The organism is Streptomyces sp. NPDC023723 (genome assembly GCF_040639815.1).
Classification (GTDB): domain Bacteria; phylum Actinomycetota; class Actinomycetes; order Streptomycetales; family Streptomycetaceae; genus Streptomyces.
The window spans coordinates 1-41,945 of the sequence record NZ_JBFAAP010000059.1 but is presented as its reverse complement, the minus strand read 5'-3'; the positions used below and the strand labels follow the sequence as shown (position 1 = coordinate 41,945).

Sequence of the window (41,945 nt, the reverse complement as noted above, 5' to 3'; positions counted from 1 at the left end):
CCCGCCCATCCGCGGGCAGTCGTGCCGCCTGGGGCGGCACGGGTGGGCGCGGCGGCGCCCGGTCAGCGCCGGGTCGCGCCACCCACCCCGCGCCAGCCCCAACCCCGGGTGCCGAGAACACGTCCCTGCGCAGCCGCGAGCACCCCCAGCGCGCCGGGCGGCGTGAACGCCCCCGACGCCAGCCCCAACCCCGGCACCGCCAACAACCCCGGCACCGAAAACAACCCCGCCCCCCGCGGAGCGCTACGCGTCGCCCCCCGCCACCCCCGGATCCGCCGCCCCCACATCAAGCAGCCGATACCGGTCCACCGCCTGCTTCAGCGCCGACCGGTCCACCTTCCCCTCCCGTGCCAGCTCGCTCAGCACTCCCACCACCACCGACTCCGCGTCGATGTGGAAGAACCGCCGCGCCGCCCCCCGGGTGTCCGCGAACCCGAACCCGTCCGCCCCCAGCGACTGCCAAGTCCCCGGCACCCACCGCGCGATCTGGTCCGGCACCGCCCGCATCCAGTCGGAGACCGCCACGAACGGCCCCCGCGCCCCCGCCAGTTTCCGCGTCACGTACGGCACCCGCTGCTCCTCCTCCGGATGCAGCAGGTTGTGCTCCTCGCAGGCCACGGCCTCGCGCCGCAGCTCGTTCCAGGAGGTCGCCGACCACACGTCGGCCCGCACGTCCCACTCCTCCGCCAGGATCCGCTGCGCCTCGACCGCCCACGGCAGCGCCACCCCCGAGGCGAGGATCTGCGCCGGGATCGACCCGGCGGTGCCCGCGCTGAAGCGGTACACGCCCTTGAGGATGCCCTCGACGTCGACGTCCGCCGGCTCGGCGGGGTGCTGGATCGGCTCGTTGTAGACGGTGAGGTAGTAGAAGACGTCCTCGCTGTCGGGGCCGTACATCCGCCGCAGCCCGTCCTTGACGATGTGCGCGATCTCGAAGCCGAACGCCGGGTCGTACGCCACGCACGCCGGGTTGGTCGAGGCCAGCAACTGGGACTGCCCGTCCGCGTGTTGCAGCCCCTCGCCGGTCAGCGTGGTCCGGCCGGCGGTCGCCCCCAGGACGAAGCCGCGCGCCAGCTGGTCGCCCATCTGCCAGAACTGGTCGCCGGTGCGCTGGAAGCCGAACATCGAGTAGAAGACGTAGACCGGGATGAGCGGTTCGCCGTGCGTCGCGTAGGACGAGCCCGCGGCGATCAGGGACGCCGTGCAGCCCGCCTCCGAGATGCCGTCGTGCAGCATCTGGCCGTTCGGCGACTCCTTGTACGCGAGCAGCAGTTCGCGGTCGACCGACTCGTACTGCTGGCCCAGCGGGTTGTAGATCTTCGCGCTCGGGAAGAACGAGTCCATGCCGAACGTGCGGTACTCGTCCGGCGCGATCAGCACGAAGCGGCGGCCGATCTCCTTGTCCCGCATGAGGTCCTTCAGGAGACGGACGAAGGCCATGGTGGTCGCGATGGACTGGTTGCCCGAGCCCTTCTTCACGGTCGCGTACGTCGAGTCCACCGGCAGCGGCAGCGGCTTCGCGCGCACCACCCGGGTCGGCACGTAACCGCCCAGCGCCTTGCGGCGGTCGTGCATGTACTGCATCTCCTCGGTCTCCCGGCCGGGGTGGTAGTACGGCGGCGGGCCGGACTCCAGTTCCTGGTCGGAGATCGGCAGGTGCAGCCGGTCCCGGAAGCGCTTGAGGTCGTCGACCGTCAGCTTCTTCATCTGGTGGGTGGCGTTGCGGCCCTCGAAGTTGGGGCCCAGCGTCCAGCCCTTGACGGTCTTGGCGAGGATGACGGTCGGCTGGCCCTTGTGTTCGAGGGCCGCCTGGTACGCCGCGTAGATCTTGCGGTGGTCGTGGCCGCCGCGGCCCAGGTGCAGGATCTGGTCGTCGGTCATGTTCTCGACCATCGCGCGCAGCCGGTGGTCGTCACCGAAGAAGTGGTCGCGGATGTACGCGCCGGACTCGGTGGCGTACGTCTGGAACTGGCCGTCCGGCGTCGTGTTCATCTTGTTGACCAGCACGCCGTCGCGGTCCTGGGCCAGCAGCGGGTCCCAGGTGCGGTCCCAGACGAGCTTGATCACGTTCCAGCCGGCCCCCCGGAAGACCGACTCCAGCTCCTGGATGATCTTGCCGTTGCCGCGTACCGGGCCGTCCAGCCGCTGGAGGTTGCAGTTGACGACGAAGGTGAGGTTGTCGAGGTTCTCGCGGGCGGCGATGGTCAGCTGGCCCAGGGACTCCGGCTCGTCCATCTCGCCGTCGCCGAGGAACGCCCAGACGTGCGAGCGGGAGGTGTCGGCGATGCCGCGCGCGTGGATGTAGCGGTTCATCCGGGCCTGGTAGATCGCGCCGATCGGGCCGAGGCCCATCGAGACGGTCGGGAACTCCCAGAAGTCCGGCATCGAGCGCGGGTGCGGGTAGGAGGAGAGCATGTACGGCGCCTTGGACTTCTCCTGCCGGAAGCCGTCCAGGTGCCGCTCGCCGAAGCGGTCCAGCAGGTAGGCGCGGGCGTAGATGCCCGGCGACGCGTGGCCCTGGAAGAAGACCTGGTCGCCGCCGTCGCCCTCGTCCTTGCCGCGGAAGAAGTGGTTGAAACCGACGTCGTAGAGGGAGGCGGAGGAGGCGAACGTGGCGATGTGGCCGCCGACGCCGATGCCGGGACGCTGGGCACGTGAGACCATGACGGCCGCGTTCCAGCGCGTGGCGTTGAGGATCTTGCGTTCGATCTCCTCGTTGCCCGGGAAGAACGGTTCACTCTTGGTGGGGATGGTGTTGACGTAGTCCGTACTGCGCATCTCCGGCACGGCCACCCGCTTCTCGCGGGCCCGTTCGATCAGCCGCAGCATGAGGTAGCGGGCCCGCTCCCGGCCGCGTGCGTCGACGGCGGCGTCGAGGGAGTCGAGCCACTCCTGAGTCTCCTCGGGATCGAAGTCAGGAACCTGACTGGGAAGGCCGCCAATGATGATCGGGTTGCGATCGGATGCGGAAGCCACGCTGTTCCTTCGCTGTCGCAGGGCGTATCGGAGAGTGCCGGCACCGTCTCCCATCGTGTACCTACCCGGGGAAAACGTCACCTCTACCGCGAGGTAACCGGTTCTCTGTCGACAACCGGGGCACGTTCTGCCGGATCTCGTACCCCTGTATGGTTCCCAATTACGCAAACGGGGCAGAAAGGTGTGGTGTACGTCACCTTCGATCCCGGGTGGCGTGCCTGGAGTTGCGGTGACACGGTCGGGATCGTCACCGTTTCGGCGGTCCCGGCGGCCGGGTACTTGCGCGATCGGTCCCGCCCGTGTGGACTACGGCCAATGCTTCGCGCACGCGCGTGGCTGAGACATACCCAAATACATGATCAGGAGGCAACCCGTGAGCGCGACCGCGGACCACGCGGAGGAGCGGACGAACCCTGCCGCCAGGCTGGGGTTCCAGCCCGGGCAGGTGGTCCAGGAGATCGGCTACGACGACGACGTCGATCAGGAGCTCCGCGAGGCCATTGAGGGCGTCATCGAGAGCGACCTGGTGGACGAGGACTACGAGGACGTGGCCGACGCCGTCGTGCTCTGGTTCCGTGACGACGACGGCGACCTGACGGATGCGCTGGTGGACGCCACCACGTACATCGAGGAGGGCGGGGCGATCCTGCTCCTCACGCCGAAGACCGGCCGGGATGGTTACGTCGAGCCGAGCGACATCTCGGAAGCCGCCACGACGGCGGGGCTGACGGCGGCCAAGAGCGTCAGCGTCGGCAAGGACTGGAGCGGCAGCCGGCTGGCGACGCCGAAGGCCGCTAAGTCGAAGCGGTAGCCCCGTAGCGGGGCGAAGCGAGAATCACGGACACCGGACGGGCCGGCCGCGGTCGGCCCGTCCGGTGTCCGGTGACCGTCCCTGCGTAGGGTGTTCCTCGTGAGCGACTCCTCCGAAGGGACCAACCGGGCGATGACGATCCAGGTCGGCGACAAGGCCCCCGATTTCGAACTCAAGGACAACCACGGGGCGACCGTGAAGCTGTCCGACTTCCGGGGCGGCAAGAACGTGGTGCTGATCTTCTACCCGTTCGCCTTCACCGGCGTGTGCACGGGCGAGCTGTGCGAGGTGCGCGATCACCTGCCGCAGTTCTCCGACCGTGACACCCAGGTGCTCGCCGTCTCCAACGACTCCATCCACACCCTGCGCGTCTTCGCCGAGCAGGAGGGCCTGGAGTACCCGCTGCTGTCCGACTTCTGGCCGCACGGCAACGTCTCGCGCGCCTACGGCGTCTTCGACGAGGACAAGGGCTGTGCGGTGCGCGGCACCTTCGTCATCGACCGGGAGGGTGTGGTGCGCTGGACCGTCGTCAACGGACTGCCGGACGCCCGGGACCTGACCGAGTACGTGAAGGCGCTTGACACCCTGTGACCGCGCCGCGGTGATTCTTCCGCATCAGGGCATGCGGGGTGCGGGAACCCGTCACTAGGATCGAATCGTTGATCCGACATCCGACGCACTTCGGGGCTTCCCGCCCCCGGACACCAATGGAGGACTCGTGGGAGTCAGCCTCAGCAAGGGCGGCAACGTATCGCTGACCAAGGAGGCCCCCGGCCTGACCGCGGTCATCGTCGGTCTGGGGTGGGACGTGCGGACCACGACCGGTACCGACTTCGACCTCGACGCCAGCGCACTGCTGCTGAACAGCTCCGGCAAGGTCGGCAGCGACGGGCACTTCATCTTCTTCAACAACCTGAAGAGCCCCGAGGGCTCGGTCGAGCACACCGGTGACAACCTCACCGGCGAGGGCGAGGGTGACGACGAGCAGATCAAGGTCGACCTCGCCACCGTCCCGGCCGACGTCGAGAAGATCGTCTTCCCGGTGTCGATCTACGACGCGGAGAACCGCCAGCAGTCCTTCGGCCAGGTCCGCAACGCGTTCATCCGGGTCGTCAACCAGGCCGGCGGCGCCGAGATCGCCCGCTACGACCTGAGCGAGGACGCCTCCACGGAGACCGCCATGGTCTTCGGCGAGCTGTACCGCAACGGCGCGGAGTGGAAGTTCCGCGCCATCGGCCAGGGGTACGCGTCGGGCCTGCGCGGCATCGCGCAGGACTTCGGCGTCAACGTCTGAGCCGCCGCCGATCCCCGCCGTCCGGCGCCGCACGCCTTCCGTGCGGCGCCGGACGCGCACACGAGCAGCACAGCACCGCGGAACCACCACCCGGGGAGGGACCAGCACTATGGGCGTCACGCTCGCCAAGGGGGGAAACGTCTCCCTGTCCAAGGCCGCACCCAACCTCACGCAGGTGATGGTGGGACTCGGCTGGGACGCGCGATCCACCACCGGAGCACCCTTCGACCTCGACGCCAGCGCCCTGGTGTGCGGCGGCGGCCGGGTGCTCGGTGACGAATGGTTCGTCTTCTACAACCAGCTGAAGAGTCCGGACGGCTCGGTCGAGCACACCGGCGACAACCTCACCGGCGAGGGCGACGGGGACGACGAGTCGGTGCTCATCGACCTGTCCCGGGTGCCCGCCGAGTGCGACAAGATCGTCTTCCCGGTCTCCATCCACCAGGCGGACGAGCGCGGCCAGACCTTCGGCCAGGTCAGCAACGCCTTCATCCGGGTCGTCAACCAGGCCGACGGCCAGGAACTCGCCCGTTACGACCTCAGCGAGGACGCCTCCACCGAAACCGCGATGATCTTCGGCGAGGTCTACCGCTACCAGGGCGAGTGGAAGTTCCGGGCGGTGGGCCAGGGGTACGCGTCGGGGCTGCGAGGCATCGCTCTAGACTTCGGAGTCAACGTTTCGTAAAGCCGAGTACGGCGCGGGGGAGCCCCGTACACAAGGATTGGGTAGCCAGTGCTTCTGAAAACCTTCGGCTGGTCGTTCGCGGTCACCGCGCTCGGCCTGGTCGCGGCGGTCTTCTACGGGGGGTGGACCGCCTTCGGCATCGTGGCGATCCTCTCTGTCCTGGAAATCTCGCTGTCCTTCGACAACGCGGTGGTCAACGCCGGGATCCTGAAGAAGATGAATGCCTTCTGGCAGAAGATCTTCCTCACCGTCGGCATTCTGATCGCCGTCTTCGGCATGCGGCTGGTCTTCCCGGTCGTCATCGTCGCCATCAGCGCCCAGCTCGGCCCGATCGAGGCGGTCGACCTCGCGCTCACCGACAAGGACCGCTACCAGCAGCTGGTCACCGACGCCCATCCGTCGATCGCCGCGTTCGGTGGCATGTTCCTGCTGATGATCTTCCTCGACTTCATCTTCGAGGACCGGGACATCAAGTGGCTCGGCTGGATCGAGCGCCCGCTGGCCAAGCTCGGCAAGGTCGACATGCTGTCGGTCTGCATCGCCCTGATCGTCCTGCTCATCGCCTCGATGACGGTGGCCACCCACGCCCACCAGCACGGCGGCACGCACGTCGACAAGGCCGAGACGGTGCTGCTGGCCGGCATCGCGGGACTGATCACGTATCTGATCGTGGGCGGCCTCTCCGCGCACTTCGAGAACAAACTCGAAGAGGACGAGGAACGCGAGCACGAGGAAGAGGAACAGGCCGAGCGCACCGGCAAGCCCAAGTCGGCGGTCAAGCTGGCCGGCCAGGCCGCCTTCTTCATGTTCCTCTACCTGGAGGTCCTGGACGCCTCGTTCTCCTTCGACGGCGTGATCGGCGCCTTCGCCATCACCAACGACATCGTGCTGATGGCGCTGGGTCTCGGCATCGGCGCGATGTACGTCCGGTCGCTGACCGTCTACCTGGTCCGCCAGGGCACCCTGGACGACTACGTCTACCTGGAGCACGGCGCGCACTACGCCATCGGCGCGCTGGCCGCGCTGCTGCTGATCACCATCCAGTACGAGATCAACGAGATCATCACCGGTCTGATCGGCGTGGTCCTGATCGCCGCCTCCTTCTGGTCCTCGGTCCGCCGCAACAAGGCGCTCGCCGAGGCCGAGGGCAACGGCGACAGCGCGAAGGCGGAGGTCTCCTCCGGAGTGTGAGGAGACCGCGGCCCGGACGTGTTCGCTCCCGGTGCTCCGGCACCGCGGGTGTGAACCCGGCTCCGGGGAGGAACGCTCTGAGCGGGGCGGCCGTCGAGGACGACTCCTCGGCGCCGCCCCGTCGGCGTCCCGGACCGCGGGTGCGACGGAGCAGCCGCGGCCCTTCGGTGCGGTGGCGTGAGACGGACATGGGTGGGGCGGCAATGGGCATCTTGGACGGACTGTGGGGCGGCCGTGAGGCCGACTTCGACTCGGGCAACGCGGCGACCAACGCCATCGAGCTGACCAAACGGCACAGCCAGGTCTCGCTGACCAAGCAGGGCGCGGCCAGCGGCAACCTGCGCATCAACCTGGCCTGGCGGATGCGGACCTCCGACATCTCCGGGATGCAGCGCGAGAGCCTGCTGCGGCACCCCTTCAAGGCGCTGAAGCCGCCCGAGGTCATGGGCCACAGCCAGAGCATGGTCAACGTCGACCTCGACCTGGGCTGCCTCTACGAGATGCAGGACGGCTCCAAGGGCGTCGTACAGCCCCTGGGCGGCTACTTCGGCGACGTCAACGCCGCGCCCTACGTCAAGCTCAGCGGCGACGACCGGTTCGGCTCCGCCTCCGGCGAGACGATCTACGTCAACCTCGACCACCGGGACAACATCAAGCGGCTGCTGGTCTTCGCCTACATCTACGACCAGACGCCCGCCTTCGACCGCACGCACGCCATCGTCACCCTCTACCCGAGCAACGGCCCCCGGATCGAGATATCCCTCGACGAACGCCACCCCCAGGCCCGGTCCTGCGCCGTGGTGATGATCGAGAACGTCAAGGGCGAGATCTTCGTCCGCCGCGAGGTCAAGTTCGTCTACGGCTTCCAGGGCGAACTGGACCGGCTGTACGGGTGGGGCCTGCAATGGGGGCGGGGCTACAAGGCGAAGGCAGAGCGGTAGGCCGGGCGGCGCGCCGCCCGGCCCGGGGGCCTCAGCGGCCCACGAACTGCGGGCCCTGCGGCGGCAGCCGGAAGTCCGGGTCCGGGACCACGGCGGCCGGCGGCGGAAAGCCGTAGCCGGCCGCCGCGCCGTTGGCGGTCGCCGGGGCCGGTTCCGGCGGGTAGCCGTACGTGCTCTGGCCGGCGCCGGCGGGCTGCGGGTACCCGTAGGCCGGCTGGGTCGCCGGGGTCTGCTGGGGATAGCCGTAGGCCGGCTGGGCCGGCACCCCGGGCGGCTGCTCGGGCGGCAGCGGCTGGGCGGGCGTGGTCCGGGCCGACGTGGAGTGCGCGGGCGGGGACTGGGCGGGCGGGGCGGAGACGGGCGACTGGACCTGTGCGGTGGGGGCCTCGGGGGGTGTGCCGGCCAGCTCGGGTGCCGACCGGGCGTCCCGTGCCGCCGCTGCCTCCGCCTCGGCCTCCTCGTCCACCGAGATGCCGAACTCGGTCGCCAGGCCCTCCAGCCCGTTCGAGTAGCCCTCGCCCAGCGCCCGGAACTTCCAGCTCTCCCCGCGCCGGTACAGCTCCCCGCAGATCAGCGCGGTCTCCTCGCCGGTCTCCGGCCTGACGTCGAAGTAGGCCAGCGGCTCGGCGTCGGTGGCCGCCGCGTCGTAGAGCAGGATGCGCAGGTCCCGTACCTGGTCGAAGGCGACCCCGTCCGCCGAGGCGACCAGCAGGACCCGGCCGACCCGGGCCTCGACCCCGGACAGGTCCGTCTGGATCGCGTCGGTCAGACCGTCGGCGGCGCGCTTCTTGCCGAGCCGCCAGACCTGCCCGGACGGATGCCGGGGCTGGTTGTAGAAGACGAAGTCCTCGTCGGATCGCACACGGTCGTCGGGGCCGAGCAGCAGCGCGGAGACATCGACGTCGGGAATCCCCTGCCCCGGTGTCCAGCGCAGTACCGCCCGCACCGTGGTGGCCTCCAGCGGGACGTTCGACCCTTTCAGCATCGCGTGCGTCATGCCGTCATCCTGCCTGCTCGGTCCTGGTCACGACAATGCGGGGGCGGGTACCCGGGGAGTGCGCGGCGTCCCGCGCCGCGATGCCGACATGGCCGGGTTACCTGGAATTCATGCCTGACGGGAACTACTGACATGGGTTCCTACGTACTATTACCGGCCACCTTCGAATGTTTCACAGGTCGCCCAGACACCACGGGGGAGTTCAAATGCGTCATTTCGGTCATATAACCCCTGAGGTGCGAGAGCGGCTCTTTCACCGGCAGCCCGGCGAGTTCACCGCCGACTCCCCGGCCCGGCTGCTCTCCGCGGCCCTGGGAGCCACCCTCTACAGCCCCGCCACCCGGCCGCGCCTCGCCGACGACATCCGCAAGCAGGCCGCCAGCGGGGTGGTCTCGATGGTGCTCTGCCTGGAGGACTCCATCGACGACGCCGACGTGCCGGCCGGCGAGGAGAACCTCGTACGGCACCTGACGGCCCTGGCGGAACGTTCCGGCACCGATGTCCCGCTGCTGTTCGTCCGGGTCCGCGCCCCCGAGCAGATCCCCGACCTGGTACGGCGGCTCGGCCCCGCCGTACGGCTGCTGTCCGGATTCGTGCTGCCGAAGTTCACCGAGGAACGCGGCGTGCCCTTCCTGGAGGCGCTGGCCGACGCGGAGACCGCCACGGGCCGCCGGCTGTTCGCGATGCCGGTGCTGGAATCCCCGGAACTGCTGTACCGGGAGTCGCGGGTGCAGACCCTGGAGGGCATCTTCCGCGCGGTCGACAAGTACCGCGACCGGGTCCTCGCCCTCCGGCTCGGCGTGACCGACTTCTGCTCCTCCTACGGGCTGCGCCGCGGCCCCGACATGACGGCGTACGACGTCCAGGTCGTCGCCTCCGTGATCGCCGACGTGGTCAACATGCTGGGCCGGGCCGACGGCACCGGATTCACCGTGACCGGGCCGGTGTGGGAGTACTTCCGGGTCCAGGAGCGGATGTTCAAACCGCAACTGCGGCAGAGCCCCTTCCTGGAGGTGCAGGCCGCCGACCTGCGGGCCCGGCTGATCGAGCACGCCATGGACGGCCTGCTGCGGGAGATCTCCCTCGACCAGGCCAACGGCCTGCTGGGGAAGACCTGCATCCACCCCTCCCACGTGCTCCCGGTGCACGCGCTGTCCGTGGTCAGCCACGAGGAGTTCAGCGACGCGCAGGACATCCTGCGGCCGGAGCGCGGCGGCGGCGGCGTGCTCCGGTCGTCGTACACGAACAAGATGAACGAGGTGAAGCCGCACCGGGCCTGGGCCGAGCGCACCCTGCTGCGGGCCGAGGCGTTCGGCGTGGCCCACGCGGACATCGGCTTCGTCGAACTGCTCGCCGCCTGTCTGTCGGACTGAACGCAAGGGATCATGGACCGGTCAGTGGACCACCGCACAGGGGACGACAGGAGGCGTACGCGCATGAGGGAACGGCCGCGGGCCGGGGAGCCGGCCGGTGTCTGGACCGGCAGCTGGGTCGCCGAGCGGCTCGGCATCGGGCTCACCGGCGACGACGACCTGACCGGCCTGCTGGGCCTCGCCCTGCGCCGCAACCCCAAGCGGGCGCATCTGCTCGTGTCCAACGTGCTCGGCAAGCACGTACCGCAGTCGCCGTCCGTGGTCTACGGCTACGGCTTCGGTCTCGGCCGCCGGGTCCGCGACCTGCTGGGCGCGGAGGCGGCCGACGCGGTCGTCCTCGGCTACGCGGAGACCGCCACCGGGCTCGGCCACTCGGTCGCCGACGGCCTCGGCCCCGCGCCCTATCTGCACTCCACCCGCCGTCCGGTGCCCGGCGTCGCCGCGGCGGGCGGCTTCGAGGAGTCCCACTCGCACGCCACGTCCCATCTGCTGCTGCCCGCCGACCCCGCGCTGCTGGCCGGGGCCGGGCCGCTGGTCCTGGTCGACGACGAGTTCTCCACCGGCAACACGGTCCTGAACACCGTCCGGGCCCTGCACGAGCGCTACCCGCGCGGGCGGTACGTGGTGGTCGCCCTGGTGGACATGCGGTCGGCGGCGGACGCGGGGCGGCTGGAGCGGTTCGCCGAGGAGATCGGCGCCAGGGTGGATCTCGTCGCGGCCGCCTCGGGAACGGTGTCCCTCCCGGAGGGGGTGCTGGAGAAGGGGCAGGAGTTGGTGGCGCGGTACGAGGCGGGGGGTGCCGAGGGGGGTGCGTCGTCGGGTGCGGGTGCGTCGTGGCCGGTCGCGCAGTTCCCCGCGCCCCTGAGCGGCGTTGCCGCACCGCACTCGGCAACGCACCGCGTGGACCTGCGCTGGCCCCGTACCCTGCCGGACGGCGCCCGGCACGGCTTCAGCCCCGCCCACCGGGCCCGCCTGGAAGCCGCCCTGCCGGACATGGCCGCCCGCCTCGCCGAGGCCCTGCCCGCCGACGCGCACCGCGTCCTCGTCCTCGGCTGCGAGGAACTGATGTACGCCCCGCTGCGCCTGGCCCGGGAACTGGAACAGGTCGTCACCGCCGAGGTCCGCTACTCCACCACCACCCGCTCGCCGGTCCTCGCCGTCGACGACCCCGGCTACGCGATACGCACCCGCCTGGTCTTCCCCGCCCACGACGACCCGGCCGACGGCCCCGGCGAGCGCTACGCCTACAACGTGGCCGGCGCCGGCTTCGACGCCGTCGTCGCCGTGGTCGACTCGCCCGCCGACACCCCGGCGCTGCACGCCCCCGACGGCCTGCTGGCCCGGCTCGCCGCCCACGTCCCGCACGTCCTGCTCGCGGTGGTCCCCTCGTACATACCCGGCGCTCCCCCCGAAAGGCCCGCCATGCTGCCCGAGCCGCTGCGCGGCCCCGCCTTCTCCTCCTACGCGCCCGACGAGGTCGGCTGGCTGCTCCAGGACCTCTCGGACACCACCCTGGAGGCGCCCACCGAGGAGCGCGAGGAGGCGATCCAGCAGGGCGGCGCGCACTACGCCGAGTCGCTGCCGGTCGAGTACCAGCCCAGCGAGCAGTACCAGGAACTGTTCCACGCGGCGCTGCGCACCTCCGCCGCCCGCCTCGCCCGGGCCGTCGGCGCCGTCACCGAACTGGTGCTGCTGGAACGGTCCCCCCGGCCCGTCCTGGTCTCGCTGGCCCGCGCGGGCACGCCGATCGGGGTCCTGATGCGCCGCTGGGCGCGGTTCCGGCACGGTCTCGACCTCCCGCACTACGCGGTGTCGATCGTCCGCGGCCGGGGCATCGACGCCAACGCGCTGCGCTGGCTGGCCGGCCGGCACGACCCCGCCGACGTCGTCTTCGTCGACGGCTGGACCGGCAAGGGCGCCATCACCCGCGAACTCGCCGCCGCCCTGGAGGAGTTCGCGGTGTCGGACGGCATCACCGGCTTCGACCCGGAGATCGCCGTGCTGGCCGACCCCGGCTCCTGCGTGCGCACCTACGGCACCCGCGACGACTTCCTCATCCCCTCCGCCTGCCTCAACTCCACCGTCTCCGGCCTGATCTCCCGCACCGTGCTCCGCGCCGACCTGGTCGGCCCGCACGACTTCCACGGCGCGAAGTTCTACCGCGAACTGGCCGGCGCCGACCTCTCCCCGGCCTTCCTGGACGCCGTCTCCGCCCGCTTCCCCGAGGTCGCGGACGCCGTCGACCTACAGGCCAAGGAACTGCACGCGGCCGACCGCACCCCCACCTGGGAGGGCTGGGCGGCGGTCGAGCGGATCAGCGAGGAGTACGGCATCCACGACGTCAACCTGGTCAAGCCCGGCGTCGGCGAGACCACCCGGGTGATGCTGCGCCGGGTGCCGTGGAAGGTGCTGGCCCGGGCCGGCGCCGGCGCCGACCTGGACCACGTACGGCTGCTGGCCGAGCAGCGCGGCGTGCCGGTGGAGGAGGTCGCGGACCTGCCGTACACCTGCGTCGGGCTGATCCACCCCCGCTACACGCGCGGCGCGACCGGCGCCGACGGCCGGGCGGTGACGGTCTGATGTCCGCCACGCCGGCACCGCCCGTCCTGATCGCCAGCGACCTGGACCGCACCCTCATCTACTCCGCCGCCGCGCTGCACCTGAGCGGACCCGACGAGGACGCCCCCCGGCTGCTGTGCGTCGAGGTCTACCAGGGCAAGCCGCTGTCGTACATGACGGAGACGGCGGCCGGGCTCCTCGCCGAACTCGGGGAAACCGCCCTGTTCGTGCCGACCACGACCCGCACCCGCGCCCAGTACCGGCGGATCAGCCTCCCCGGCCCCCCGCCCCGGTACGCGATCTGCGCCAACGGCGGCCACCTGCTGGTCGACGGGGTCACGGACGCCGACTGGCACGCCCGGGTGACGGCCCGGCTGGCCGACGAGTGCGCCCCGCTCGCCGAGGTCCAGGAGCACCTGCTGCGCACCGCCGACCCGGTGTGGGTGCGCAAGCACCGCACCGCCGAGGACCTGTTCGCCTATCTCGTCCTCGACCGCGACCTGCTGCCGGGGGAGTGGGTCAAGGAACTCGCGGTGTGGGCGGGGGAGCGCGGCTGGACCGTCTCCCTCCAGGGCCGCAAGCTCTACGCCGTCCCCGTGCCGCTCACCAAGAGCGCGGCCGTGCGCGAGATCGCCCGCCGCAGCGGCGCCGGTCTCACCCTGGCCGCCGGTGACTCGCTCCTCGACGCCGATCTGCTGCTCGCCGCCGACCGGGGCTGGCGCCCGGGCCACGGTGAGCTGGCCGACTCGGGGTGGACGGTACCGGCGGTCGACGCGCTGCCCGAGCGGGGCGTACTGGCCGGGGAGCGGATCACCCGGGAGTTCCTGCGCGCGGCCGGCTGACCGACGCGGGCTCCGGCCCGTCGCGGTCCCGGCGGCGCCGACCGCCGGGCCGCAGCAGCCGGGCGGCGACGAAGCCCAGCACGGCGAGGACGGCCGCGCCGAGCACCACCTTGGAGTAGGCGGAGACGATGTCCGTCACCCGGGACCAGTTGTCGCCCAGGGCGTAACCGGCCAGCACGAACAGGGTGTTCCAGAGCGCGCTGCCGAGGGTGGTGAGGAGCAGGAAGACCGGCAGCCGCATCCGTGCCACGCCCGCCGGCACCGAGATCAGGCTGCGGAAGACCGGGATCATCCGGCCGAAGAACACCGCCTTGGTGCCGTGCCGTTCGAACCACGCCTCGGTCTTCTCGATGTCGGAGACCTTCACCAGCGGCAGCCGCCCGGCGAGCGCCACCACCCGGTCCCGGCCCAGCAGCGCGCCCAGCCCGTACAGGGCGAGCGCGCCGGCCACCGAACCGGCCGTGGTCCACAGCAGTACGGCGATCAGGCTCATCCGCCCGTCCGCCGCCGCGAACCCGGCGAACGGCAGGATCACCTCGCTGGGCAGCGGCGGGAACAGGTTCTCCAGCGCGATGGCGACACCGGCGCCGGGCGCGCCGAGCGCGTCCATCAGGTCGTTGATCCACTGCGGTCCGGTCGTCATACGACCACGCTAGGGAGCCGACCCTGAAGGCAGCCTGAAGGCCGGCCGTGGGTCAGCCGCAGCAGCCCCCGCCGCAGCAGCCGCCCCCGCCGGACCCGGGCGCGGGGGACGCCGGTGCGGCGGAGGTGCCGCCGACCGCGACCGTCGACAGCAGCTTCACGGTGTCGTCGTGGCCGGCCGGGCAGGCGGCGGGGGCGCCCGACTCGGCCATCGGACGGCTCAGTTCGAACGTGTCGCCGCAGGAGCGGCAGCGGTACTCGTAGCGAGGCATGCGCCCAGATTAACCGGCGGCGCCGGTCAGTGACCGGCTCCGCGCTCCTCCCGTATCCGGCCGACCACCCCGGCCACCGCGTGGCGGACCGCGTCCGTCTCGGTGAGGAAGTGCCAGTAGTCGGGGTGCCGGCCCTCCAGGGTGCCGATCGCGCGGTCCAGACGGGCCACGGCGTCGTCCAGCGGGCGGGCGTCGCGGGGGTCGGGGGTGCTGCGGCCGGCCATGGCGAGGCGCTGGGCGTCGCGGATGGCGAACCGGGTCCGTTCGATCTCGGCCCGCGGGTCCTTCTGCACGGCGTTCAGCTGCCGGAGGCGGTCGCCGGCGGCGGAGACGGCCTCGTCGGTCTCGTTCAGCAGGGCGCGGACCGTCGACAGCAGGGCGGTCGCGTCGGGCCAGCGCTGGGCGTCGCGGGCGGTGCGGGCCTCGGCCAGTTTCCGTTCGGCCTGCGCGACCGTCTCGCGGGCCTGCTCGGGCACGTGCTGGAGGTCCTGCCAGCAGGCGGCGGTGAAGCGGCGGCGCAGTTCGCTGAGGACCGGCTCGACCTGTTCGGCGCGGGTGGTGAGGGCCTGCGCGCGGGTGCGCAGCGAGACCAGCCGCTTGTCGGTCTCGGCGGCCCGCTCGGGCAGCCGCTCGGCCTCCGCCCGGACCGCCTCCGCCTCCCGGGCGACCCGCTCGGCGCGCTCCAGGGTGCCGGGCACGCCGTGCCGCCCGGCGCCCTGGTTCAGCTTGGTCAGCTCCGGGGCGAGGGCGGCCAGCCGGGCGGCCAGGTCGTCCGCGGTCAGCCCCGAGCCGCGTACGGCGTCCAGGGCGTCGGAGGCGGCTTGCAGGGACTGCCGGGCGCGTTCGACGGCGGGGGCGAGGCGGGCGAGCTGGGTCTCGGCCTTGCCGAGCAGCGGGCCGAGGCCCTCGGTGAAGCGGTCCAGTTCGCCCTTGACCCGGTCCAGCTCCGCCTTGGCGGCGGTCAGCTCGGCGCGGGCCCGGGCGGCGGTCGACGCCTCCAGGTCGTCCCGGTCCAGGTCGTGGGCGTCGACGGCGCTGATGTACTGGTGGCTGGCCTCGTCGATGCGCCGGCCGAGGGCGTCGAAGCCGTCGACGGCGCGCCGGCCGGCCGGGGAGTCGTCGACGGCGGTGATCGTCTCGATGGAGATCCGCAGGTCCCGCTGGGCGGTGTCCAGCTCGTAGAACGCGGCGGCGGCGTCGTCCTTGGCGGTCTGCGCCTGGGCCCGCTCGTTCTCCGCCCGGCCGCCGAACCAGCGCCGGGTGCCGCCGCCGGCGAACGCCGCGCACAGGGCCGGCGCGGCGAGCAGCGGCAGGGCCAGCAGGGTGAGGGCGTCGCGCAGCCGTGTTGGTGGCGCGCAGGGCACCATCGGCGGCGTGTCCGGCTGCGATGGTGTCGCCGTCACATCCCTCTCCCGTGTCGTCCGCCCTGCCCGGGTTCATTCTCCCACCCGTTGAGGACGAACACACGGGCCGGTCAGTTCGCCGTACGGACCGTGACTTCGCCGTCGGCGGTACGGGCGTTCACCACATGGGCGCTGGAGTCGTCCCGGGGCACCGACACGTCCACCGAGCCGTCGTCGGTGTCGGCCGTCACCTGGTACGTGGCCCGGGGCAGGGCGACGGTCACCGAGCCGTCGTCGCTGCGGGTGTCGACCCGGTCGGGCACGGCGCCGAGGTCCAGGCGCACCGAGCCGTCCTTCGTCTCCGCCTTCACCCGGCGCGAGGAGACCGCCGCGCGGACCGAGCCGTCGTCGCTGCGCAGGTCCAGCGGGCCGGTGGAGTCCGTGACGCGCACCGAGCCGTCCTGGGTGCGGATGCCCAGCGGGTCGCGGAACCCCCGGGCCCGTACGCTGCCGTCGTCCTCCGCCACCTCGACGGCCACACCGCGGGGCACCTCGATCCGGTGCCTGGCCGCGCAGTCGGCGATGAAGCCCGTGCAGGTGGTGCGCAGCACCAGGCGGTCGCCGTCCATCCTCCAGGTCACCTCGGGTTCCTTCCCGAGCGTCACCGACCCGCTGAACCACCGGGTGACGTCGATCCGGCCCGCCGCGTTGTCCGCCGCGGCGACGATCTCCAGGGCGGAGTCGTCGGAGTCGACGGTGAGCGTGCGGCCCGGCAGCGCGAAGGACCGCCGGTCGGGGTCGTTGTCCTCGTCGGGCGAGGCGCAGGCCGCCAGCCCCGCGACGGCGAGGACGACGGCACCGGCGGCGGCGAGCGCGCGGGCGGGAACGGTTCGGGACATGACGGTCTCCCCCTGGAACGGACGGCGGGCCTCGGCGAGGCTCTACGACCGTAGGTTTCGGGGGTGTGCCGTCGCGATCCGGGACGCTCCCGGATCGAAAGGGGGGGAAACCCCCGGGCGCCCCGCGCCGTGTAGGCTGTCGACTCGTCTCGGGTGCGTAGCTCAGGGGTAGAGCGCCTGCCTTACAAGCAGGATGTCGGCGGTTCGAAACCGTCCGCGCCCACCGCGACCGATGCCGGGCATCGGTGTCAGAGGCCCTCGGAGATGCTCCGGGGGCCTCTTCTCATATGCCTGCGCCTGCGCCTGCGCCTGCGCCTGCGCCTGTGCCTGTTGCCTGTGCCGCTGCCCGTGCCCCGTCCGCCGGGTGCCCTCAGTCGCGGTCGTCCGCGGGCGGCGTCTCGGGGGTGTGTTTGAGGCGGGAGCGGGCGGTGACCTGGTCGGTGCCGGTGAACTGGTCCCAGTAGCGGTGGGTGGTGACGAACACCGCCAGTTCGCGTTCGCGGCGGCGCAGCTTCTCCACCTCGGCCTGTTCGTCCTCGGACCAGCCGGGGGAGGCCGGGCGCTCCACCTTGCGCCAGCCGTTGTCGTCGCTGAAGCCGTCCACCGGTGCCACGGACCAGGGGAGCCGCTTCAACAGGGCCGACAGGTCGGCCCGGACCTGATGGAGTTCCTCCTGACCGGCGAGGAGGTCACTCGGAAAGTCATAGGTCGTAGCCACCCCTGAATGATACTCCTGTTCGATTTTGGGTCGCACGTTCTCCAGGGGGAGATCAGGGGGAGACTTGAGGCATGTGCCGCAGCATCAAGACGCTCCGTCCGCCCGCGCTGGCCGAGCAGGCCACCGACGACGAGATCCGGGCCGCCGCCCTCCAGTACGTGCGCAAGGTGTCCGGGTTCCGGGCGCCGGCCGCGCACAACCAGGAGGTGTTCGACCGGGCCGTGGCCGCGGTCACCGAGGCGACCGCGGAACTGCTGGCCGGTCTGGAGGTACGGGGCGGGGCTCAGCCGCGCCGGGCGGGCTGACCCGCCCGGCCGCAGGGGCTCACCGCGTCGGCGCGGACTCCGCCGCCCGCGCCGGGCGCCGCATCAGCAGCGCCGCGCCCGCGCCCGCGCCGAACAGGGCGACCAGGGAGACCCCCGTCGCCAGCCACGTCGCGCCCAGCCACTGGCCGCCGAAGTAGCCGAGCGCCACGCTGTACGCGGCCCAGGACAGCCCGGCCAGCGCCGACCAGGGCAGGAACTCCCGCACCCGGCGGTGGGCGGCGCCCGCGCCGAGGGAGACGATCGAGCGCCCGGCCGGGGCGAACCGGGCCAGCACCACCAGCGCGCCGCCACCGCGGGCCAGCGCCGCGCCGAGACGTTCCTGTGCCTTGGTCAGCCTGCGCGAGCGGGCGATCGCCCGGTCCAGCCGCGGGCCGCCGCTCCAGGCGAGCCGGAAGGCGACCAGGTCACCGAGGACGGACGCGGTGGTGGCGCACAGGATCAGCACCAGGATGTCGGGGACGTCGTGCGGGACCTGGCCGGTCGCGGCGCCCGAGCCGGCCGCCGCCGCCGTGGCCGCGGCGATCACCAGGACGCCGCTCGGCAGTACCGGCAGGAACACGTCCAGGAGCACGGAGAGGGCCACGAAGGCGTAGATCCAAGGGCTGCTGACCAGCGACCCCATACTTCCGAACACCGTGACTCCCCATGGCTTCCCCCGTGGGCCTGACCAGCCGCGCCGCGCGGGCGGCAGGGGAGGCCGATGACAGCCATACAGCCTACGCCCGGGGTACGACAGCGGGTTCACAGGGGGCTCGCGCGCCGGACACGGGCGGTTCACCCGGCTGCCGCCTTCCGGGAGCGGCCGGTGCCGCTCTCCCGTAGCAACGACGGTGGGGCGGCACATACCGCCCCATTCCCCCCGAGAGTGACGGACGGAACACATCATGGTGGCAGGAATATGCGCGGGTGCCGTGGCCGCGGTGGTCCTCGTGGGCGGCGGTGCCGTCGCCCACGGTGACGATCAGGACTCGGTGCGCGCGGACGCCCGCTTCGCGGCCCCCGGCGACGACGCCTCGCACCCGGCGCTGACGTACGACCGGAAACTGGTCCCGGCCGGGTCGTGGATCGAGGTGCGGCGGCACACCGACCGCGGTGGCGCGACCACCGTCCGGCTGCGGGTGCGCGGCCTGGTGCCGGGGCACGCGTACGGCGCCCATGTGCACCAGAAGCCGTGCGGCGCCGACCCGGCCGCCGCGGGCGGGCACTACCAGCACCGGCCCTCCGCCGACCCGGCCGACGCCAACCCGGAGAACGAGGTGTGGCTCGACTTCACCCCCGACCCGCAGGGCGCGGGCTGGGCCACCGCCCAGCACGACTGGGACTTCCGGCCGGGCGAGGCGTCGTCCGTGGTGATCCACGACCGGCCGGGCAACTCCGGCGACCGCGCCGCCTGCTTCACGGTGCCGCTCCGGCCGGCCGGCTGACCGGCTGACCGGCGGGAACGACGCAGCGGTGCCCTCCGCGTGAGGCGGAGGGCACCGCTGCGGTGTTCCCGCGTTCGGCCGGCCGGGATCAGACCGAGACCGGTGTCTGCCGTTCGGCGGCCCGGTCCCGGTCCGCCCCGGCGGTGCGCCGGGCCAGCAGCCGGTCCAGGCCGAAGGCGCCGGAGCCGGTGAAGACCAGCAGCAGGAAGGCCCAGCAGAACATCGCGGAGGCCTCACCGCCGTTCTCCATCGGCCACAGGGCGCCGGGCTGGTGCATCTTGAAGTACGCGTAGGCCATCGAGCCCGAGGCGATCAGCGCGGCGGCCCGGGTGCCGAGGCCGAGCAGCACCAGGCCGCCGCCGACCAGCTGGATCACGGCGGCGTACCAGTTGGGCCAGGTCCCGGCCTCGACGGTGCCGCCGCCGGTGCCCGCGGCGCCGCCGAGGACCCCGAACAGGGAGGCGGCGCCGTGGCAGAGGAAGAGCAGGCCGACGACTATCCGGAACAGGCCGAGGGCGTAGGGCTGGGCGCTGTTGAGGCGTCCGGTCATGTGGGGGGTCACTCCTTCAGAGGACCGGTCGTGAGGAACCGGTCGCTTCGGGGGACGGAAGTGGAGCCTCCACGTTAGGCAGACCTAACTAGTGCTTGCAATCTCAACATTCAGCCAGACCGACATTGACAGCATCACGACAGCTTGGTCTCCGTGACCGTCCGCAGCACCGTCGTGCCGTCCCCGCGCGCCGCCTTCTCCAGCCGCAGCCGGGCCGAGCGGCCGCGCAGGGTCAGCGTCATCAGCTGGTTGCCGAACCAGGGCCCGCCGTCCCGGCGCCAGCGCACCGCCGGCCGGGCCAGCCGCCCGTGCCGGGCGAACCACCGGCCCAGCGCCCGGGCCGGCCCGCTCCAGCCGAACCGGAAGCCGAGCCGGATGGAGAGCGGCACGGAGTTGTGCACCGGCGAACAGGTCAGCTGCACCACATGGGCGTCCGGCGCCGCTCCCGGCCAGGCCGGCTCGGCGACGTAGGCGTGGTGCACGTCTCCCGACAGCACGCACACCGTCGCCGGTGCCTCGGGCCCGGTCCCGACCTCCGCTATCAGCGCGGCCAGCGCGTCGAACGAGGCCGGGAACGCCGCCCAGTGCTCCAGGTCGGCCGCGCGCCGCACCTTCTCGCCGAGCCGGGCCCAGCGCGCGCCCCGCTCGCCCCGGCACAGGGCGGCGTTCCACCCCTCCACGTCGTGGATCAGGTGCGGCAGCAGCCAGGGCAGCGAGGTGCCGAGCAGCAGGTGGTCGTAGGAGCCCCGGCCGTCCAGGGCCTGAGCGCGCAGCCACTCGGCCTCCGCGGGGTCGAGCATGGACCGCCGCTGTTCGTCGAGCACCCGGGCCGCCCGGCTGTCCACCATCAGCAGCCGGACCCGGCCGAAGTCGCGCCGGTAGCTCCAGCGGACCGAGGCGGCGTCGGCGTCGGCCTCGGCGGCGAAGGCGCGCAGCGCGTCGGTGCCGTCGGCGGACCCGCGGACGGCGGCGTAGACGGGGTCGGCGGCCAGTTCGGCCGGGGGCAGGTTCCCCAGGTGCTGGTGGACCCAGTACGACATCAGGCCGCTCAGCAGCCGCTCGCGCCACCAGCCGGTGGCCCGCATGTCGTCGAGCCAGGCGGCGGAGGTGTTCCAGTCGTCGATGACGTCGTGATCGTCGAAGATCATGCAGCTGGGCACGGTGGACAGCAGCCAGCGCACCTCCGGGTCGAGCCAGGACTCGTAGTAGAGGTGGGTGTACTCCTCGTAGTCCGCGACCTCCGCGCCGGGCGGCTCGGCCAGGTCGCGGCGCCCGGCCAGCCAGCGGCGGGTCGCGTCGGACACCTCGTCGGCGTACACCTGGTCGCCCAGGAGCAGCAGCACGTCGGGCCGCTCGCCCTCGGGGTCGGCGGCGATCCGGGCGGCGAGCGTGTCCAGCGCGTCCGGGCCCACCGGGTCCTGCTCGTCGGCCGCCGGGGCGGCCCACCGGCAGGAGCCGAACGCGACCCGCACCTCGCCGTCCTCGGCCGGCGTGCGGATCACGGACGGCGGGAACGGCGAGTCGGGCAGCGGCCACACCCGGGTGCCGTCCAGGAACACCTCGTACGGCGTCGCCGCGCCCTGGGTCAGGCCGGCCACCTCGACGAGGGCGTAGTGGTGCCCCGCCACCTGGAAGGTGCGGGCGGTGCCGCCGGCCCCGTCGGCGCAGCGCACCTCGGCGGCGCACGGACCGCCCGCCTCGACCCACACGGTCGCGGCCGAGCCGTCGGCGTACCTCAGCAGCGGTCCCAGGCGCAGATCGCCCATGGTCGGTCCCCTCTCCGTCGCCCCGTACGGGCCGTACGGTACGGAACGACGGAGGCCGGCGGCGAGGTTCCGGGGGCAGTCGGCGGGGCGGCCGCCCCCGGCCGCCCGGTCAGCAGCTCGCGAGACCGCTGGTCAGCGTGGACTTCTCGGCGGAGTCGACCGAGAGGCCGTAGTAGTACTTCACCTGCACCCAGGCCCGCAGATAGGTGCAGTGGTAGGCGGTCCGGGAGGGCATCCAGGTGGCCGGGTCCTGGTCGCCCTTGGCCTGGTTGACGTTGTCGGTGACCGCGATGAGCTGCGGGCGGGTCAGGTCGTTGGCGAACGACTGGCGGCGGGCGGTGGTCCAGCCGCTCGCGCCGGAGTCCCACGCCTCGGCCAGCGGCACCAGGTGGTCGATGTCGACGTCGGAGGCGGCGGTCCAGGTGGCGCCGTCGTAGACGGAGTACCAGGAGCCGCTGGTGGAGGCGCAGGCGGAGTCGGTGACGACGTTCGAGCCGTCGCGCTTGAGGACGGTCTCGCGGGTGTTGCAGGTGCCGGACTGGGTGATCCAGTGCGGGAAGAGGTCGCGGTCGTAGCCGGTGCGGTTCTCGGTGGCCACGGTGAGGGAGGCCAGGTAGGTGCGGGCGGTGGCGGCGCTGACCGGGGTGGGGAGGGCGGCGGACGCGGTCGGGCCGTTGAACAGCGCGACGGAGGCCATGACTCCGGTGAGCGCCGCGAGTATGCTCAGCGGTCGACGCGCGTAGAACTTCGACATGCGAACTCCCTTGGGTGGTGGGGGTGGTGAGCGCGAGCGAGGGAATGCTCGCGGGCTCGTGTTGCGGGGAGATGAGCGCCCGGTGAGACGTTAGTGACGTGTTCATGTCATGACAAGGTCGGCGACGGGACTTTCGCGTCGCGTACCATGGACGGCGCAGAAGGGGAGTAGCTCTTCGCCGGACCGTCGACATACTGCTCAGCTCGGCTGAGCCGGCGCCCGGAGGCGGTACCCGTGCGGGGCCCGCCAGCGAGACCTTCGGCAAGCAGTGCATGCCTGTGTGCTGCCGTGCCGAGGTGTCCCCTGACAGGAACGCGCACTCTCGGCGGGGCGGCCCCGACCGATTGAGGAACCCTTGCTCAGCTTTACCGTGACCGCGCTGGTGTTCGGCGTCGTCTTCCTCGCCGAACTGCCGGACAAGACCGCGCTCGCCGGCCTCGTCCTCGGCACCCGTTACCGCGCCTCGTACGTCTTCGCGGGCGTCGCCGCCGCGTTCCTGGTGCACGTCGCGCTGGCCGTCGCGGCGGGCAGCGTGCTGACGCTGCTGCCGCAGCAGATCGTGCACGCGATCACCGGTGTGCTCTTCCTGGGCGGCGCGGCGGTGCTGCTGCTCAAGAAGGACGAGGACGAGGCGGAGGTCCGCAAGCCGGAGAACCAGTCCTTCTGGAAGGTCGCGGGGGCGGGCTTCATGCTCATCCTGGTCGCCGAGTTCGGCGACCTCACGCAGATCATGACGGCCAACCTGGCCGCCCGCTACGACGACCCATTGTCGGTCGGCCTGGGCGCGGTGCTCGCCCTGTGGGCGGTGGCCGGGCTCGGCATCGTCGGCGGGAAGGCGCTGATGAAGCGGGTGCCGCTGAAGCTGATCACGCAGGTGGCGGCGGTGCTGATGCTGGGGCTGGGCGTGTGGAGCCTGTGGGAGGCGGTGGCCGGCTGAGGGGCTGGGGCCGGCTTCTGGGGGTGGGTGGGGCCGGCTTCCGGGTGCGGGTGGGGGTGGCTTCGGTGGGGCGGGCCAGTCCGGCTTCGGTGGGGCGGCAGGGTCCGGCTTCCGGTGCGGGTGGGGCTGGCTTCGGTGGGGCGGCGAGTCCGGCTCCGGTGGGGGCGGTGTGCGGGGGTGCCGGGCGGTCGGGTGCGGCTCTCGCGTGCTGTGCGCCGGACGGCCCGCGTGCTGGGCGTCGGACGGCCCCGCGTGCTGAACGTCGGATGAACGGTGGGCGGGGCCGCTGGCGCGATCCCCGGTGTGTTTTGTACCGTGGGGGAACAAAGTGGCTCCCGCCCGTTTTCCCTGACCGGCGGGCGGGGCCGCCTTGTGTACCTCCCGACGCCCTGGAGTCTGCCGATGACGGCCACCACCGTGCTCACCGCCCGCGCCCTGCTGCTGGACATGGACGGCACCCTCGTCAACTCCGACGCCTCCGTCGAGCGCGTCTGGCGGCGCTGGGCCGGCCGGCACGGACTCGACGGCGACGAGGTCATGAAGGTCGTGCACGGCCGCCAGGGCTACGCCTCGATGGCGGTACTGCTGCCCGACCGGCCGATGGACGAGAACTACGCCGACAACGCGCGGCTGCTGGCCGAGGAGACCGCCGACACCGACGGCGTGGTCGCCGTCCCGGGGGCGCCGGAGTTCCTCGCCGCCCTGCGCGGCCTGCCGCACGCCCTGGTCACCTCCGCCGACGTGGCACTGTCCACCGCCCGGATGGGCGCCGCCGGCCTCGCCCTGCCCGAGGTGCGGGTCACCGCCGAGTCGGTCGGCGCCAGCAAGCCCGACCCCGAGGGCTTCCTCAAGGGCGCCGCCGAACTGGGCACCGCCCCGGCCGACTGCGTCGCCTTCGAGGACTCCGGGGCCGGCATCACCGCCGCGCGCGCCGCCGGCATGCGCGTCGTCGGCGTGGGCCCCCGGGCGGCCCTGCACGGTCCCGACGCGCTGGTCCGCGACCTGACCGAGGTACGGGTGGCGGCCACGGCGGACGGCACGGTCCGGCTGCACATCGGCTGAGGGGAGTTTCCCCCGCCGAGGGGCTCACGGCTCCTGCGTCTCCCGTTCCAGCTGCTCCCGGGTCTTCGGCCCGTACGTGCCCAGTTCCTCGGAGTGGATGCCGCGCGCCCACTGGAAGGTACGGACGGCGTCCTCGACCCGGCGGCCGTAGTCGCCGTCGACGTCGTCCATGTAGAGGTGCAGCTGACGCAGGCGGAGCTGGAGCTCGGTGACCTCCGGGCCCGCGTCGCCGCGGCGCAGCACCGTGGCGGTCCCCTCCTCCGGGCCGTCCTCCGTCGGCTCGGACTCCGTCGCCGGGGCACCGGAGTCCGACGCGGACGCCGACCGGCTCGGCGCGGTGCTGCTGGACCCGGAGGGCGCGGCGCTCGACGCGGACGGGGACGCCGAGGACGACGGGCTCGCCTCCCCGGACGTGGCGGCGGACGCGGACGGCGACGCGGGCGCGGACGACGCGGAGGCGTCGCCGGTGATCTCTTCCGCCGAGGCGGCGTCGGTCGACGGCTCCGGCACCCCGGCCCGTACCTGGTCCGCCGGGGCCTCGCTCCGCGCCGGGGACTCGTAGGAGAACAGTCCGCTCGCGTACCCGGCGGTCCCCAGCGCCACGACGGCGACCACCGCGGCACCGACGACCGCGGCCCGCCGGGGGCGGCGGCGGGGGGCGGGCTCGGGCACCCCGGGGAGCGCGGGGGTGTGCGGTCCGGTGGGTGCGCCGGACGACGGTTCGAACAGTCGCAGGTCGGTGGCGTTGGGCGCGTTCGACGGCGGTGCGAGGGGGGTGGGGAGGACGGCCGTCACCGCGGTGGCGGGGGTCTCTTCGGCCGGGACGGGGGCGGGATCGGGGGCGCGCAGCATCATGGTGGTCTCGGCCGTGTGCGGGGCGGTTTTCCCGTCCGTGGCCGCGGGGTCCGCCGGTTTGCCGTCGGGCGCGGGGGGATCGTCGGGCGTACTCGTGCCGTTGGCGGGGCCGGTGGGTTCCGCGCCGGCGCCGTCCGACTCGTCCAGTGCGACGTACGGCCGTATCCGCAGCGGGTTGAAGTCCTCCGCGGCGGCCGCCTCGGCGGTGCGGGTCTCGAGCAGGGCGTCGGCCGCCCGTGGGCCGCACGGGCAGGAGGGCGTGCGGTCCGCCCGCCGAGGCGCCCCGCACTCCGGGCAGGCCGCCCCCACGGCTCCCTCCGCCTCTGCGGCTCCCTCCGCCCCCGCAGGCACCTCAGCCTCAGCCTCCGGAGTCACCTCAGCCTCCGGAGTCACCTCCGCCCCCGCAGCCTTCTCCGCCGCCCCCTGGCCCGCCTCCGCGGCCTGTTCCGGATGCCGCGCCTTCCCAGCGAGCCCCCCGGCCTCTCCTGGCCCCCCGGCCTCTCCTGGTCCTCCGGCCTCTCCTGGCCCCCCGGACCCCTCTGGTCCCACCGGCTGTCCCACGCGTCAGTCCCCTCCCCTTGCTCCCCTTACGAAGTCCGCGTCCCCTCGCGAACTCCAGAGATTATGCAGATCTCCTCCACAGTCGCACGCACGTACCCCTGCCCCGCCGGGCCCCACCAGCCCTCGATTGCCCCCGACCCCCGACGGAATACCGGCATTCCGCACGACTGAACAGGCCATAACCGGTCACACCGAACAGGAGGAAAGGTGTGACCAGAGAATTCGCGTCGGGTTCGGGAGGTCGGCATGACCGTGACCGGGGACACCGGCAGTACGCGGGACGCGGCGCGCGGCACCCCGCAGGACGAGCGGGTCCCGCGCCATGTCCTCGTCTCCATCGGGGCCCTGCTCCTCGGCATGCTGCTGGCCGCCCTGGACCAGACCATCGTCTCCACCGCGCTGCCCACCATCGTCAGCGACCTCGGCGGCATGGCGCACCTGTCGTGGGTCGTGACCGCGTATCTGCTGGCCGCGACCGCCGCGACGCCGCTGTGGGGCAAGCTCGGCGACCAGTACGGGCGCAAGCGGCTGTTCCAGACGGCGATCGTGATCTTCCTGGCCGGTTCGGCGCTGTGCGGCGTCGCACAGAACATGGGTGAGCTGATCGCGTTCCGGGCGGTGCAGGGACTGGGCGGCGGCGGGCTGATGGTGCTGTCGATGGCGATCGTCGGCGACCTGGTGCCGCCCCGCGACCGGGGCCGGTACCAGGGCCTGTTCGGTGCGGTGTTCGGCGCCACCAGTGTGCTCGGCCCGCTGCTCGGCGGCGTCTTCACCGAGCATCTCAGCTGGCGCTGGGTCTTCTACATCAACCTGCCGGTCGGCCTGATCGCCCTCGCCGTGATCGCGACGGTGCTGCACATCCCGCGCCGCACCGAACGCCATGTCATCGACTACCTCGGCACCTTCCTCATCGCCGCCGTCGCCACCTGCCTGGTCCTGGTCGCCTCCCTCGGCGGCACCACCTGGGCCTGGGCCTCGCCGGGGATCATCGGCCTGGCGGTCCTGGGCGTCCTGCTGGCCGCCGTCTTCGTGGCCGTCGAACGCCGGGCCGCCGAGCCGGTACTCCCGCTGCGCCTGTTCCGGGTCCGCACCTTCGTGCTGTCGGCGGTGATCAGCCTGGTGGTCGGTTTCGCGCTGTTCGGCGCGATGACGTATCTGCCGACCTTCCTCCAGGTGGTGCAGGGCGTCAGCCCGACCATGTCCGGGGTGCACATGCTGCCGATGGTGGTCGGCCTGCTGCTGGCGTCCACCGCCTCCGGCCAGATCGTCAGCCGCACCGGCCGCTGGAAGGTGTTCCCGATCGCCGGCACCGGCGTCACCGCCCTCGGTCTGCTGCTCCTGCACCAACTGGACGAGAACAGCCCGACCGCCGAGATGAGCGCCTTCTTCTTCGTCTTCGGACTGGGCCTCGGTCTGGTGATGCAGGTGCTGGTCCTCATCGTGCAGAACGCCGTCCCGTACGCGGATCTGGGCGTCGCCACCTCCGGCGCGACCTTCTTCCGCTCGATCGGCGCGGCCTTCGGCGTGGCCGTCTTCGGCACCGTCTTCGCGAGCCGCCTCGCCGACCGCCTCACCGACGCGTTCAGCGGCGTCCGGCTGCCGCCCGGCGTCTCCGCGGACACCCTCGAATCCGACCCGCGCGGCATCGCGGCCCTGCCCGCCTCCCTGCGCCCGGAGGCGATCCACGCCTACGCCGCCTCCATCACCGACGTCTTCCTCTACGCCGCCCCGGTCGCCCTCGTCGGCTTCGTGCTGGCCTGGTTCCTCAAGGAGGACCGGCTGCGCGGCTCGGTCACCGCCCCCGACGCCACCCAAACCCTGGCCAGCAACCCGGTCCAGCGCTCCTCCCGCGACGAGGTGTGCCGCGCGCTGTCGGTCCTCGGCACCCGGGAGGGCCGCCGCGCGGCCTACCGGAAGATCACCACCCGCGCCGGGTACGACCTGCTGCCCGCGACGAGCTGGCTGCTGCTGCGGATCAGGCGGTACGGCTGTGTGGAGCCGGGCCGCCTCGCCGAGGGCAGCGCCGTACCGCTGACCGTGGTCCTGGAGGCCGCCCGGCAGGCCGAGGTGCGGCACCTCGCCGTCCGGGAGGGCCTCGGCCTGGTCCTGACCGACCACGGCCGCGAGGTGGCCGGACGGCTCGCGCACGCCCGCGAGGAGTCGCTGGCCGAACTGCTCGGCGACTGGTGGGGCCCGGACCGCCCGCGGGATCTGATCCGCCTGGTCGAGGAGTTGAACGGCGAGCTGTGCGGCGCGCGCCGCGAACGCCCGCACGACGACGAACGCGTCCTCACCCGCCCGGGCTGACCCCCGGGCCGGTGCCTCGGCCCGCCACGTCCCGGCCCGCCGCATCCCGCCCGAGCGGCTTGGCGAACCAGTGCTCGGCGTACGGGTCGTCGTTGTGCGCCGGTGCCTCCCGATAGCCGAGCCGGGCGTACAGCGCACGCGCCTCGACCAGGTCACTCCGGGTGTCCAGCACCACTCTCCCCGCCCCCAGCTCCCGCGCCGCCTCCTCCGCCGCCCCCACCAGCAAGGCGGCGCCACCTCGCCCCCGCAGCCCCTCCCGCACATACACCCGCGTCAGCTCGGCCGTGGTGGCGTCGAGCAGCCGCACACCCGCCGTACCCTCCGGCTCCCCGTCCCACCGGCCGACCAGCAACACGCCTCGGGGCGGGGTGAGTTCGGTACCGGTCTGCCGGGCGATCTCCCGCTCCAGCTCCCCCGTCTCCGTAGGCCGCCCCTCGTGCAGCAGGTACCAGCGGTCGCTGACTTCGGTGTAGTACGCCCGCCAGAGCGCGGTCGCGGCGGGCGAGTCGTACGGCTCGGGGGTGATGGTCCACGTCATCCCGGCATGGTCGGCGGCCACGAGTCCACCGCGCAACCGCGATTGCCCGCCCCGGAACCTGCCCGGTACGCGGACCGGCGGCCGTTTGACGGGGGCTCAGCGGGTACCCGCTCTTCGAACCGGCCCGTACGGAAAGCCGGTTGGGCCGAGAACCTGGAAGGCATTCATGTCCACAGGCGTGATCATCGCTCTGATCGTGATTGTGGCGGCCGTACTGATCGTCGCGGCCGTCCTGACCCTGCGCGCCCGGGGCCCGCGGCACGGCGGGAGCCTGAAGCGGCGCTTCGGGCCCGAGTACGACCGCACCGTCGCCCGGCACGACGGCGACACGAAGGCGGCCGAACGCGAACTGGCCGAGCGCGTGGAGCGCCACGGTTCGCTGCGCGCCAAGCCCCTGGAGCCGGCCGAGCGCGATCGGTTCGAGGCGCGCTGGACGGCCGCGCAGGAGCGGTTCGTCGACTCGCCCCGCGAGGCGGTCGCCGAGGCCGACCGGCTGCTCTCCGAGCTGGCCGGCGCCCGCGGCTTCCCGGACGGCGGCCGCTACGAGGAACAGCTCGCGGCGCTGTCCGTGCACCACGCCCACCACGTCGAGGGCTACCGGCGCGTGCACCACGCGGCGGCCGACGGCACGCACGCGGACGACGGCGCCGGCACCGAGCGGATGCGGGAGGCCATGGTCGAGGCCCGCGCCCTGTTCGAGAAGCTGATGCACCAGGGCCGCGACACCGAGCACCGTGACCACCACGACGACCGAATGGCGGCCCGCAAGAACCACCAGCCCAGGGCCGCCCTGAACCGCCGTCATCCGAAGGAGAGTTGAGCCACATGTCCGATGTGAGCCGGTCGACCGGCGGCGCCCCCGCCGAGCGCGGTCAGCACCACGCACCCGACGCCGACGCCCGCGGCGAGACGGCCCTGGGCACCGGTGCGACCCCGGACCCGGAGACGCCGCCGCCCGGCGCCCGCGCCGACCACGGTGTCGGCGCGCACGCCGAGGCCACCCCGCGGCTGCGCACCGAAGGCACCCGGGCCGCCGCCACCGCCACCCGGGCGACCGCCACCCAGCCTCCCACCCCTCGTCCGGACACCTCCCTCCTCCCGCACGAGGAGTGCGGGAAGCTGGAGGAACGGCTGCACCACGCGGTCTCCGGATTCGTCGACGGCCCCCGGGCCGCCGTGGAGGAGGCCGACCGGGTCCTGGAGGAGATCACCACCCGCTTCACCGACGCGGTGACCCGCCGCCGGCGCACGCTGCGCGCGTCCTGGCAGTCCACCGACACGGACAAGAAGGCGGCGACGGCCGCCGACACCGAGCAGCTCCGGCTGGCCCTGCGGGACTACCGGGAGCTGTCGGAGAGCCTGATGCGTCTGTAGGAGGCCGTACGCCGTACCCGGCTCCGGCCGCTCCGCCCGGCCCTCCCGCCACCGCTGTGGGGGAGGGCCGGGCGGAGCGGCGTGGGCGGCCGCGCGTGGCAGGCTCTAGCCTGGGGGCCGGTCATCCGGACGTCAGGAGGAGGGCACGTGCTCGAACTCACCATGGCCGCCGTCGCCGCGGCGGACGCGGGTGCGACGGCCGGTATGCGGATGGCGGACGCGCCCAGCGAGCCGGGTGCGGTGCTGCGGGTGGGCCGGGACGGGGCCGTGTGCCGGCTGGCGACGCCGGACGACTGGCTGTTCGTCTCCCGGGTCCATCTGGAGTTCCGCTGCGGGCCCGACGGCACTTGGCAGCTGACCTGGCTGCGCGGCTCGCAGCCCGACCCGTCGGCCGAGGTCCGGCTGACGGTGGACGGCCGGACCTCGGCCGTCGCTTACGGCGGTACGGTGCCGCTGCCGCGGGGCGGCAGCGGCGAGGTCGTCGTCCAGGACCGGGCCGAGCCGCGCAGCGTGAACGTCGGCTTCTACCACGAGGCGTGACGACCGGGCGGGGCGGCGCCCGCGGTTACGCAGGGACGTACCCGCACCCGCACAGGCGCCGCAGGCACCGTCACCGTTCCACGGACGGCCCGGACCCCGGCAGCGGACGCCCCGCCGACTCCGTCATGAACCACACCGCCACGCCGCCCACCACAGCCGCCGCCATCATGTAGTACGCGGGCATCATCAGATTCCCGGTCGCCCCGATCAGCGCCGTCACCACCAGCGGCGTCGTCCCGCCGAACAGGGACACCGACACGTTGAAGCCGATGGACAGCGACCCGTACCGCACCCGCGTCGGGAACAGCGCCGGCAGCGCGGCCGGCATCGCCGCCGTGAAGCACACCAGCAGCAGCCCCAGCGCGGCCATGCCCAGTCCCACCGCCAGCAGACTGCCCTCGCGGATCAGCAGCAGGGCCGGGACGGACAGCAGCAGGAAGCCCGCGCAGCCCGCCGCGATCACCGGGCGGCGGCCGACCCGGTCGGTCAGCGCCCCCGCGAACGGCTGGACGATCATCATCAGCGCCATCACGGCCAGCACCACCAGCAGCCCGTGCGTCTCGTCGTACGCCAGCTCACTGGTCAGATAGCTCGGCATGTACGACAGCAGCATGTAGTCGGTGACGTTGAAGACCAGCACCAGACCGACGCACAGCAGCAGCGCCCGCCACTGCCCGGTGATCATCTCCCGCAGCGGCACCCGCGGCCGTGCCGCCTCCGACTTCGCCACCTGGGCCGCGAACGCCGGCGTCTCCTCCAGCCGCATCCGCAGGAACAGCCCGATGAGCCCCATCGGCCCCGCGACCAGGAACGGAATCCGCCAGCCCCAGGACGTCAGGTCACCGTCCGACAGCAGCGCGGTCAGCAGGGTCACCAGCCCCGCCCCGCCGATGTACCCCGCCAGCGTCCCGAACTCCAGCCAGCTCCCCAGGAACCCGCGCCGCTTGTCCGGCGCGTACTCCGCGATGAACGTGGACGCCCCCGCGTACTCGCCCCCGGTCGAGAACCCCTGCACCAGCCGGGCCACCAGCAGCAGCACCGGCGCCCACACCCCGATCGACCCGTACGACGGGATCAGCCCGATCGCGAAGGTGCCCGCCGCCATCAGGATCATCGTCAGCGCGAGGATCTTCTGCCGCCCCACCCGGTCGCCCAGCGGCCCGAAGACCATGCCGCCCAGCGGTCGCACCAGGAACGCCGCCGCGAACGCGCCGAACGTCGACAGCAGCTGCGCGGTCGGATTGCCCGACGGGAAGAAGACCTTGCCCAGCGTCACCGCGATGTAGCTGTAGACACCGAAGTCGAACCACTCCATCGCGTTGCCGAGCGCCGCCGCCTTGACGGCCCGCCGCACGAGCGCGGGGTCGGTCACGGTGGTGTCCGGCGGCAGCGGCCGGACCGGCGTCTTCACGAGGGACGGAGCAGTGGCGGCCGACAAGGCTTCGCTCGCCTACCTTTCATCGGGGACAGGACACGGGCCGAGAACACGGGCCGAAAATCGACCATAGGTGCTCAAGCCGCCGTCACCTGCCGTGCCCAATTCATTGCAGAGTGCACCAAAACCGCGTCCACGCAGGGATGCCTCCCGGCCACGGGCGGTTCCCCACCACCCCCCGCTGTGATCTTTGTCGCTCGTCGAGGAGGCGTTCGAACCGCGACGCCACTATCGTCATCCGGACAAAAGGAGAGCGGCCGTCAGGTGAAGACGGGGTTGCCTGCGTCTCTCTCCGGGGGTGGTGCGAGCCTCATAAGGTTCGCAAAGGAACCCATGCGCGGGACGCGTGGGACGAACGGGGCGGGAGGCCGACGAGGCGTGGCGAATGCGGAACACGGTGGGCGACCGGCGGAGGTCTTCGGGGCGACAGCCGCCGGAGCCACCAGGGCACGCCTGCACCTGGCACGCGCGGGACTGTGGCTGGTCGCCGCCGTCCTCGCCGTACGGCAGCTCGCGGTGGTGCTCGGCACCCCGCGCGGCGAGCGCCTGACCGACCTGGAGACCTGGGTGGGCCCGCAAGGGGTCCTGCACGTCGAGGGGTCCCTGTACGACTCGACCAGATTCACCGGCACCCCCTTCGCCGGACTGGTCCTCAAGCCCCTCACCCGCGCCGCCGAGCAGGCCCTCGGCTGGGGCTGGACCTTCGGCACGCTGCTGCTGGTGGTGGCGCTCGGCCTGGTCGCCGCCCGCGCCCTGCCCCGCCCGGTCGGCCGCCGCACCGCGCTGCTCGCCGCGCCGGTCGCGGTCAGCCTGCTGATGCTCTCCCTCCCGGTCCGCAACACCCTCTGGCTCGGCCAGACCAGCATCGTCCCGGTGCTGCTCGTGCTCCTCGGCTGCCTGGCCGTCCGCGGGGAACGGGCCGGCGGCCTGCTGATCGGCGTCGCCGCCGCCTTCCAGCCGACCGTGCTGCTGTTCGTACCGCTGCTGTGGTTCACCGGCCGCCGCCGCGCGGCCGGCACCACCGCCGTCACCTTCGCCACCTGCACCGCGCTCGCCTGGGCGGCGATGGCTCACGACTCCTACACCTACTGGGTGCACCACATGGCCGGCGTCGGTCTCGGCGGCGCCGCCGACGACCTCGCCAACCAGTCCCTGCACGGCGCCCTGCTGCGGTTCGGCCTCAGCGGCCCGCTGGAGATCGTCCTCTTCGTCGTCCTCGGCGCCGCCGTCGCCGTCCTCGGCCTGCGCCGCGCCGTGCGCTACGCCCACGACGGCCAGCTCCTGCTCGCCGTCGCCGTCACCGGCTGCGCGGCCGTCGCCATCTCACCCACCACCTGGCAGCACCAGCTGCTGTGGGTGCTGCTCGCGGTCGTCGGCCGGGTCGGCAGGCGCGCCTCCGACCGGTACGTCTGGCCGGTCGCCGTCATCCTCGTCATGACCCTCCCGGCGAAGATGATGCTGCCCAACATGGGCGCCCTCGCCGCCCTCCGCGACAACCTCGTCCTCCTCGCGGCCGTCGCCGCCGCCACCGCCGTACCGTTCCTGCTGCGTACGTCCCCGTACTTCCAGACGCCCGTCCCCACCGAGTACGCCGCCCCCGTCCCCACCCGCTTCAAGCGGGTCCCTCTGCTGCCGTTCCTGCGCCGGGTCCTCACCCGCCCGAACCTCCTGCTGGAACTGCTGCTGATCCGGGTGACCTACGCCGCCTACTCACAGGTCCGGCTCGCGGCGACCGGCGGCACCATCTCCGGCGGCCGGGTCAACGCCGAGGAACACGGCCACCAGATCCACGACATCGAGCGCTTCCTGCACATCGACATCGAGCACGCGGTCAACCACGCCGTCGTGAAGGTCGACTGGCTGCGCGGCTTCTTCGACTTCTACTACACGTCGTTCCACTTCATCGTGCCGCTCACCGTCCTCGGCGTCCTGTACTGGCGCCGCCCGGTCGACTACCGCTGGGCCCGCGCCTCGCTCGGCTTCGCCACGCTGCTCGCCCTGGTCGGGTTCTGGCTGTACCCGCTGGCCCCGCCGCGTCTGATGCCGGCCCTCGGCATCATCGACACGGTGCACGGCGTGCAGGACTTCACCCGGCCCGACTACGGCACGCTGACCTCGCTGACCAACCAGTACGCGGCCATGCCGTCGCTGCACTTCGGCTGGTCGCTGTGGTGCGGCCTGGCGATCGCGATCATCGCGCCGAAGGGGTGGATGAAGGCGCTCGGCCTCCTCCACCCCCTGTTCACGGTGTCCGCGATCGTCGCGACCGGCAACCACTGGGTGCTGGACGCGGTCGGCGGCGCGGCGGTGGTGGCCGCCGGTTTCGGCCTGACGTACCTGTTCCAGGGCCCGCGGGCCCGGACGGTCACCCCCACCGCGACGGCCGTGGTGCGGGAGGCGGAGAAGGACCCCGCCCCGAGCTGACCAGGGCGCCGGTCAGCGCCACCAGTCGTCGAGCGGCGTGACCGGCACGGTCCGCTTGTGCCGGGTGGCGAGATACACCGACTCCACCTTCGCCGCCACCTCGGCCGGGACGTCCTCGCCCTCCAGATAGGCGTCGATCTCGGCGTACTTCAGCCCGAGCGCCTCCTCGTCGGGCAGCGCGGGCCGGTCGTCCTCCAGGTCGGCCGTCGGCACCTTCTGCCAGGTGGAGGCCGGTGCGTCCAGTTCCTTCAGCAGGGCGGCGCCCTGCCGCTTGGTGAGACCGGTGAGCGGGGTCAGGTCGACGCCGCCGTCGCCGTACTTGGTGAAGAAGCCGGTCACCGCCTCGGCCGCGTGGTCGGTGCCGACGACGACCAGGCCGAGCTGGCCGGCGATCGCGTACTGGATCACCATCCGCTCACGGGCCTTGAGGTTGCCGCGTACGAAGTCCCGCAGCCGGTCCTCGCCGGTCAGCTCCTGGAGGGCGGCCCCCGCCTCACCGGCGACGGCGTCCGCGCCCGGCTTGACGTTGACGGCGACCGACCGGTCGGGCCGGATGAAGTCCAGCGCGATCCGGGCGTCGTCCTCGTCGGCCTGCACCCCGTAGGGCAGCCGCACCGCGACGAAGGTGGCGTCGTGCCCCTCGGCGCGCAGCTCCTCGGCGGCGAGCTGGCACAGCTTCCCGGTCAGCGTGCTGTCCTGCCCGCCGCTGATCCCGAGGACGAACCCCTTGGCGGGGGTCGACCGCAGGTAGTCCTTGAGGAAACCGACCCGCCGCCGGATCTCGTCGGCGGGCACGATGGTCGGCTGGACGCCGAGTTCCGTCACGATCTGCTTGCGTAGGTTCTGCATCAACGCACTGTATCCACCGGGGTTCGGACGAAACGCGGTGGTCAGGAGCTGGTGTCCGCGGCGGGTGATGGCGGGGGCGAGCAGCGCGTCACCGGCCCGCACCAGCCGTACGGCGGCCACCAGGTGCTCCGGTGTGACGTCCTTGAGCAGGAAGCCGCTGGCGCCCGCACCGTGCGGGTCACGCTCTACGAGGGCGACTCACGCGCCGGCGCCTACGCGCTGATCTCCGGTCACATCGTCGGCGAGTCCTTCGACACCTCGGGCGAGGGCACCCACCTGCACGCCGCCCTCGGCGACTTCCCGGCCGCCCTGCCCCAGGTCTACCGGGTCCAGCCGGACGAGGGCGTGCCGGCGGTGACGCGACCGTGTACGGCCCCACCGAGCGGGACAACATCGTCGTCCTGCTGAATACCCTGGCGGCGCTGCTGTCCTTGCTGCTGGCGTCCGTCGCGGGTCTCGGGGTGCTCAACTCGGTGGTCCTGGACACCCGGGAACGCGTGCACGACCTGGGCGTGTGCAAGGCGCTGGGCATGTCACCGAGGCAGACGGTGGGCCTCGTACTCGCCTCGGTGACGGGGATCGGTGTCCTCGGCGGTGCGGTGGGCGTACCGGTGGGGTACGCCCTGCACGGCTTCGTCCTCCCGAAGATGGGCGCGGCGGTGGGCACCGGCCTGCCACCGGTGGTCCTCGACGTCTACGACGCCGGCCAGTTGCTCCTGCTGGCCCTGGCCGGAATCGCCATCGCCGCGCTGGGCGCGCTGCTTCCGGCGACGTGGGCCGCCGGTACGCGGACGGCGACGGCGCTACGGACGGAGTGAGCGGAGGAACGTGGTGAAGGCGACGGGGGACAGGTGCAGCGCGGGCTTCTCCGGGGCCTTGGAGTCCCGGACGGCTATGGCGGCGGTGATTTCGGCGACCTCTACGCAGTTGCCGCCCTGGTCGCCGCTGTGCGACGACTTGCGCCACGCGAGCGGTCCGAGCGGCGCGCATTCGACGCAGTCGCCGCCCTGGTCACCGCTGTACGACGACTTGCGCCAGGCGAGCGGCCCGAGCGGCGCGCACTCCACGCATTCGCCGCCCTGGTCGCCGCTGAAGCTGGACTTACGCCACTCGATCCTCGACGGCATAGCGTTCCTCCATTACCCGGCGGATCAGTTCCGCCGAGTCCTTGATGGAGAGCGCGGCGGCTCGGAGATGATCGTAACGGAGTGAACCGTCCTTGACGGTGTCCGGATTGGCGGTTGGATGCCCGCTGCCATATCCCTCCGTGTAGAGGATGGTTGGGTCGTCCACGAAGCGGTAGAGGTTGAATGAGCCTTGGAGTCCCGCGTGCGCGCCCGCCGAGAACGGCAGCACCTGGACGTTGATCCGGGGATCGTGCTCGAACACCAACAGGTGCGCCAGTTGGCCGCGCATCGTCTCCCGATCGCCGATCTCCAGGTGCAGCGCGGCCTCGCTGATCACCGTCCAGAAGACCGGAGGCTGTGCCTTCTTGAAGATGCGCTGGCGAGCGAGCCGGACGGCGGTGCGGTCGTCGAGGTCGGTGGGGTCGAACGCGCCGAGCACGGCCCGGACGTAGGCATCGGTCTGGAGGAGACCGTGGACCATGTGCGTCTGAAAGGCACAAAGCTCGACGGCCCGCGCCTCCAACTCGGCCACCTGTTGAAACCACGACGGAAGCTGGCTGCGCAGCACCAGCACGACCAGGCGGGACAGCAAACCGTCCGTCCCCAGCGCCGCGTCCACCCGCTCGCTGAAATCAACCGTTGGCAGTTTCCTGGCCGTCTCGATCTGGCCGATCAGTGAGCCGGTGTAGTTGACGATCGCGCCGAGTTGTTTCTGGGTCAGGCCGGCGGCCTCCCGGTAGCGGCGCAACTCGTAGCCGTAGTAGTCGAGCGGCGATGCGCCCGGGTCGAGGACGTTGATGTGGGTCACGCAGAGCCCCCTTCGCGCAACTCGGTCCACACGGGGACCGGTTGTATCCGATCGGTAGCCCACCGTAGTCGCCGAACGCCACGCTTGTGCCGTGAACGATGACTTTGCCCAGGTGTACACACTGCGCCTCACCGTCGGCGCGCACGCGGCCCGGCATGTGCGGCGGATCGTCCGCTCGTACCTGACGCAGTGGGACATGCCCGCGCTGAGCGACACCGTCGAACTCGGCGTCACCGAGCTGCTCGCCAACGTCGTACGCCATGTCCCGGACCGCCGCTGCACGGTGCTGCTGGCGCGGCGGACGGGCGGCGTGCGGGTGGAGGTGGCGGACGGGTGCCCCCGCTACCCCGTGCGGGCCACGTGCGTGGCGGACGACGCGGAGGGCGGGCGGGGGCTGGTGCTGCTTGAGGCGGTGGCCGACAAGTGGGGGGTGGCGCCGGGGCCGGGGGAGGGCAAGACGGTGTGGTTCGAGTGCGACTCCGGCTGACCGGCCCGGAGGTCAGTGCTTGCGCAGGTTCGCGGCCAGCGCGGCGAGGCTCTGGGCGGTCTCGGCCAGGCTCGCGACGGCGGCCTCCAGCTCCGCGGCGACGCGGGGAGCCGCGGGCAGGGCGGCGGCGGAGGGGGCGGCCGGTGTGCCGCGGTAGCCGATGGGGCCCTCGTTGTACCGCTGGTAGTAGCCGGTGAACACCGGCCCGGTGGCCGCCTCGGCGAAGCGGACCCGGGCGAGCTGGGTCTCGGTCCCGCCGGCGTTGCGGGTGATGTCGAGACGGTAGTGCCGGCAGGCCGGGGCACTGGCCCGGAGGTGGAACTCCCTGGTCTCGAAGCGCCCGGTGAACGTCTCGCCGCCGCGGGTGTCCAGCGGCAGCCAGGTGTCGCCGTCGCGGGAGCCGTACAGGGTCCAGTCACGGGGGTCGCGTTCGGGGCAGTCGTTCGCCGACATCAGGGAGTACGACCCGACGGCGGTGGGACGGGCGAGGGTGAAGTCCAGCCAGGCGGTGTCTTCACCGCTCAGCCACTTGGAACGCTGGTCCGCCAGGAGGTTGCCGGCCCACTCCTCCGCCTCCTCGAACTCGTCGCTCGCCTCGACGGCCGTCACCTCGGCCTCGTGGGACGCGGCGTGCAGCACCGCCACACCGGAGTTGCCCCGCTGGTCGCGCCAGGTCACCCGCTCGACGGCCGCCGCGCCGTCGTCGACCAGCAGCCGGAGTTCGCCGGAGGTGTGCCACCGGCCGCCCCAGCCCTCCTCCGTGCGGAAGCGGTGCAGCGGGGCCGCCGAGAGGTTCTGGACGTCGTCCGAGAACGGCCGGCGGTCGCTCAGGCGCCCCCGGTACTCGTACGTCGTCCCGTCCGGCACTTGGTAGCAGCCGTGGAAGTCGGACATGCTCGACTGGAAGCTGATGGCGGCCTCGGCGCCGTCCGCCGTCCGCCAGCCGAGCTGCGCGGGCCGCGAGTGCTCGCCGCGGTCGACGTGGAAGAGCAGGCGCGGGGCCGCCCGCCAGGGGCCGGAGGGGGAGTGGGCGGGGCGGAGTTCCGTACGGTAGGCGAAGACCGAGTCGCGGGCCGCCGCCGCCGTGCGGGCGCGCTCCGAACGGCCGCGCTCCCAGACCGGGTCCAGGGTGATCCGGTACAGCCAGAGCATGCTGGCGGCCTTGGCCGAGGAGCGTATCTCCAGGGTGTTGGTGCCGGGTTTGAGCAGGTGCCCGGGTACGGCGAGGACGTTGTCCTGCGGCAGGTCACCACCGCCGGGCACGGTGAGGTCCGTGACCAGTGGCTCGCCCTGGAGGAGTACGTCCATGGGGGCGTGGCCGAGTTCGGAGCCGAGCTTGGAGACGAGGGCGGTGATGGTGAGCGTCGCCTGCGGGACGTCCCGCGGGTCTGCCACCTCGAAGTCCAGCGTCACGGTCCCGCCCGCGCCCACCGCCACGTGAGACCCGGCGAACCGGGCCCCGTCGTAGCTGACGGCGGCGTTCGCCAGCGGAGCCGGATCGACGGAGAAGTCGGCGTAGGTAACATCAAATCCCATGGCGGGGACCTTAGTGGCAGGGTCCGACAGCCGGCCGTCTCCCGGCCGTCTCCCGGCCGTCTCCCGGCCGTCGTCCGGCCGCTCAGTCGAAGGTCACCGGGGTCTCGAACGCCGCCCGGCGGGTGGCCCGGCGCAGCGCCTTCAGCACCGGCGTCCCGAGGGCCAGCGTCAGGACCACCGTCATCAGCGCCCGGCCGGTGTCCCAGCCCAGGGACGTGGCCAGGCAGTACGCCGTGAAGCGGGCCAGGTTGCCGGCGAGGCCGGCGCCCGGGTCGGGGGCGATGTCCGAGCCGTCGGGGTCCAGGAACGGCCAGCCGGCCGCGTTCATGAACCCGCCGTAGGCGAACGCGGCCAGGAAGCCGTACCCGGCGAGCAGGCACAACTCGGTGCGGCCGCGCAGCCGGTCGGGGAACGGCAGCAGGCCCGCACCCATCGTGAACCAGCCCATCGACAGCATCTGGAACGGCAGCCACGGGCCGACCCCGCCGGTGAGCAGCGCGGAGGCGAACATCGTCACCGAGCCCAGGACGAAACCGAAGCCGGGGCCGAGCACCCGGCCGCTGAGCACCATCAGGAAGAACATCGGCTCCAGACCGGCGGTCCCGGCGCCCAGCGGCCGCAGTGCCGCGCCCGTCGCCGCCAGGACGCCGAGCATCGCGACCGCCTTCGGGCCGAGCCCGGACTCCGAGACGGTCGCCGCGACCACCGCCACCAGCAGCACCAGGACGCCCGCGAACAGCCACGGCGCGTCCTGCGCGTGGGCGTTGACCGCCGCCTCGGGCGGGGCCAGGAAGGGCCAGCCGATGGCCGCCAGACCCACCGCGCTGACCAGCACCAGCGTGGCGACGGAACGCGGGCCGAGCCGGACGGCGCGGGTCATGCCAGGGCCTTTCGCACCTGCGCGATCGTCAGCCACTGCTGCGGCGCCAGCACCTTGGCGACCTGCGGGGCGAAGGACGGGGAGGAGACCGCCACCTCCGTCGTCGGACCGTCGGCGATCACCTCGCCCTCGGCCAGCAGGACCACCCGGTGGGCCAGTTCGGCGGCGAGTTCCACGTCATGGGTGGCCAGCACGATCGCGTCGCCCTCGGCGGTCAGCGCGCGCAGCATGGTCACCAGGCGGGACTTGGCGGCGTAGTCCAGGCCGCGGGTCGGCTCGTCCAGCAGGAGCAGCGGCGGGCGGGCGGTCAGCACCACCGCCAGGGCCAGGGTGAGACGCTGGCCCTCGGAGAGGTCACGCGGGTGGGTGTGGTCCGCCACGCCGGGCAGCAGGTCCGACAGCAGCGCCCGGCAGGTACCGGGCGGCGCGGCCGCGTCCCGGTCGGCGGCCCGGCACTCGGCGGCCACCGTGTCGGCGTACAGCAGGTCGCGGGGCTCCTGCGGGACCAGGCCGACCCGGCGGACCAGTTCGCGCGGGGCGGTGCGGTGCGGCACCGCGCCCCCGGTGGTGACCGTCCCGGCGCTCGGCTGCACCAGGCCGACCAGCGCGCCCAGCAGCGTGGACTTCCCGGCCCCGTTGCGGCCCATCAGGGCGATGGTCTCGCCGGGCGAGACGGTGAGATCGACGGCGCGCAGGGCGGTGCGGTGACCCCGGCGGACGGTCAGACCGTGAACCTCGGCGGCATGCGGAGACGGGTCGGCGGCGACCGGCCGGCGGCGCCGGCGGGCGGCGGGTGCCGGGCGCGGGGACGGGAGGGCGGTGGTCGACGGGACGGGCGCCGGGGCCGGGAGGCCGGCCAGGCGCTCCCGCAGCGGGGCGGCCCGGCGGCGGGCGTCGCGGACCGTCAGCGGCAACGGCGCCCAGCCCGCCAGCCGGCCCAGCTCCACCACCGGCGGGCACACCGGGGAGATAGCCATCACCTCGGCCGGGGTGCCGAGCACCGGCGGCGCGCCCGGCTCGGGCAGCAGCACCACCAGGTCGGAGTACTGCACGACCCGCTCCAGGCGGTGCTCGGCCAGCAGCACCGTGGTGCCGAGGTCGTGCACGAGGCGTTGCAGCACCGCGAGGACCTCCTCGGCGGCGGCCGGGTCCAGCGCGGACGTCGGCTCGTCCAGCACCAGGACCGACGGGTGCGCGGTGAGCACCGAGCCGATCGCCACCCGCTGCTGCTGGCCGCCGGAGAGGGTGGCGATCGGCCGCGCCCGCAGCGGAGCCAGCCCCAGCAGGTCGAGGGTCTCCTCCACCCGGCGGCGCATCACGGCCGGGGGCAGGCCGAGGCACTCCATGCCGTAGGCGAGTTCGTCCTCGACGGTGTCCGTGACGAAGTGGGACAGCGGGTCCTGGCCGACCGTGCCGACCACGTCGGCCAGTTCGCGCGGCTTGTGGGTGCGGGTGTCGCGGCCGGCCACCGTGACCCGGCCGCGCAGGGTGCCGCCGGTGAAGTGCGGGACCAGACCGCCGACCGCGCCCAGCACGGTGGACTTGCCGACGCCGGACGGACCGGCGAGCAGCGCCAGTTCACCCTCCGGGATCTCGAAGTCCACGCCGCGCACGGTCGGTTCGGCCAGCCCGTCGTAGGTCACGGAGACGTTCTCGAAGCGGATCACGACGGTTCCTCGGCTCGGGGCGCGCGGGTGACGAAGGCGGGCAGCAGCCCGAGCAGACCGGCCGCCGCCGGCCAGAGCGGGAGCACCGGGGCGGTGAGCGGGACCACGCCCGGGTGCAGCGCCGCCGGGTCCCGGGCGGCGGCCAGCGCCAGGCCGCCCGCGACCGCCGCGCCCGACCCGGCGACCAGCCAGGCC

40 protein-coding genes, 1 tRNA gene and 2 pseudogenes are annotated in these 41,945 nt (G+C 72.8%); 21 read left to right on the top strand and 22 right to left on the bottom strand.

Features of this window, described 5'->3' with window-relative positions:
* Window positions 1–243: 243 nt before the first annotated feature.
* Window positions 244–2,976: a pyruvate dehydrogenase (acetyl-transferring), homodimeric type gene (gene aceE, locus AB0G32_RS34865; RefSeq protein WP_361172917.1), complete on the bottom strand. Its 2,733-nt coding sequence runs from the start codon at window positions 2,974–2,976 to the stop codon at window positions 244–246.
* 373 nt (window positions 2,977–3,349) lie between these two features.
* On the opposite strand from aceE, the gene AB0G32_RS34860 reads away from it, so the two are divergent.
* The 6 genes from AB0G32_RS34860 (at window position 3,350) to AB0G32_RS34835 (ending at window position 7,898) form a co-directional block, all read left to right on the top strand.
* Entirely contained in the window at window positions 3,350–3,787 is a 438-nt protein-coding gene (locus AB0G32_RS34860; RefSeq protein ID WP_361172915.1) for a DUF3052 domain-containing protein, read from the top strand.
* Window positions 3,788–3,919: 132 nt separating this feature from the next.
* Window positions 3,920–4,378: a peroxiredoxin gene (locus AB0G32_RS34855; protein ID WP_361172920.1), complete on the top strand. Its 459-nt coding sequence runs from the start codon at window positions 3,920–3,922 to the stop codon at window positions 4,376–4,378.
* A 127-nt stretch (window positions 4,379–4,505) separates the two neighbouring features.
* Complete coding sequence (locus AB0G32_RS34850; RefSeq protein ID WP_361172912.1) at window positions 4,506–5,081, top strand: calcium homeostasis/redox stress adaptation protein; 576 nt, start codon at window positions 4,506–4,508, stop codon at window positions 5,079–5,081.
* 109 nt (window positions 5,082–5,190) lie between these two features.
* Complete coding sequence (locus AB0G32_RS34845) at window positions 5,191–5,766, top strand: TerD family protein (RefSeq protein WP_361172909.1); 576 nt, start codon at window positions 5,191–5,193, stop codon at window positions 5,764–5,766.
* A 48-nt stretch (window positions 5,767–5,814) separates the two neighbouring features.
* Complete coding sequence (locus tag AB0G32_RS34840) at window positions 5,815–6,957, top strand: DUF475 domain-containing protein (protein ID WP_361172906.1); 1,143 nt, start codon at window positions 5,815–5,817, stop codon at window positions 6,955–6,957.
* A 203-nt stretch (window positions 6,958–7,160) separates the two neighbouring features.
* Entirely contained in the window at window positions 7,161–7,898 is a 738-nt protein-coding gene (locus tag AB0G32_RS34835; RefSeq protein WP_361172903.1) for a Tellurium resistance, read from the top strand.
* Between the two features lie 31 nt (window positions 7,899–7,929).
* Here the strand turns inward: AB0G32_RS34835 and AB0G32_RS34830 are convergent, their stop codons facing one another.
* Window positions 7,930–8,895, bottom strand: a complete 966-nt coding sequence (locus AB0G32_RS34830; protein ID WP_361172901.1) for a TerD family protein — start codon at window positions 8,893–8,895, stop codon at window positions 7,930–7,932.
* Between the two features lie 206 nt (window positions 8,896–9,101).
* Here AB0G32_RS34830 and AB0G32_RS34825 point away from each other — a divergent pair, with 206 nt between their 5' ends.
* The 3 genes from AB0G32_RS34825 (at window position 9,102) to AB0G32_RS34815 (ending at window position 13,669) form a co-directional block, all read left to right on the top strand.
* The gene (locus tag AB0G32_RS34825; protein ID WP_361172898.1) at window positions 9,102–10,268 is read left to right on the top strand and encodes an HpcH/HpaI aldolase/citrate lyase family protein; all 1,167 of its coding nucleotides are present in this window, start codon (window positions 9,102–9,104) and stop codon (window positions 10,266–10,268) included.
* 63 nt (window positions 10,269–10,331) lie between these two features.
* The gene (locus AB0G32_RS34820) at window positions 10,332–12,848 is read left to right on the top strand and encodes a phosphoribosyltransferase (protein WP_361172895.1); all 2,517 of its coding nucleotides are present in this window, start codon (window positions 10,332–10,334) and stop codon (window positions 12,846–12,848) included.
* Entirely contained in the window at window positions 12,848–13,669 is an 822-nt protein-coding gene (locus AB0G32_RS34815) for an HAD family hydrolase (RefSeq protein WP_361172892.1), read from the top strand. The genes AB0G32_RS34820 and AB0G32_RS34815 overlap by 1 nt, the downstream gene beginning before the upstream one ends.
* Here the strand turns inward: AB0G32_RS34815 and AB0G32_RS34810 are convergent.
* From AB0G32_RS34810 to AB0G32_RS34795, 4 genes are all read right to left on the bottom strand, one after another.
* Entirely contained in the window at window positions 13,638–14,312 is a 675-nt protein-coding gene (locus tag AB0G32_RS34810) for a DedA family protein (protein WP_361172889.1), read from the bottom strand. The genes AB0G32_RS34815 and AB0G32_RS34810 overlap by 32 nt on opposite strands.
* Before the next feature lie 52 nt (window positions 14,313–14,364).
* Window positions 14,365–14,583, bottom strand: a complete 219-nt coding sequence (locus AB0G32_RS34805; RefSeq protein ID WP_361172886.1) for a zinc ribbon domain-containing protein — start codon at window positions 14,581–14,583, stop codon at window positions 14,365–14,367.
* 26 nt (window positions 14,584–14,609) lie between these two features.
* Window positions 14,610–15,986, bottom strand: coding sequence for a hypothetical protein (locus AB0G32_RS34800; RefSeq protein ID WP_361172883.1), 1,377 nt, complete (start codon window positions 15,984–15,986; stop codon window positions 14,610–14,612).
* Between the two features lie 71 nt (window positions 15,987–16,057).
* Window positions 16,058–16,825, bottom strand: a complete 768-nt coding sequence (locus tag AB0G32_RS34795; protein ID WP_361172880.1) for a DUF4097 family beta strand repeat-containing protein — start codon at window positions 16,823–16,825, stop codon at window positions 16,058–16,060.
* Window positions 16,826–16,976: 151 nt separating this feature from the next.
* On the opposite strand from AB0G32_RS34795, the gene AB0G32_RS34790 reads away from it, so the two are divergent.
* Window positions 16,977–17,048 (top strand) — tRNA-Val (locus AB0G32_RS34790).
* A gap of 147 nt (window positions 17,049–17,195) precedes the next feature.
* On the opposite strand, the gene AB0G32_RS34785 is transcribed toward AB0G32_RS34790, so the two are convergent.
* Complete coding sequence (locus AB0G32_RS34785) at window positions 17,196–17,543, bottom strand: hypothetical protein (RefSeq protein WP_361172877.1); 348 nt, start codon at window positions 17,541–17,543, stop codon at window positions 17,196–17,198.
* A gap of 71 nt (window positions 17,544–17,614) precedes the next feature.
* On the opposite strand from AB0G32_RS34785, the gene AB0G32_RS34780 reads away from it, so the two are divergent.
* Window positions 17,615–17,848, top strand: a complete 234-nt coding sequence (locus tag AB0G32_RS34780; RefSeq protein ID WP_361172874.1) for a DUF2277 domain-containing protein — start codon at window positions 17,615–17,617, stop codon at window positions 17,846–17,848.
* Window positions 17,849–17,867: 19 nt separating this feature from the next.
* Here the strand turns inward: AB0G32_RS34780 and AB0G32_RS34775 are convergent, their stop codons facing one another.
* Window positions 17,868–18,503 (bottom strand): VTT domain-containing protein, encoded by a 636-nt coding sequence (locus AB0G32_RS34775; protein WP_361172871.1) that lies wholly within the window; start codon window positions 18,501–18,503, stop codon window positions 17,868–17,870.
* A 250-nt stretch (window positions 18,504–18,753) separates the two neighbouring features.
* Here AB0G32_RS34775 and AB0G32_RS34770 point away from each other — a divergent pair, with 250 nt between their 5' ends.
* Window positions 18,754–19,293, top strand: a complete 540-nt coding sequence (locus AB0G32_RS34770) for a superoxide dismutase family protein (protein WP_361172868.1) — start codon at window positions 18,754–18,756, stop codon at window positions 19,291–19,293.
* Between the two features lie 88 nt (window positions 19,294–19,381).
* On the opposite strand, the gene AB0G32_RS34765 is transcribed toward AB0G32_RS34770, so the two are convergent.
* The 3 genes from AB0G32_RS34765 to AB0G32_RS34755 form a co-directional block, all read right to left on the bottom strand.
* Window positions 19,382–19,843 (bottom strand): DoxX family protein, encoded by a 462-nt coding sequence (locus tag AB0G32_RS34765; RefSeq protein ID WP_361172865.1) that lies wholly within the window; start codon window positions 19,841–19,843, stop codon window positions 19,382–19,384.
* A gap of 134 nt (window positions 19,844–19,977) precedes the next feature.
* The gene (locus AB0G32_RS34760; RefSeq protein ID WP_361172862.1) at window positions 19,978–21,609 is read right to left on the bottom strand and encodes an alkaline phosphatase D family protein; all 1,632 of its coding nucleotides are present in this window, start codon (window positions 21,607–21,609) and stop codon (window positions 19,978–19,980) included.
* Between the two features lie 109 nt (window positions 21,610–21,718).
* The gene (locus AB0G32_RS34755) at window positions 21,719–22,363 is read right to left on the bottom strand and encodes an HNH endonuclease family protein (RefSeq protein ID WP_361172859.1); all 645 of its coding nucleotides are present in this window, start codon (window positions 22,361–22,363) and stop codon (window positions 21,719–21,721) included.
* 355 nt (window positions 22,364–22,718) lie between these two features.
* Between AB0G32_RS34755 and AB0G32_RS34750 the strand changes: the two genes are divergently transcribed.
* Window positions 22,719–23,300 carry a TMEM165/GDT1 family protein gene (locus AB0G32_RS34750; protein ID WP_361172856.1) on the top strand — a complete coding sequence of 194 codons (582 nt, stop codon included), beginning with the start codon at window positions 22,719–22,721 and terminating at the stop codon, window positions 23,298–23,300.
* 402 nt (window positions 23,301–23,702) lie between these two features.
* Entirely contained in the window at window positions 23,703–24,362 is a 660-nt protein-coding gene (locus AB0G32_RS34745; protein WP_361172853.1) for an HAD-IA family hydrolase, read from the top strand.
* A 24-nt stretch (window positions 24,363–24,386) separates the two neighbouring features.
* On the opposite strand, the gene AB0G32_RS34740 is transcribed toward AB0G32_RS34745, so the two are convergent.
* Window positions 24,387–25,526: a peptidoglycan-binding protein gene (locus AB0G32_RS34740; protein WP_361172850.1), complete on the bottom strand. Its 1,140-nt coding sequence runs from the start codon at window positions 25,524–25,526 to the stop codon at window positions 24,387–24,389.
* Window positions 25,527–26,024: 498 nt separating this feature from the next.
* On the opposite strand from AB0G32_RS34740, the gene AB0G32_RS34735 reads away from it, so the two are divergent.
* Window positions 26,025–28,085, top strand: a complete 2,061-nt coding sequence (locus AB0G32_RS34735; protein ID WP_361172847.1) for an MDR family MFS transporter — start codon at window positions 26,025–26,027, stop codon at window positions 28,083–28,085.
* Here the strand turns inward: AB0G32_RS34735 and AB0G32_RS34730 are convergent.
* Complete coding sequence (locus tag AB0G32_RS34730) at window positions 28,069–28,623, bottom strand: GNAT family N-acetyltransferase (protein WP_361172844.1); 555 nt, start codon at window positions 28,621–28,623, stop codon at window positions 28,069–28,071. The genes AB0G32_RS34735 and AB0G32_RS34730 overlap by 17 nt on opposite strands.
* A 166-nt stretch (window positions 28,624–28,789) precedes the next feature.
* Here AB0G32_RS34730 and AB0G32_RS34725 point away from each other — a divergent pair, with 166 nt between their 5' ends.
* The 3 genes from AB0G32_RS34725 to AB0G32_RS34715 all read left to right on the top strand — a co-directional run bounded on the left by AB0G32_RS34725 (window position 28,790) and on the right by AB0G32_RS34715 (window position 30,537).
* Window positions 28,790–29,443 (top strand): hypothetical protein, encoded by a 654-nt coding sequence (locus tag AB0G32_RS34725; RefSeq protein WP_361172841.1) that lies wholly within the window; start codon window positions 28,790–28,792, stop codon window positions 29,441–29,443.
* 5 nt (window positions 29,444–29,448) lie between these two features.
* Window positions 29,449–29,997 carry a hypothetical protein gene (locus AB0G32_RS34720; protein WP_361172838.1) on the top strand — a complete coding sequence of 183 codons (549 nt, stop codon included), beginning with the start codon at window positions 29,449–29,451 and terminating at the stop codon, window positions 29,995–29,997.
* A gap of 147 nt (window positions 29,998–30,144) precedes the next feature.
* Window positions 30,145–30,537 (top strand): hypothetical protein, encoded by a 393-nt coding sequence (locus tag AB0G32_RS34715; protein ID WP_361172835.1) that lies wholly within the window; start codon window positions 30,145–30,147, stop codon window positions 30,535–30,537.
* Between the two features lie 70 nt (window positions 30,538–30,607).
* Here the strand turns inward: AB0G32_RS34715 and proP are convergent, their stop codons facing one another.
* Window positions 30,608–31,948: a glycine betaine/L-proline transporter ProP gene (proP, locus tag AB0G32_RS34710; protein ID WP_361172832.1), complete on the bottom strand. Its 1,341-nt coding sequence runs from the start codon at window positions 31,946–31,948 to the stop codon at window positions 30,608–30,610.
* A gap of 402 nt (window positions 31,949–32,350) precedes the next feature.
* On the opposite strand from proP, the gene AB0G32_RS34705 reads away from it, so the two are divergent.
* Complete coding sequence (locus AB0G32_RS34705) at window positions 32,351–34,396, top strand: bifunctional glycosyltransferase 87/phosphatase PAP2 family protein (RefSeq protein ID WP_361172829.1); 2,046 nt, start codon at window positions 32,351–32,353, stop codon at window positions 34,394–34,396.
* Window positions 34,397–34,408: 12 nt separating this feature from the next.
* Here the strand turns inward: AB0G32_RS34705 and nadE are convergent, their stop codons facing one another.
* On the bottom strand, window positions 34,409–35,245 hold the full coding sequence (gene nadE / locus AB0G32_RS34700) for an ammonia-dependent NAD(+) synthetase (protein WP_361172826.1): 837 nt from the start codon (window positions 35,243–35,245) through the stop codon (window positions 34,409–34,411).
* A gap of 57 nt (window positions 35,246–35,302) precedes the next feature.
* Window positions 35,303–35,413: pseudogene (locus AB0G32_RS34695) on the bottom strand (DNA-binding response regulator); the annotation flags it as partial.
* Between the two features lie 197 nt (window positions 35,414–35,610).
* On the opposite strand from AB0G32_RS34695, the gene AB0G32_RS34690 reads away from it, so the two are divergent.
* A complete protein-coding gene (locus AB0G32_RS34690; RefSeq protein WP_361172823.1) occupies window positions 35,611–36,063 on the top strand; it encodes an ABC transporter permease in 453 nt (150 codons plus the stop codon).
* Here the strand turns inward: AB0G32_RS34690 and AB0G32_RS34685 are convergent.
* Both AB0G32_RS34685 and AB0G32_RS34680 read right to left on the bottom strand, forming a co-directional pair.
* Window positions 36,049–36,372, bottom strand: a complete 324-nt coding sequence (locus AB0G32_RS34685; protein WP_361172820.1) for a DUF397 domain-containing protein — start codon at window positions 36,370–36,372, stop codon at window positions 36,049–36,051. The two genes, AB0G32_RS34690 and AB0G32_RS34685, sit on opposite strands and share 15 nt — an antisense overlap.
* On the bottom strand, window positions 36,347–37,180 hold the full coding sequence (locus tag AB0G32_RS34680) for a helix-turn-helix transcriptional regulator (protein WP_361172817.1): 834 nt from the start codon (window positions 37,178–37,180) through the stop codon (window positions 36,347–36,349). The genes AB0G32_RS34685 and AB0G32_RS34680 overlap by 26 nt, the downstream gene beginning before the upstream one ends.
* Before the next feature lie 91 nt (window positions 37,181–37,271).
* Here AB0G32_RS34680 and AB0G32_RS34675 point away from each other — a divergent pair, with 91 nt between their 5' ends.
* Window positions 37,272–37,667, top strand: a complete 396-nt coding sequence (locus AB0G32_RS34675) for an ATP-binding protein (protein WP_361172814.1) — start codon at window positions 37,272–37,274, stop codon at window positions 37,665–37,667.
* A 12-nt stretch (window positions 37,668–37,679) separates the two neighbouring features.
* Here the strand turns inward: AB0G32_RS34675 and AB0G32_RS34670 are convergent, their stop codons facing one another.
* From AB0G32_RS34670 to AB0G32_RS34655, 4 genes and pseudogenes are all read right to left on the bottom strand, one after another.
* Window positions 37,680–39,203, bottom strand: a complete 1,524-nt coding sequence (locus tag AB0G32_RS34670; protein ID WP_361172811.1) for an alpha-1,2-mannosidase — start codon at window positions 39,201–39,203, stop codon at window positions 37,680–37,682.
* Window positions 39,204–39,285: 82 nt separating this feature from the next.
* Window positions 39,286–40,083, bottom strand: coding sequence for an ECF transporter S component (locus tag AB0G32_RS34665; protein ID WP_361172808.1), 798 nt, complete (start codon window positions 40,081–40,083; stop codon window positions 39,286–39,288).
* Window positions 40,080–41,750 (bottom strand): ATP-binding cassette domain-containing protein, encoded by a 1,671-nt coding sequence (locus AB0G32_RS34660; RefSeq protein ID WP_361172805.1) that lies wholly within the window; start codon window positions 41,748–41,750, stop codon window positions 40,080–40,082. The genes AB0G32_RS34665 and AB0G32_RS34660 overlap by 4 nt, the downstream gene beginning before the upstream one ends.
* A pseudogene (locus AB0G32_RS34655) lies at window positions 41,747–41,945 on the bottom strand (energy-coupling factor transporter transmembrane protein EcfT); the annotation flags it as partial. The gene AB0G32_RS34660 and the pseudogene AB0G32_RS34655, both read right to left, overlap by 4 nt.

Coding starts and splice junctions, on each gene's coding strand:
- AB0G32_RS34820 (WP_361172895.1), top strand. CDS start 10,332: ATGAGGGAACGGCCGCGGGCCGGGGAGCCGGCCGGTGTCTGGACCGGC.
- AB0G32_RS34795 (WP_361172880.1), bottom strand. CDS start 16,825: ATGTCCCGAACCGTTCCCGCCCGCGCGCTCGCCGCCGCCGGTGCCGTC.
- AB0G32_RS34765 (WP_361172865.1), bottom strand. CDS start 19,843: ATGACCGGACGCCTCAACAGCGCCCAGCCCTACGCCCTCGGCCTGTTC.
- AB0G32_RS34835 (WP_361172903.1), top strand. CDS start 7,161: ATGGGCATCTTGGACGGACTGTGGGGCGGCCGTGAGGCCGACTTCGAC.
- AB0G32_RS34825 (WP_361172898.1), top strand. CDS start 9,102: ATGCGTCATTTCGGTCATATAACCCCTGAGGTGCGAGAGCGGCTCTTT.
- AB0G32_RS34745 (WP_361172853.1), top strand. CDS start 23,703: ATGACGGCCACCACCGTGCTCACCGCCCGCGCCCTGCTGCTGGACATG.
- AB0G32_RS34815 (WP_361172892.1), top strand. CDS start 12,848: ATGTCCGCCACGCCGGCACCGCCCGTCCTGATCGCCAGCGACCTGGAC.
- AB0G32_RS34685 (WP_361172820.1), bottom strand. CDS start 36,372: ATGCCGTCGAGGATCGAGTGGCGTAAGTCCAGCTTCAGCGGCGACCAG.
- AB0G32_RS34665 (WP_361172808.1), bottom strand. CDS start 40,083: ATGACCCGCGCCGTCCGGCTCGGCCCGCGTTCCGTCGCCACGCTGGTG.
- AB0G32_RS34780 (WP_361172874.1), top strand. CDS start 17,615: ATGTGCCGCAGCATCAAGACGCTCCGTCCGCCCGCGCTGGCCGAGCAG.
- AB0G32_RS34730 (WP_361172844.1), bottom strand. CDS start 28,623: ATGACGTGGACCATCACCCCCGAGCCGTACGACTCGCCCGCCGCGACC.
- AB0G32_RS34735 (WP_361172847.1), top strand. CDS start 26,025: ATGACCGTGACCGGGGACACCGGCAGTACGCGGGACGCGGCGCGCGGC.
- AB0G32_RS34845 (WP_361172909.1), top strand. CDS start 5,191: ATGGGCGTCACGCTCGCCAAGGGGGGAAACGTCTCCCTGTCCAAGGCC.
- AB0G32_RS34770 (WP_361172868.1), top strand. CDS start 18,754: ATGGTGGCAGGAATATGCGCGGGTGCCGTGGCCGCGGTGGTCCTCGTG.
- AB0G32_RS34760 (WP_361172862.1), bottom strand. CDS start 21,609: ATGGGCGATCTGCGCCTGGGACCGCTGCTGAGGTACGCCGACGGCTCG.
- AB0G32_RS34830 (WP_361172901.1), bottom strand. CDS start 8,895: ATGACGCACGCGATGCTGAAAGGGTCGAACGTCCCGCTGGAGGCCACC.
- nadE (WP_361172826.1), bottom strand. CDS start 35,245: ATGCAGAACCTACGCAAGCAGATCGTGACGGAACTCGGCGTCCAGCCG.
- AB0G32_RS34755 (WP_361172859.1), bottom strand. CDS start 22,363: ATGTCGAAGTTCTACGCGCGTCGACCGCTGAGCATACTCGCGGCGCTC.
- AB0G32_RS34810 (WP_361172889.1), bottom strand. CDS start 14,312: ATGACGACCGGACCGCAGTGGATCAACGACCTGATGGACGCGCTCGGC.
- AB0G32_RS34805 (WP_361172886.1), bottom strand. CDS start 14,583: ATGCCTCGCTACGAGTACCGCTGCCGCTCCTGCGGCGACACGTTCGAA.
- AB0G32_RS34725 (WP_361172841.1), top strand. CDS start 28,790: ATGTCCACAGGCGTGATCATCGCTCTGATCGTGATTGTGGCGGCCGTA.
- AB0G32_RS34855 (WP_361172920.1), top strand. CDS start 3,920: ATGACGATCCAGGTCGGCGACAAGGCCCCCGATTTCGAACTCAAGGAC.
- AB0G32_RS34670 (WP_361172811.1), bottom strand. CDS start 39,203: ATGGGATTTGATGTTACCTACGCCGACTTCTCCGTCGATCCGGCTCCG.
- AB0G32_RS34720 (WP_361172838.1), top strand. CDS start 29,449: ATGTCCGATGTGAGCCGGTCGACCGGCGGCGCCCCCGCCGAGCGCGGT.